The sequence below is a fragment of the Stenotrophomonas rhizophila genome (genome assembly GCF_007667275.1).
Lineage (GTDB): Bacteria > Pseudomonadota > Gammaproteobacteria > Xanthomonadales > Xanthomonadaceae > Stenotrophomonas > Stenotrophomonas maltophilia_AE.
In genome coordinates this window covers 225,439-283,109 of the sequence record NZ_VDQT01000005.1, presented here as the reverse complement: position 1 = coordinate 283,109, position 57,671 = coordinate 225,439, and the positions used below count along the sequence as shown (strand labels likewise).

Here is a 57,671-nt window from a genome sequence, read left to right as displayed (position 1 = left end):
GCGATTCGCACGTGGAGTTCTTCCAGGGCAACTACCGCGAGTACGAAGAAGACAAGCGCCGCCGCATGGGCGACGACGCCGCCCCGAAGCGCCTGCGCTTCAAGGCGCTGAAGTAACAGCACGAAAAAACGGCCGCGCTCTGCGCGGCCGTTTTGCTTTTGTGGGTTGTCATGCTGTGACAAAAGCAGAAGCAGGAGCGCGGCGTCTCTGTTGTCTGCTAGGTGGGGCGGCCGGCGGGTAGCCCCCTCCGGGACACGCCGTGAACCCATCCATGGGGGCTTGTCAAAAACATCCATGTTTTTGACAGTCCCTGCGGGGGCTACCCGCCGGCCGCCCCCACACAGGGTCGTGGGCGGTTGGGTAGAGCAGACACGCATGGCGTGTCCCTACGCGGGCAGATGGTTCGGGTTGTTTTGCTGTTGCCGTTGCCGCTGATTTTTTCCCTGGCCACCGATGCGGTATCGGAGGGACGGCGGGTGCGGGGGTACGGGACCGTAGAAAACATGGATGTTTTCTACGAGCCCCCATGGATGGGTTCACGGCGTGTCCCGTACCCCCGTACCCGTCGGCCCTCAGCTCGCAATGCCGCAGGCGAAGGCCGTTGCCGTTGCCGTTGCCGTTGCCGTTGCTCCAAAGAACACATTTCCAGATGGACCCCAACCATGAAAATGTTTGAACGCCTGTTTCAGCTCCAGCACCACGGCACGACCGTGCGCACCGAACTGCTGGCCGGGCTGACCACGTTCCTGACGATGTCGTACATCGTCTTCGTCAATCCCGACATCCTCGCCACCACCGGAATGGACCCCGGCGCCGTGTTCGTCGCCACCTGCCTGGCCGCCGCCATCGGCTCGATGGTGATGGCCTTTGCCGCCAACTTCCCGGTCGGCATGGCGCCTGGCATGGGCTTGAATGCCTTCTTCGCCTTTACCGTGGTCGGCGCCGCCGGCCTGCCGTGGCAGCAGGCGCTCGCCGCGGTCTTCATCTCCGGCCTGGTGTTCCTCGCACTGTCCCTCACCGGCGTGCGTGCCTGGCTCGTCGCCGGCATCCCCGCCTCCCTGCGCGCCTCCATCGTCGCCGGCATCGGCCTGTTCCTCGCCATCATCGCCCTGCAGAAGTCCGGCGTCATCGTCGCCAACAGCGACACCCTCGTCGCACTGGGCCCGCTCAACACCGCCCCGCCCCTGCTCGCCCTCGCCGGCTTCCTGCTGATCGCCATCCTCGAAGCACGTCGCGTGCGCGGCGCCATCCTGATCGGCATCCTCGCCGTCACCGCCGCCGCCTGGGCCCTCGGCGACGTCCAGTACCACGGCGTCGTCTCCCTGCCGCCCAGCCTTGCCCCCACCTTCCTGCAGCTCGACCTGCCCGGCCTGCTGCACCACGACGGTGGCGCCCCCATCGCCGTCCTGCTCCAGGTCGTGCTCGTGTTCGTCCTCGTCGAAGTGTTCGACGCCACCGGCACCCTGTACGGCGTCGTCGGGCGTGCCGGCCTGCTCAAACTGCCCGGCGCCCAAAAGCGCTTCGGCCGTGCCCTGCTCGCCGACAGCACCGCCATCGTCGCCGGCTCCCTGCTCGGCACCAGCAGCACCACCGCCTTTGCCGAAAGCGCCTCCGGCGTGCAGGCCGGCGGACGCACCGGACTGACCGCACTGGTCGTCGCCGCCCTGTTCCTCGCCGCCCTGCTGTTCTCGCCGCTGGCCGGTATGGTGCCCGGGTATGCCACCGCACCGGCGCTGCTGTTCGTGGCCGGGCTTATGCTGCGCGAACTGGTGGACGTGGACTGGGGCGACCTTACCGAATCGGTGCCCGCCGCCTTGTGTGCGCTGGCCATGCCGTTCACCTATTCCATCGCCAACGGGTTGGCGTTCGGCTTCATTGCCTATGCGGTGTTGAAGGCGGGTACCGGGCGCTGGCGGGATGTGCATCCGGCCGTATGGCTGGTGGCCGGCTTGTTCGTGCTGCGCTACGCGCTGGAATGATCCAGAGCGTCACGACCAACGGTCGTGACCTACCGGCGTTTGATCCGACGGGGCGTCACGACCAATGGTCGTGACCTACCGGCGTTTGATCCGACGGGGCGTCACGACCAACGGTCGTGACCTACCGGCGTTTGGACGGGCGGCGTCACGGTTTGGACGGGGGGCGTCACGGCCGGTGTTTGATCGGTAGGTCACGACCGTCGGTCGTGACCCGCCTCACGCCGGCGGCAACTCGAATACCTGGCGCAGGTAGGCAAGGTAGCCCGGGTCGTCGCACATGCTCTTGCCCGGCGAATCGCTCAGCTTCGCCACCGGCTGCCCATTGCAGCGGACCATCTTGATCACGATGTTCAGCGGCGTCGGCCCCAGGTCGTTGGTAAGGTGCGTGCCGACCCCGAACGCCACCTGGCAGCGGCCACGGAAATAGTCGAACAGCCTCATCACCTTCTCGATGTTCAACCCGTCGCTGAACACCAGCACCTTGCTGCGCGGATCCACCCGCCGCTCCTTGAAGTGCGCCAGCATGCGGTCGCCCCAGGTGAACGGGTCGCCCGAATCGTGGCGCACGCCATCGAACAGCTTGCAGAAATACATGTCGAAATCGCGCAGGAACGCCTCCAGCCCGACCACGTCCGACAGCGCAATGCCCAGGTCGCCGCGGTACTCGCGTGCCCACGACTCCAGTGCCGCCACCTGCGAATCGCGCAGCCGCGGGCCCAGCGCCTGGAACGCCTGCAGGTACTCGTGGGCCATGGTCCCGTGCGGCGTCATCCCGTACAGCCGCGCGAAGTGCACGTTGCTGGTGCCCACGAACTGGTCGCCCAGCGCCTCGCGCATCATCGGCAGCATGCGCGCATGCCAGTCGCGCGAATAGCGGCGGCGGCTGCCGTAATCGGCGATGCGGCACAACTCGAAGCCGGGCGTATCGCGCAGCAGCGCGGTCTTGGCCTGCAGCCTGCGCTCGCCCTCGGCGTAGTCCGGCTCGCTCGTGTTGCGGAACCAGACCTCGTTGATGATCGCCAGCAGCGGCACCTCGAACAGGATCGTGTGCAGCCACGGCCCGGTGATGTCCAACTCGATTTCGCCTGGGGTGGTCTGCGACGGCCGCAGGTCGATGTACTTGCGGTCCAGGTGGAACAGGCCGAGGAAGTCGGCGAAATCCGGCTTCACGAAGCGCAGCCCGCGCATGTAGTCCAGCTCTTCCGGCGTGAAGCGCAGGCTGCAGAGATGGTCGATCTCGGCGTTGATCTGGTCCATGTAGCTGGCCAGGTCGATGCCGGGCGTGCGGCACTTGAACCGGTACTGCACCTGCGCCCCGGGGTGCTGGTGCAGCACCGCCTGCATCATGGTGAATTTGTACAGGTCGGTGTCGAGCAGCGATTGGATGATCATGCCCGGATTATGCGCCTGCGAGCGTGTACCGACCAACGGTCGGTACCTACCGGGCAATGCCGTCCGCCGGTGGCGGGGACCAATGCACCGCCCCATCCGGGACCTGCCACCATGGGTGGGCACCATCGCACCGCCCCACCGGGACGTGCCCACCGTTGGTGGGTATCAACACCAGGTAGGTGCCCACCGTTGGTGGGTACGCTTTTCAGCGCCGACGCAGCAACCGTGGCACCTGCGCCGCCGCGTGGGCCCAGATCGCGCCCCAGACCGCCGCCTGCACCAGCAGGTTGCGCCGGGGTGCCTCGAACCGGCGGAAATAGCGCCACAGCCCGCGATGCTTGTGCCATTCCACGAAGAACGGCCGCGAGCGGCTCGATACGCCGCGCACATGCACCACCTGCAGGTCATTGGCGATCGCCACCACGGCCCCGGCCTCACGCGCGCGCCGGCACAGGTCCAGGTCCTCGGCGTGCAGCCGGTAACCAGCATCCCAGCCGCCAATGCGCTCGAACAGCGTACGCGGCATCAGCAGCAGCGCACCGGACAGCGCCGGCACCCGCTGCAGCGGCTGCGAAGGGTCGGCCGGGATCGCCAGCCGCGCGCCCTGCCCCGGGTGGCGCAGCATGGCGCCGAAGTCCGGATCGCGCCGGCGTACCGCCGCATCGGGCTGGCCCTGCTCGTCCACCTGCTCCACGCCCAGCACGCAGTCGCCCAGCGCCACCCCGCGCGCGCGCAGCAGCGACAGCGTGTCAGTCGCCACCAGCAGGTCCGGATTGATGAACGCCAGCCACGGCGCCTGGCTGTCGGCCACGCCCTGGTTGTTGGCCGCCGCGAAGCCCGGATTGTCCGGGTTGGCGATGAAGCGCAGGCGCGGGTCGGCGCTGGCATGGCGCTGCACGATCTCCAGGGTGCCGTCGTCGGAGCCGTTGTCCACCACCCGGATTTCGGCGACGTCTTCGGCGGCACGCAACCGCACCAGGCAGGCGTCCAGGGTACTGGCGCTCTGGTAGCTGACGATCACCACGGCAATGCTGGGATTCAAACGGACGACTCCGGCGGCGGGGCGGGCGAACCGAACAGATCGCCCTGGGACCGCGGCATTATCGCCTGCTGGTGCAGTCGCTGCAGGTCCTGGCGCAGCTGCAGCAGCGGATCGCCCATCAGGAAGGCGGCCAGTCGCGGCTGCCAGGCCGGCCAGCGCGTCCCCAGCGCTTCCATTTCACCGTCCTGCGCCTGCGCTTCGCCCTCGCGCGCGACGAAGGCGTTTTCGCACAGGGCATTGCGCCAGCCGAGGCCTGCCATGCGCAGGCTCAGGTCGACCAGCGCCGCGTTCCAGGATGCGTAGCTGTGCATGTCCAGGCCGCCGGCCTTGCGCCGCGCATTAGCCCGCAGCAGCACCGCATGGGTCACCGCCGACGGCAGTTCCGGGTGCAGGCTGGGCAGTGCCGCGCAGGCCTGGGCCACTGCGTCGAGGTCGTCGGGCACCGGGTTGATCTCGCCCAGGCGCGGCCAGGCCACGGTTTCACCGGCGTTGCACCACGGCGTGGCCGAACCGATCGAGGCATCGCGGGCGAAACAGGCATCGAGCTGCTGCAGCCAACCCGGCGCCGGTACCGCGTCCGGCGCCAGCACCACCACGTCGCTGCCGTCGCAGGCGCGCAGCATTTCATCCAGGTGCGCCACCTCCCCGATCGCCCGCGCCCGGCGGGTGTACTCGGCACGCAGCGGGGTGTGCGCCAGCCAATGTTCGATCACCGCCTGCGCGCGCGGCCCGGCCTGGCCGTCGTCGGCCAACCACACCGGGGTGGCGGCCGGACTGCCGGCATCCAGCGCGGCCAGGCAGCGGTCCAGGGCACTGTCATCGACCCCGATCGGCAGCAACACGATCGTCCCCATCCAACCCCCTGCATGCGGCGTCCTCCCCGCAGCGTAGCAGGCGCGGCCGCCAACGTGGCAGCCGCCCCCGCCGGCTCAGCGCTTCGGACGGGCCGGGAACGGCTCCATCGCGCGGAAGCGGTTGCTGTATTCGTCGGTCAGGTTCCGCGACTCCTGCGCGTTGCGCACGATGGTCGGGGTCAGCAGCACGATCACTTCGGAGCGGTCGGTGTTCTGGGTCTTCCTGCCGAACAGCGCGCCGAGCACCGGGATCCGGCTCAGGCCCGGCACGCCGTTGGCGCCGTTCTCATCCGAATTGGTGATCAGCCCCGCCAGCATGATGGTGTCGCCGCTCTGCACCGCCGCTTCGGTGGAGATCTTGCGCGTGTTGATCGGCGGGTTGCAGGTGGTGCGGGTCGGGTCGCAGCCGGACGGGATCGCGCCGGCCGAACTGACTTCCTGCACGATGTCCAGGAACACCACGCCGTCGCGGGTGATGCGCGGGCGCACCTTCAGGATCACGCCGGTGTCCAGGTACTGCACCTGGCTGTAGGTGTTGTCGCCGCCGACCCCAGTGTTGACCGAGACCGAATTGATCGGAATCTGCGTGCCCACGTTGAGCGTGGCTTCGGCGTTGTTGCGCACGAAGATCGACGGGGTCTGCAGCAGGCGCAGGTTGCTGACCTTGTCCAGCGCGGTGACCACCGCCGCCGCGTTCTTGCCCAGGAAGGTCCAGCCCAGCCCGCCGTCGCCGACCCGACCGGAGATGCTGCCCCAGATCGAACGCCCCAGTGCGCTGGGCAGGTCGATGCCGCTCTCGGTCTTGCCGGTTGCCACGGCCTGCTCGAAGAACCAGTTCACACCGTAGGCAAGATCGCCGGTGAGCGACACTTCGGCCACCTGCGCCTCGATATGCACCTGCATCGGCATCACGTCGAGCTTCTCGATGACCTCGCGGATCGAACGCCAAGCCTGCGGCGTGGAGCGCACCAGCAGCGTATTGGTTTCCTCCACCGCCGACACGCCGACCGAATCGCCCTGCACCTCCAGGTTGAAACTGGCATTGCCGGGCTGGCGCTGCGGCAGGTTCATGGTGCCCTCGCCCATGCCGCCGGTGCGGTTGGTGCCGCCCGTGCTGCCGTTGCTGTTGAAGCTGTTGCTGCCGGTGCCGTCGCGGCTGCCCAGCTCCTGCACGTTCGCACCCGGTGCGAGCGAGCCGCCGCTGCGCCCGCTGCGGCTGTTTTCGCTGGCGAAGGCTTCGGCCAGGCGCTCGGCCAGGTCCTTGGCCTTGATGTAGCGCAGTTCATAGGAGAACAGCCGGGCGCTGCCGCCGGCGGTGTCGATGCGCTCCAGCCACTGCTGGATCTGGTCCAGGTAGCGTGCCTGCGGGGTGATCACCAGCACCGCGTTGGCGTTTTCCAGCGGCAGGAACCGGAACATGCCGGCGCTCGGGGTTTTGCTCTCTTCGCCGAACACCTTCTCCAGGTCGGCGGCGACCTGCTCGGCCTTGCCGGTCTGGATCGGGAACACGCCCACCGACATGCCCGACAGCCAGTCCACGTCGAAGATCTCGATCGTGCGCAGATAGTTTTCCAGCTCCGAGCGGGTGCCACCCAGGGTGATCACGTTGCGCCCGCCGTCGACGTTCACGATCGCGTTCGGGCGCGCGTACGGTTCCAGCACCTTCTTCATTTCAGTGGCGGAGATGTACTGCAGCGGCACCACCCGCACTTCGAATCCGCGTGCGTTGGCGGCCGGCGCGGTGCTCGGCGCCACGGTGCCGGCAAGCGCCTGGTCGGCGGCCACGATGTTGTAGCGGCCACCGCTGTAGACCATGCGCGCGTTGTTCCAGCCCAGCACCATTTCCAGCAGGTTCAGCGCCTGCGCCGAGGACACCGGCTTGGGCGTGGCCAAGGTCACCGTGCCCTGCACGCCGGGGGCGATCACATAGTTCTGGCCGAGCATGTCGCCGAGGATCGCCTTGACCACCGCATGCACCGATTCGCCTTCGAAGTTGAAGGTGGCGGTCCCACTGCTGGCCTGCGACAGCGCGGGCGACGGCGCCGCCGCCGCGCTGCGGTTGATCATGGTGCCGCTGCCCCGGCGGATCACCGGCTGCGGCGCACCGTCGGCGCCCAGCGGCTGCGCGTCCACGCCGTCATGCGAGCCGTCGCCGGCGACCACCTGGTGGCGACCGTCGAGTACCGCGTCGCGGCGCACCTCGGGCCCGGGCACGGAAGCGCAGCCTGCAAGCAGGGCCACGGCGAACGACAGGGAGAAAAGGCGCAATGTCATGCTTTCACTCTATTTGGTTTGGCCGGAGCCGCCCGCGGGCGGCTGCTGCGACTGTTGCTGCAATTGCTGGCGGCGCGCCTGGATGCGGGCGCGGATGGCTTGCATCTGTTGTTCGCTGGGTCCCTGCGCGCCGGGCGGCTGCGCTGCTGCAGCAGCGGCGGCGTTGGCTGCCGAATTGGCGGCAGCGGCGGCGGCCGCTTCGGCAGCGGCCTGCGCAGCGGCCGGCGGCACGCGGGCGGCGGGGTTGCCCGGGGGCGGTGGCGGGATTGGCGGGCGGGCGCCATTGGCCTGCGTGCTCCCCGCGCTGCTGGCCAGCACGGTCGGCGGTTCGCCGCCCTGGCCGTTGAAGGTCACCAGCTCCAGGGTCTGGGTACCCGACGGGCCGCTCACGGTCGCGCTGCGCGGTTCCAGCGCCAGCAGCTGCCAGCCGTTCACCGCCTCGCCGTTCAGACGCAGGCGCAGCGACTGCTTCTGGTCGGTGGTGAGGATGGCCATGCCGAATTCGGAGGTGAGCAGCACCCCGGTCAAGGTCACCGCGCTGCTGGCACTGCCGGCCTCGCTGCCACCGAGCAGGTACGGCCGCGGTTTGCGGTCTTCGGCGAACAGCGGGCGGGCGCCGATCGCGGCGTAGGCGTCGGCCGAGGCCAGGCGCTCGGGCGCGGCCGGGGCCAGCACGGGCAGCGGCGGCGGCGTGCGCTCGCCAGCGTCCAGCGGCGCTATGCGCCCGCCCACGCCGAACAGGGTGGCGATCCAGATCGCGGCCGCCCAGGCGACCACGCCGGCCAGCCACCAGCTGCGCAGGGGAGCGAGTTCAATCTTCAATGGCAGGACCCTCCTCGACCGGCTCGGCGCTGCCGGGGTCGGTCGGTACCGCCATCGCCGCACCGGCCGGTTGCAGGCCCGACGGGGCCGGCTCGGGCGCGGACGCGGGTGCCGGCATCGACACGGCCGTGGCGTCGCCGCCCGCGCCGGGCTTGAGATAGCCGACCAGCTCGAACGACACGTCCAGCCCGGTACCGCTTTCATTCGGCGACGCCTGGAAGCGCTGCGCGAGCAGGTTGAGGTTGCCGACGAACAGGCGCGGGCTGCCGGTTTCCAGCGTATGCAGCACCGCAGCCATTTCCGGCACCCCGCAGCGCAGCCGCACCTGCAGCGCCACGCGTGGGAACTGGGCATCGCGCGCGGTGTCGGTCAACGGCGAGCGGTTGCTGATGGTGCAGCTGCGGTTGCCGGGGCTGGCCGAGGCGACCGCGTCCTGCAGCCGGCTGGACAACGCGGCCGCCGCCGATTCGGCGGTGGGTTCGCGCAGGAAACCCGGGCGACCCTGCAGCGCGGCCTCCACCTCCTGCAGCCGCTGCTGGACCTGACCACGTTGCTGCAGCTGTGCCTGCACGCGCTGGTCGCGTTCCTGCAGCTCGGCGATCCCCTGGTTGATATCCAGCAGCGGCCGGGTGAACCACGGGTGCACCAGCAGCAGGTAGGCCAGCGCCAGCGCCGCCAGCAGCAGCCCCAGCGCCAGCCAGCGGTCACGGCGTGTTGGCGGCATTGCCATCGGCAACCTCCGTGGCGGGCGTGGCAGCAGCCGGGGTGGTGGGCGCCGGCGCGCCGGGCAGTGGCTGCAGCTCGGCAGTGAGGGTGAAGCGGTCGCGGCCGCCGGCACCGCCGTCGGCCTGCAGCACGCCGGTCAGGTTGACCTTGCGCCACAGCGGCGAATCCTGCAGCAGCGGCACCAGCTGCGAGGCTTCGCGGCTGAGCCCGATCAGCTGCAGGGTGTTGCCTTCGATCGACAGTTTTTCCAGGTAGGTGCCATCGGGCAGCAACCGGGTCAGTTCATTCCACAGCTCTACGCTGCTGGCGTGTTCGCTGCGCTTGCCTTCCAGGAACGCGGCGCCGTCGACCAGCTCCTGCAGCTGCTGGCGCTGCGCGGCCACGCGGCGTGCATCGCGCGCGGCCGCATCGACCTGCTCGCGCAGGCGGTCGGCGGCGGCCTGGCGGTTGTCCAGCAGCTGGGTGCCCGCAAGTGCCAGCAGCACCACGGCGGTGCAGCCCAGCAGCAGGTTCCAGCGCCGCATCGGATCGCGGGTGACGCGGCGCTGCGTGGGCGGCAGCAGGTTCACGCCCAGCGGCTGGCCACTGCCGTCGTCGGCATCCACGCCGGCCAGCTGCCCGGCCCAGCCACCGGCCTGCTGCGACCACTGCTCCAGCGCCAGGCGCGGAATGACCACCAGTTCCACCTGCAGCTGGCCGTCGGCCAGGGTGCCCAGCTCGCGGACGTCGTAATGCACCTGGCTGGGCTCGAACGGGGTCTGCCGGTCGATCTCGAAGCCGACCACGTCGCGCAGGCGGGGCGCCGCCGCCGCCGGCAGGCGCAGCGGTCGGCGCAGCACCGCCGACGCCGGCAACACCCAGTGCCGCGGCAGCGCGCGCAGGCGCGCCTCCAGCACCCGTTCCAGGTCGGCTGGCGTGGTCGGCCATGGCAGCTCGGCCACGGCCTGGACCTGCGCGGCGGTGTCGCGGCGCAGCACCAGCTGCTCGGCGTGGCGCGACAGCAGCAGCCGCGACTGCGACCAGCCCATCGCCCATTGCCAGCGCAGCGGCAACCAGGCCAGCAGGGAACGCCGCCACCAGCGCAGGCCGTTGCCCACGCCGGGCGCGAGTCGACCCCGTGCCTGTACCAGACTGTCCCGCCAAACCGTCATCGAGCTGCCATTCCCTGTTCCCAGCGAAGTACCGTGTAAGTCGTTCCCGGCGTGCCCGCCGCACCCATGCGGATCACCGCATGCAGCACCGACACCCTGCCACGCGCATCCATTGCGCGGCTCTCGATACTATAGGTGCCGCTGCCACTGGCAAGCGCGCCGGTCACGTTTTCATCGCCGGCCGCCGCGCTGCGTTCGCGCTCGGCCAGCAGCGCTTCGGCGTCCAGCCCGAGCGCGGCCAGCACCGGCCCGGCCGCGAACCGCGGGTCCGGCCGCGACTGCCGACTGTACAGGGTCAGCATCGGCTGCATCCGTTCATACAGCGCCGCGTCCATGCCCAGCACCCGCTGCAGCTCGCCCAGTGTCTCGAAGCGCCCGTTGCGCGCGCCATACGGCAGGCCGGCGGCCTGGTAATCGGCGCTTTCGGCACCGCCACCGGGTTGCTTCAGGCTGTCGGGATCGCGCCAGTCGGCAATGGCCCCGGCCAGCTGCCGGGCGCGCACGGGGTCCACCTCCAGCGCCTGCAGGAATCCGGTGAGCAGGGTGGTGTCGGCAAGGTTGAGGTTGATCTTGCCGTTCTCGTCGACCACCCGCAGGTCGATGCGACGCTCGTCGAAGGTCCAGCGGTAACGGCGGCCATCGGCCTGCCACGGCGGTTGCAGGGCCGACGGCCGCAACCGGAACAGGGCGTATTCCAGCCCGGCCCGGGCATGCTCCTGGCCGATCGCATCGTCGCCGATCACGCGCTGCTGCAGGTGCTCGATTCGGGCGCTGAGCGCGAACGCACCGACCACCGCGGTGAGCAGCGCGATCAACCACAGCACCAGCACCAGCGCTGCACCGCGCGCGCGCCGGAGGCGTGGAGCGCTCATTGGCGCGCTCCACGTGCCTGCGACAACGCCGCCACCATCGGCGGCCACGCCGGCCCCTGCAGCGGCACGATGCGGATCTCGACCAGCAGCGGCAGGCGCCGGGTGTCGTCCCACTGCGTCTGCCACTCGCCCAGCTGGCCGCTGCGCGGGTCGATGCCGCGATAGCGGAAGGCCACCTCGCGCAGGTCGTCGGCCAGCATTTCCGGCGGGCGCGGCGGGGTTTCCGGAATGCGTTCGCCGTTCTGCACCAGGGTCAGGGCGATGTCGAGGCGCAGCGTGCTGCCGCTGCGGTTGACCTGCAGTTCGTGCACGTAGGACCCGCCGCGACCGAGGTAGCCCGGCAGCTCGGACACGAACAGCATGTGCTGCGGTTCGCCGAGGAAGTACAGCGGTTCGCGGGTCGGGTCGGGCGGCTCTGCGGCCATGGGCAGCGCCATGCCCAGGCGCCGGCGCAGGAAGCCTTCGACCGCGCGCATGCGCTCGTTCTGCGCGGCCACGCGTTCGCCGCGCTGGGCGATGTTCATCGCCGAACGCACCGTGGCGAAGGCCAGCGCCAGCCCACCCACCAGCAGCACCGTGGCCAGCAGCACTTCGATCAGGGTGAAGCCGCGCGCGGCGCGCGCGCTCACCGGCTCGCCTCCGGCGTAGTGGGTAGCAGCCGCAGCGACCGCCATTGCAGGCGCTCGCCCTCGCCTTCGCCCCAGCGCACCTGCAGGGTCAGCTGGGCCAGGGTCGGACCGCTGGCGGGAGCGGCGGCGGCCGGTTGCAGCGCGGTGGTGCGCGCGTCGACATACGGTTCGACCTGCAGGTCCCAGCGGAAGCGCCCGTCGTCCCAGTCGCCCTGGGTTCGCCCGAGCTGCAGGGGGGATTCGATGCCGGTGGCGGCCAGCAACGACTGCGCATGCAGGGTGGCGCGGCTGCGCAGGTCGGCACCGTGCACCTGCTTCGCCGCCCCCGACAGGCTGCCCAGCAGCAGGGTCAATGCCAGCGCCAGCAGGGCAAAGGCGACGATCACTTCCAGCAGCGAATAGCCGCGCTGGCGCTTCATGGTGCGCCCCGCACCGGACCCGAGCGCACTTCGCCGGTGATCCACGCCACGTCGATGCGCCACAACGCGTCGCGCACGCCCAGCTCGATGCTGCCGCCACTGGAGCCGCCATCGGGATGGAAGGCGATGCCGCCCTTGCCGCTGGCCACCCCGGCGACCTGGCCGGCGCCGCGGAAATGCACCTCGATCGCCGCCGGCAGGCTGCCGTGGCGCCCGTTGGCCGCTTCCCAGGTGCGCGCCTGCGGATCGATCAGGAAACGCTGGCGTTCGCCGGTGGCAATTGCCTGGGTGCGCGTATAACGCAGCTGGCTGGCGATTTCCTTGCCCGCGTTGCGCAGCCGCATGCCGTCGATGCCGCCGTTCATCGCCGTGGCGGTGATCGCGCCGATGATCGCGATCAGCGCCACCACCAGCAGCATTTCCAGCAGCGAAACGCCGGCCACGCGTCGCCGTCGCGCTGCAGCGTGGCGCGGCCGGATGCGGCGCGGCGTTGCGGACGGTGCCACGCGCGCTTACTCGTACTTGATGTCCGCATCGTAGCTGCTGCCGCCGACCTTGCCGTCCTTGCCCAGGCTGATCAGGTCGAACGGCTGGCCTTCGCCGGGCGCGCGGTATTCCAGCGCATTGCCCCACGGGTCGTTGAGCTCGGCCGGCTTGGCATACGGGCCCAGCCAACCGCTGCTGCCGCCGGGCTGGGTCACCAGGTCGTCGAGCTTGGCCGGCAGCCTGCCGGTGTCGAGCTGGTAGTTTTCGATCTTGCCGGCCATGGTCTGCACCTGCGACTTGGCGATGTTGGCCTTGCCGCGATCGGCGCCGCCGAGCACGCGACTGCCGACCAGGGTGAGTACCGCGCCGATCAGTACGATGACGATGATGATTTCCAGCAGGCTCATGCCCGCCTGGAGGCGGGGCGAAGACGGACGGACCAGGGTGCGACGGTGGATCATGGAAGCTCCTTGCAGCAGGTCGGAACGAAGTGCGCCACGGCGGTCAGCCGATGGCATTGGTCAGGTCGTACAGCGGTACCAGCACGGCCACGATGACCAGGCCGACCACCGAGGCCAGTACCAGGGTGATCACCGGGACCAGCGCCGACAGCAGGCGGTCGATGGCACGCGCGGTTTCCTGTTCGAACGTGTCGGCGGTCTTGAGCAGCATGACATCCAGCGCGCCGGATTCCTCGCCGACCTGGATCATCTGCATGGCCAGCCGTGGGAAGCGCTTGCCGCGGGCCAGCGCGACGGAGAGGCCGTTGCCGTTCTTGACCTCGTCGCTGGCGGCGTCGACGTCGGCGGCCAGCGCGCGGTTGCCCAGCACGTTGCGGGCGATGCCCAGCCCGGCCAGCAGCGGGACGCCATTGCGCAGCAGCGTGCCCAGGGTGCGCGCCAGGCGTGCGGTTTCCAGCTTGGCCAGCAGCCCGCCGATGCCCCGGCGCTGCAGCAGCCAGCCGTCCAGCGCCAGCCGCGCGGCCGGTTGCCGTAGTTTCCGCTCGACCACCAGCAGCAGCAGCGCCGGCACCACGATCATCGCCAGCCAGCCGTCGCGTACCACGAGGCCGGCGTTGAGCACCCATTGGGTGAACCACGGCAGCGCGACGTCCAGGCTTTCGTACATCAGTGCGAACTGCGGCACTACGTAGCCGAGCAGGAACAGCAGCGCCCCGCCCACCACCGCCAGCAGGATCGCCGGGTAGATCAGCGCGTTGATCACCCTGCCCTTCAGTTCCTGGCTGCGTTCCAGGTAATCGGAGAGGCGCTGCAGGGTGTCGTGCAGGCTGCCACCGGCTTCGCCGGCGCGCACCATGTTGATGTACAGCCGCGAGAACAGCCCATGCTGGCGTTCCAGCGCGGTGGACAGCGCCGCGCCACCACGCACCACGTCGCGGATGTCGGCGATCACCCGCCGGCTGCGTTCGTCTTCCGGCAGCTCCAGCAGGATGCCCAGCGCGCGGTCCAGCGGCTGACCGGCGCCGAGCAGGGTGGCCAGCTGCTGGGTGAACTGGACCAGCGCGGCGCCGTCGAACGGCTTGCGCCGCACCAGCGCGGCCCACGAAAAACCGCCCGCGCCACCCTCGCCGGCCAGGCGCGCTTCCATTGGAAGGTGGCCCTGGTCCTGCAGCTTCGCGGCGACATCGGCTTCGCTGGCGGCATCCATCTGGCCGTCGAACAGCTCACCGTGCGCGTTGAGGGCTTTGTAGCGGTACTGCGGCATGCTCAGCTTTCCTCCGTCACGCGCAGCACTTCCTCGATCGTGGTGTAGCCCTGCAGCGCCTTGGACAGGCCGTCTTCGTACATGGTGCGCATGCCGGCGGCACGCGCGATCTGCTCCACTTCGCCCATGCCGGCGCGGCGCATCACCGCGCGCCGCAGCTCGTCGTTCATCACCAGGAATTCCATGATGGTGGTGCGGCCGAGGTAACCGGTGGGCGCCAACGCCGAGGGCTGCGCGCGGTACAGGTAAATCTCGCCTTCCGGCTGCAGGCGGCGCAGGTCGAAGCGTTCGATTTCCTCCGGCGAGGCCGGGTAGCGCAGCGCATGCTGCGGCTCCAGCCGGCGCACCAGGCGCTGGGCCAGGATGCCGTTGATGGTGGAGGTGAGCAGGTAGTCTTCCACGCCCATGTCGAGCAGGCGGGTGATGCCACCGGCGGCGTTGTTGGTGTGCAGGGTGGACAGCACCAGGTGGCCGGTCAGCGCCGACTGGATCGCGATGCGCGCGGTTTCCAGGTCGCGCATTTCGCCGATCATGATGATGTCGGGGTCCTGGCGCACGATGCTGCGCAGCGCGCTGGCGAAATCCAGGCCGATCTGCGGCTTGGCCTGGATCTGGTTGATGCCTTCGATCTGGTACTCGACCGGGTCTTCGACGGTGATGATCTTGACGTCGGCGGTATTGAGCTGGCTGAGCGCGGTGTACAGCGTGGTGGTCTTGCCCGAACCGGTGGGGCCGGTGACCAGCAGGATCCCATGCGGCTGGTCGAGCACCTTCCGGAACTGCGGCAGGAACGCGTCGGTAAACCCGAGCCGATGGAAATCGAACACCACGGTGTCGCGGTCGAGCAGGCGCATCACCACACTTTCCCCGTGCGCGGTGGGCACGGTGCTGACGCGCAGGTCCAGTTCCTTGCCCTGCACGCGCAGCATGATGCGGCCGTCCTGGGGCAGCCGGCGCTCGGCGATGTTGAGCCGCGCCATGATCTTGATGCGGCTGATCACCGCCGCGGTGAGGTTGGCCGGCGGACTTTCGCCTTCGATCAGCACGCCGTCGACGCGGTAGCGCACCTTCAGCCGGTTCTCGAACGGTTCGATGTGGATGTCGGACGCCCGCAGTTCCACTGCACGCTGGATCACCAGGTTGACCAGTCGGATCACCGGCGCTTCGGAGGCGAGGTCGCGCAGGTGCTCGATATCGTCGACCGCGCTGCCTTCGCCATCGGCGGTTTCAATGATCGCGCCCATCGCGCTGCGGCCCTGGCCGAACCAGCGTTCGATCAGGTCGTCGATTTCCGAGCGCAGGCCCACGTGCAGGCGTACCGGCACGGCCATGGCCAGCTGCACCGCTTCGGCGGCGTAGGGTTCCTGCGGGTCGCTCAGCCACAGGTCGAGCACGCCATCGTGCAGGCCCAGCGGACAGGCATGGAACTGCTTCAGGAAGCGCAGCGACAGCGGCAGCGCATCGAGCAGGGATTCGGGGGGTGCTTCGGGGACGGCCTTGGCCTCCAGCAGCGGCAGCGCCAGCACCTCGGCACAGGCCTGGGCATGGTCGCGTTCGGACACCAGGCCCAGCCGCACCAGCAGCGGCAGCAGGCTGCCGCCGGATTCGCGCTGCAGCGGACGGGCCCGGGCCAGGTCGGCCTCCTTCAGGCGTCCGTTGCGCAGCAACAGCGCCACGATGCGGGATTCCGCGTCCGTTGACGACTCTTCAGCAAGATCGTGGGTTACCGCATTCACGAAAGCTCTCCTGGCGACCCGCAGACTTTAGCAGTTCGTCGTGGTGCCACATGCGGTAGTGGCCAATGGAAAACGGGAGCCCGTCACATGACGGGCTCCCGTGGGTGCGCTGCTGCGTTACTGGACGGCCTGGATGCTCACCCCGCTGAAGGCCGACTCGCCGACCAGCTTGATGTAGTAGGTGCCGGCCACCGGCGCGGTGAAGCGCACGGTTTCGCTGTTGCCCGGGCGGCTGGACTTGGCGTCGAAGTCTGTCGCGGTCGGCTCCTCGCCGGCGCTGACGTACAGCGACACGTTGCCGCTGCCGCCGTAGGTCAGGATGCTGACCGGCTTGCCGGCCGTGGCTTCGAAGCTGTACAGGGTTCCGCTGCCACCGGCACCGCTCAGCCCGCCCACCGCCACGCGGTTGGTCAGCGGCGTCGCATCCGGCGCGCAGTCGACCGTGCACGGCTCTTCCAGGGCCTCATCCAGTGCCGCCTTGGCATCGACGATGCCGCTGCCGATCGGGGTGGAGGTCGGGATGGTGACCGGGAACGCGCGCGCGCTCTGCTTGAGCAGGGTTTCCAGCTGCGCCGGGGTCAGCGGATCGCGGCCGGCCGAGGCCAGCGCGCCCTGCACCAGCGCGGCCACGGCGGCCACGTGCGGCGAGGCCATCGAGGTGCCGCCCATGCCCATGTAGCTGTAGGCACCGGAGGTCGGCGTGGTCAGGCCGTTGTAGCCGGCCTGCCAGACGTAACCGCCCGGGTTGCCGTCGACGCCACCGCCGCCGCCCGGACCGGACAGGTCCACCGCCGCTCCGAAGTTGGAGTACGACGCAATGCCACCGGTGATGCGGGTGGCGCCCACGGCGATCACGTTGGCGCAGCTGGCCGGACGGTAACCCGACGCATTCGAGGCCTGGTTGCCGGCCGCCACCACCACGGTGGTGCCGCGCGAGACCGCACCATTGATCGCATCCTGGTAAGCCGGATCGCACGCGCCACCGCCGCCCAGGCTCATGTTGATCACTTCGGCCGGGTTCGGATTGGCCGGCACACCGGCAACCGTACCGCCCGAGGCCCAGGTGATCGCATCGGCGATGTCGGACAGGTAGCCGCCGCACTTGCCGAGCACGCGCACCGGCAGCACCTTGGCCTTGTAGGCAAGCCCGGCCATGCCGATGGTGTTGTTGGTCGCTTCGGCGACCGTGCCCGACACGTGGGTGCCGTGCCAGGAGCTGTCTTCGGCCAGCGAACCGGCGTAGCACTCGTTGTCGTTCTCTACCCAATCGCCGTAATCCAGCGCACCCGGCACGCGTTCATCGGTCGGGCGGCGCGAGGTCTCGGCGTCGCTGATGAAGTCGTAGCCTTCCAGCAGCGTGCCGGCGGCAAAGTCCGGGTGCTGCGGCAGGATGCCGGTGTCCAGCACCGCCACCACCACGCCTTCGCCCTGCGCCACGTCCCACGCGGCCGGTGCGTTCACGCCACCGGTGGCGCTGTGCAGGTGCCACTGGTACTGGGCGTAGTACTGGTCGTTCGGCACCAGCTGCGCGGTTTCCTTCGCACGCACGTCGGCGCGCTGCAGCTTCACGTCGGCGGCCGCGTACTGGACCGACGGATCGGCCTGGATTTCCTTCAGCACGGTCTGCAGCTGCGCCTGGCTGAGCTTGCCCTGCAGGCGGATCACATCGGCACCGGTACCGAGCCGGCGCAGCAGCTGCGGGCTGGCCGCGGCGGCGCGCGAAGCGGTACCGCCGAGGCTGGCGCGCGACACCGCCGAGGTCACCGCGGCCAGCTTGGCCGAACGGTCGCTGGCAGCGGCGGTGCCGGTGCGGTACTTGACGATGATGCGTTCGGAGCTCTGCTGCGCGGTACTGGCCTGGCTTGCCGGCTCCTTCACCGGCAAGCCGGCGGCATAGGCGCTGGCGCCCACGGACAGCGACAGCACGGCGGCTGCCAGCACGTTGATGCGAAGGTTCTGCTTCTTGGTCACGTTGAAATCCTCATCAAGGTCATGGATCAAACGACTGTTCAGGCCAACACTCCATGCGGTCACCCCGGCCGGCCCTGGCCAGGGTTCCCGTGACCCGCCCCCTCAGGCCCTGCATTCCATTCCGCGGTTACCAGCCGAAGCCGGCACCCACGCCCACCGAGCTGTCATCGCTGCTGAACGCGCCACCGAAGGTGATGGTGGCGCGGTCGCTGACCGCACGCTGGTAACCCAGCGACAACGCCGACTCACCGCTCTGGAAACCGACGCCGACACCGACGCGGTTCTGGGTGCGGACGCCGGCGGCACTGGTGGCCATGTTGAGCATGGCCGCGTTCATCGCACCCTGGCGGTCGATGCGGCGATCCTGGCGACGCAGGCGGTCATCGACTTCGCCCTTGTACATGTCGAAGGTATCGGCCATCGCACTGAACCGCTGGTCGGTATAGCCGTTGGCGGTGGCGATGCCGCCGTCCAGCTGGCCCTTGTTGACCGCGTCGGTGGCGGCGCTGCCGGCGGCAACGTTGGTCACCTGGCGTTCGGCGCCCACCGCACCCACCGACACCGTGTCGGCGCGGTCGGCGACCGAGCCCTGGCCCAGCGCGACCGAGTTGGCGGCGGTGGCGCTGGCCCCCTGCCCGATCGCGGTGGCCGAGGCGCCGCTGGCGACGGCGCCGTCGCCCATCGCCACCGAGGTCACCGGCACCGCGGCAGCCACCGGCTGCGAACTGCCATAGCTGGCGGCCGTCGGCGTGCCCTGCACCACCGGTGCGGACGCATCGGCAGTGGCCGCGCGCGCGGTGTCGGCACTGGCGACAGCATCGGTGCTGGCCGCAGTGGCGGTATCGGTCGCCTCGGGCGCGGCGGCCACGCTGGCGCTGGATACCGACGCCGCACGTGCACGCGCCACGTTGCTGCCGCCCCCGCCGATGCGCTGGTCGAGGTCGCTGACCTTGGCATCGAGCGCACCGAGCGCATCGCCCACATTGGTGTAGGTGCTGCCCTGGATCACGTAGTTGGGCGCCACGAACACGCCCTGCATGCCGACGCTGGCGCCGCCGCCGAGGAAGCTGGCGGTGTCGGTGAGCGCCTGGAACAGCTGTCCACCGTTGATCGCCTGGCGGCTGCTGCTGGCGATCGACCCGCTGCCGACGTTGTCCAGGGTGGTGCCCTGCGCACCGGACAGGGTGAGCGTGTCGCGGCTGCTGTCGTCGTAGCTCAGCGCGTTGACCGTGGCGTTTTCCACCGAACCGATGCGGTCGTCGATATCGCCCACGCGGGTTTCCACCGCGCCCACGCGCTGGTTGGTGGTGTTGAGCTGGCCGCCGGTGACCGCATCGGTGCTGCCGGCGGCCACGCGACCGGCGGCGACGTTGACGATGCGGCGCGTGGCCGGACCGTCGGTGCCGTTGCCACCACCGACCGAGACCACGTTCGCTTCCACCGCGCGGGAACCCGCGCCCAGCGCCACCGAATTGGCACCGGAAGCGCCTGCGCCGGCGCCGATGGCGATGCCATTCGCGCCGTTGCTGACGAAGGCGCCGTTGCCGACCGCCACGCCATTGCTGGCATTGGTGGAGGCCAGGCGACCAAGCACGGTGCTGTTGCTGCCGCGCGCCGATGCATCGGCGCCGACCGCGGTGGCGCCGGTGGCCGAGGCAGTCGCCGCGGTACCCAGCGCACTGCTGCGGGTACCGCTGGCGGTGGCGCCCGAACCCGCGGCCAGTGCATCGGTACCGCTGGCGCTGGCCACGCCGCTGCCACTGGCGTCGAAGTGCTGGCCGACCGCATCGGCGGTGGCCGCTACGCTGTCCAGCTGCGCCTTGGTCACCGCATCGGTCGCGTTCACCGCATCGCCGACGTTGGTGATGCGGCGCGTGGCCGGACCGGTGGTGCCGTTGCCGCCGCCCACCGAGACCACGTTGGCTTCGGTTGCACGCGCGCCTGCGCCAAGCGCCACGCTGCCGGTGCCATTGGCCCAGGCGCTCTTGCCGAGTGCAGTGGCGTTGAGGCCGCTGTAGGCGTAGCTGTCCTGGCCGATCGCGGTGGAGCCGGCCGAGGTCGCCCAGGCCAGCTGGCCGACTGCGGTGGTCTGCGCCGCCGTGGCCCACGCGCTGGCGCCGCTGGCGAAGCTGTTGGCGCCGCTGGCCAGGGCACTGTTGCCGATGGCGATGGCATACGCGCCCGAGGCGGCGCTGCCCCAACCGAGCGCCGAGGCGTAATCGCCGCTGGCTTCAGCGCCATAGCCCAGGGCGGTGGTGCGGACGCCGCTCGCGGCGCTGAACGCCCCAACGGCGGTGCTGTAGTCACTGCCGGCTTCGGCGCTGTAACCGAATGCCGAGGACTGCAGGCCGGCCGAGCTTGCGCCGGCACCGCTGGCGGTGCTGAACACCCCGCTGGCCTGCGCACCGGCACCGAGCGCGGTGGCGCCGGTACCGCTGGCGCTGGTCGCCTTGTCCAGCAGCACGTTGCCGTTGGCATCTTCGTAATACAGCGCACCGCCGATCGCGGTGGCCGAATCGGCGGTGGCCGAGGCGTTGTAGCCCGACGCCGACGCGTAGCGACCCGAGGCCAGCGAGCCGCTGCCGTAGGCCGAGGCGCCGGTGCCGAAGGCATTGGACGCTTCGCCTGCCGCCGTGGCATAGGTGCCATCGACGTAGCTGCCCACGTCGTCGCCATTGCCGCTGCCGGACGCCTTGAAGTAGCGGTTGGTTGCTTCGGCGGTGTCGGCCACGGCGTTGAGCTGGTCCAGATTGACCGCGTCGGTGCCTTCGGTACCTGCAGCAACGTTGGTGATCTGCCGCTGCGACGAGGTGGTGCCGACCGACACGCTGTTGTCGCGGTCGGCGCTGGAACCGGCGCCGAGCGCGACGCTGTTCAGCCCGGTCGCGGTGGCGCTTTCACCCAGTGCGGTGGCGCTGGCCGCATCGGCCCAGGCATTCCAGCCGATCGCCGTGGTGTAGTCCTCGGTGGCCCATGCGCCGGCACCGAACGCGGCAGCGCCGGTTCCCGACGCACGCGCCGGGATGAAGCCGAAGAACGTGCTGCCGCCGACCGCCACGCTTTCATCGCCGGTGGCTTCGCTGAACTCGCCGACTGCCACCGCGCTGGCACCGGAAGCCGTTGCCGCTGCGCCGACCGCTGTCGCGTACGCGTTGGAGGCCACCGCACCATAGCCCAGGGCCGAGGACAGCTCGCCGGTGGCTTCGCTGTAGCTGCCGAACGACGACGCGCCGGCTTCCGACGCGGTGGAACGGAAGCCGTTCGCGGTGGCCTGCTGGCCCGACGCGATCGCTTCGCTGCCGCTGGCGGTGCTGTAGGCCCCGGAGGCCTGCGCACCGGCACCGATCGCGCTGGCACCGATCTCGCTGGCGGCCGCGCCCGTACCCACGGCGACGCTGTTGTCACCAGTGGCCTGGGCGTCGCTGCCCAGCGCCGCGGCACCTTCCGCCGTGGCCAGCGCGTTGAAGCCGATCGCCGTGGCGTTGTTGGCCAGCGCAGTGGCGCCGCTGCCAAGCGCGCTGGCACCGTCGCCGATCGCATTGGCCGCCTCGCCGGCCGCCAACGCGTTGTCGCCCTCGACATACGCGCCGGCATCGCTGTCGTCGCTGCCGCTGGCCTGGAAGTACCTGCTGGTGGTCTCCGCCACCGCAGCGACCTCCTTCAGCTGCGCCACGTTCACCGCGTCGGTGTCTTCGGTACCCGCGCCGACGTTGGTGATCTGGCGGTCGATGGCGTCATGCACCACGCCCGCCGCATCGGTCCACGCTTCGGCAGCGCCGACCGACACCGAATTGGCCCGGTCGGCGAGCGTGCCGGCACCGATCGCGACGCTGTTTTCAGCGTCCTTGGTGGTCCAGGTGTTGCTGCCGAGCACGGTCGCGTTCACGGCCTGCCCGTAGCTGTTGTAACCGACCACGGTGGCACCGTCCTCGGTGGCCCAGGCTTCGCTGCCGACCGCCGTGGTCTGGATGCCCTGGCTGGCGCTGTTGGCATCGGCGCCGGCCAGTGCATTGAAGCCGACCGCCACGCCGTTCTGCGCGGTCGCCGCGTTGTTGCCCAGCGCGACGCCGTACTCGCCCGCGTTGGCCTGCACGCCGAACGCCGCACCGGCGATGTTGGCACGCGTGCCCTGGCCGACCGCGGTAGCCACTTCATCGGCGTAGCTGTAGGTACCCAGCGCGGTGCCGAAGAAGCCGGCCGTCGCACCCGCGCCGAAGGCGCTGGCGGCCCAGCCATCGGCGGTGGCGAAGTTGCCGATCGCCGTGGTTTCGCGACCCAGCGCCCAGGCACCATAGCCCACTGCGGTGGATGCCAGGCCACTGGATTCCGCGCCCGCACCGACCGCCACCGAGCCGAAGCCCTGCGACAGCGCGCCGCCACCAATGGCGATGGCGGCGCCGCCACTGGCGGTGCTCAGGTCACCGAGGGCGACGGCGCCCTGGCCGCTGCTGGCCGCATTGCTGCCGATCGCCACCGCATAGTCCGCGGTAGCGGTGGCGTTGAGGCCCACTGCGGTGGCCTCGTTGGCCACCACGGTGCTGCCGGCACCGAGCGCGGTGGCACCGTTGCCGATGGCGTTGCTGGCTTCACCGGCGGCCAAAGCGTCATCGCCGTCGACGAATGCGCCGGCGTCGCTGGCATCGCTGCCGCTGGCCTGGAAGTATTTGCTGGTGGTGGCCGCCGTGTCGGCGACCGCGTTGAGCTGGTCCAGGTTGACCGCGTCGGTGCCTTCGGTACCGGCGGCGACGTTGGTGACCTGGCGCTCGCTGCCCACGCTGCCCACCGACACGCTGTCATCGCGGTCGGCGATCGAGTCCGCACCCAGGGCCACGCTGTTTTCACCTTCGGATGTCGCGGCGTTGCCCAGCGCGGTGCTGTTCAGGCCCGGCGACCACGCACCCCCGCCCACGGCGGTGGAGTAGTTGCCGGACGCTTCGGTCGGCAGCAGGCCGAACAGCGCGCCACCGATGGCAACGCTGTTGGTGCCGCTGGCCAGGCTGCCCTGGCCGGTGGCGGTGCTGTACGCGCCGGTCGCTTCGGCATCACCGCCGAGCGCGACGCTGTTGGAGCCGGTGGCCTGGGCAAAGCTGCCCAGCGCGGTCGCATTGAAGGCGGTGGCGGCGGCATAGCCACCAATCGCGGTGGTGTAGCCGGCGGTGGCTTCGGAGGCGAAACCGTAGCCGGCCGACAGGGTACCGCTGACCACGCTCTCCGCGCCGACCGCCGTGGCGCCCGAGCCGCTTGCGGTGCTGTAGTAACCCAGCGCCACCGATTCCTCACCGGCCGCTTCGGACAGCGCACCACTGGCCAGGCTGCCCGCGCCGGAGGCGACGCTGGCCGCACCATTGGCGGTGCTCTGCTCGCCCGACGCCAGGCTTTCGGCGCCATTGGCAGTGGCGTATTCGGCGGTGGCTTGTGCATTGGCACCGCTCGCCGTCGCGTTGCCGGTGGTGGCCAGCGCGTTGAAGCCCACGGCGGTGGCGTTGTCGGCCAGGGCGAAGGCGCCGCTGCCCACGGCCGACGCGCCACTGCCGCTGGCGAAGCTGCTCGAGCCCACGGCGGTGGCGTAGTCACCGTCGGTCGCCGCGTTCGAACCCGCCGCCACGCTTTCCTCGCCGCCGGCCACGGCCACGCCGTCACCGCTGGCCTGGAACTTGTCGGTGGCCGCAGTGAGCTGGTCGACGTTCACTGCGTCGGTGCCTTCGGTACCCGCCGCCACCTGGGTGATCTGGCGCTGCTGGTCGTCATTGCCGACCGACACGGTGTAGGCACGATCAGCCCGTGAACCGGCGCCCAGTGCAACCGCGTTGGAGGCGCTGGCATTGCTGCCCGCACCGATGCCGATCGCGCTTTCGCCCCCGGCCACGACATTGGTGCCGATGGCGATGGTGTTGATGCTGTTGCCCAGCGCCTGGTAGCCCACGGCCACGCTGTTGTCGCCATAGCCGAACGCGCCGCGACCGAGCGCGGTGGAACTGCTGCCGCGCGCCCAGCTGTTGTAGCCGATCGAGGTGGCGCCGACGCCATCGGCCCAGGCCGCGTAACCCACCGCGGTTGCATTGGCATCGGTGGCCCACGCGCTGGCACCGAACGCCGTGGCGCTTTCCGCGGTAGCCCAGGCATAGGCACCGGTGGCGGTGCTCTCCACGCCGCTGGCGAACGCATTGTCGCCCTGCGCGATGCTGTAGTCGCCGGTGGCGCGTGCCTTGTAACCCTGCGCCAGGCTGTTGTCGGCGGTGGCCTGCGCGCCGCTGCCCAAGGCATTGCTCTGTGCGCCGGTGGCCTGCGCGCCGGCGCCGACCGCGACCGCGTCCTGCGCGGCCGTGGTGCCCACCGTTACCGCGTTGCCGTCGCCGTCCACGATCGGCTGGTTGTACTGGTCGTAGGCCTGGCCGACGCCACCGATGGCGACGCTGCCGGCGCCGTTGGCGGCCACATTGCGGCCGACCGCAACGGTGTCATCGCCGACGGCCGCTGCGCCATTGCCCACCGCGGTAGCGCCCGCACCGAACGCGTTGCTGGCCTCACCGGCGGCGAGCGCGCCATCGCCATCGGCGAACGCGCCCACGTCGCTGTCCTGCGAGGCGTTGGCCTTGAAGCGGTAGGCGGTACCGTCGGCGGTGTCCGCGACGGCGTCCAGCTGCGCCTTGTTCACCGCATCGGTGTCTTCGGTACCGGCGGCGACATGGGTGACCTGGCGTTCGTTGCCGACATCGCCGACCGACACGGTGTTGTCGCGCACGGCCGTGGAGTTGGCCCCGAGCGCCACGCTGTTGGCGCCGCGTGCCGTGCTGTAGAAGCCCACCGCCGTGCTCAGCTCGCCGCTGGCCCAGCTTTCCGCGCCCAGCGCGGACGCGCCTTCGCCAGGTGCGTAGGCGAAGTAACCCAGTGCCGTCGCTTCGGTGCCGGAAGCTTCGCTCAACGTGCCGTTGGCCACCGCGTAGTCGCCGCTGGCGATGGCACCGGCACCGACCGCGGTGGCGGCTTCGCCACTGGCCTGGGTGTCGACGAAGAAGCCCAGTCCAGGAATCAGGTCGACCGGACCGCCGATGGCGGTGCTGCTGGTGCCGCTGGCCGCGCTCTGCGTGCCCACCGCCGTGGCGTAATCGCCGGTGGCATTGGCCACCGCGCCGAAGGCCGACGACTGCGCGCCAGCCGCATAGGCGCCGACGCCGTACGACGAGGCCGCGAAGCCGGACGCGTCGGCACTGGCGCCCACGGCGGTGCCGCCGACGCTGGCGCTGGTGGCGCCGGTATCGACCGGCACCCCACCGTTGGTGATCAGCGGGTTGCCGTCTTCATCCACGGCCGCGCCGCCGACCGCGACGCTGCCCGCGCCGTTGGCCTGCGCGTTGTTGCCGAAGGCGGCGCTGTTCTGGCCGCTGGCAAGGGCGTTGTAACCGACCGCAGTCGCGTTCTGCGCCACTGCCGTTGCACCGCTGCCGAGCGCGGTGGTGCCGCTGCCCAGGGCGTTGCTGGCTTCGCCTGCGGCGGTGGCGTTGTCGCCGTCGGCGAACGCACCGGCGTCGCTGTCGGCGCTGCTGGTGGCCTGGAAATATTTCGCCGTGGTCGACGCCACGTCACCCACTTCGTCCAGCTGCGCCTTGTTCACCGCATCGTTGGCTTCGGTGCCGTCGGCCACATGGGTGATCTGCCGCTGCAGGCCGTTGTTGTTGCCGACCGACACGGTGTCCACGCGATCGGCATACGAGCCGGCGCCCAGCGCCACGCTGCCAACGGCAACGGCGGCGGAGTTGGAACCGAGCGCGGCACTGAAGTCGGCCACGGCGGTGCTGAAGGCGCCCACCGCGATGGACGCTTCGCCACCGCTGCCGGCGCCGCGGCCGAGCGAGGTGCTGCCCGCACCAATCGCCAGTGCGCCGCCGCCGATCGCGGTGGCACCGTCTGCACTGGCTTCGGCCAGCCCACCGATCGCGGTGGCCGCACCGTTTTCACTCGCAGCGAAGGCAGACGCGCCTACCGCGACGTCGCCGAGCCCGAAGGCCATGGCGTTCTGTCCGGAGGCCACGGTGGCATCGCCGATGGCGAGCGCGCCCTGGCCGAAGGCGCTGCCGCCGAGGCCGGCGGCGACGGCACCGCTGCCCACTGCGGTGGTGGCGTTGGCCAGCGCCTGGCTGGTGTTGCCCAGCGCGGTGGCGCCATCGCCCAACGCGCTGGCGTCGGCACCGGCGGCAAGCGCGCCGTCCCCGTCGATGCTGGCCGCGTCGCTGTCGTCGCCCGCGCCGTCAGCCTTGAAGTAGCGCGTGGCGCTGGCGGCGGTGGCCGCCACGGTGTCCAGCTGGGCCTTGTTGACCGCATCGGTGGCGGCGGTGCCGGCGGCGACGTTGGTCACCTGGCGCTCCCTGCCGGCATCACCGACCGACACCGTGTTGGCGCGCGCAGCGCGCGAGCCGGCGCCCAGCGCCACGCTGTTGGCGGCCGACGCCGTGCTGTTGCTGCCGATCGCCACGGCGTTGCTGCCCGAGGCGGTGGCGTTGCCGTCCACCACGCAGCTGTCGATCACGCTGCTGTTGAGCACCACGCAGTTCGCATTGCCACCGACCTCCACTGATTGCGCCTGCGCAACCGACGGCGCCCCACCCATCCCGAATCCAAGCGTCAACGCGATGGCGGCGGACAGCGCCGATGCGCTGCGTGCGCCGGCTGACCGTCGCTGGTCGATCACCACGCCGGAGGTCTGGCTGCTGGCCAATTCAGAGGCAACCACCATCTGCCCCAGTGCTTTGTTCCAGACCTTGCGATAAATCCGATTCATCGATGCGACTCCTGGTTGGACTGGTTTCGGGCAAAGCGACGCCAACGCCGGACACCGTGGTCCAACGTCCCCTGGGGGCGTTTTCGCTTGGAATTTTTTTGATTACTGCGTGAGCTGCCGAACGGCGCGTGCAACGAACAGAGAACTCGCCATCCTTGGGGTTACTGCAGAACTGAACGCTGTCGAAATGAGACCTCAGTGTTAACGCAGGGTTTTGGTGGCGTCAAGACTTTGACGTTAAAAAGTCCACGAACGCGAGAGGCGTCACAGATCCGACTATTCATAAGCGCGTTTTGTTAGCAGCTTGTGAGCATTTGCCATCACACGCACCGCTGCATGTAACGCGATGTAACTCGTTGCTTCGTCACAGTTTGGTGTGCGCGCAAAAAAAAACCGCCGACAAGGTCGGCGGTTTTTTCACGCGGTACTCACCACTTCATCACACGTGGTCAGCCGCACCATACTCTTGCGTTGCGGAACATGCGCAGCCACGGCGAGTCGCCGTTCCAGTCCGCCGGATGCCAGCTCAGGTTCACCGCGCGCGGGGTGCGCTCCGGGTGCGGCATCATGATGGTCACCCGGCCGTCGGTGGTGGTCAGGCCGGTGATGCCGTCGGGCGAGCCGTTCGGATTGAGCGGGTACTGGGTCGCGACGTTGCCGTCGCCATCCACGTAACGCAGCGCTACGCGCGCGGCGGCCTGGTCCACGGCGGTGGCGAACACCGCCTGGCCTTCGCCGTGCGCCACCGCCACCGGCAGGCGCGAACCGGCCATGCCACGCAGCAGGATGGACGGCGACTCCACCACTTCCAGCAATGCGGTACGCGCTTCGAACTGCTCGCTGCGGTTGCGGCGGAACTGTGGCCAGTGGTCGGCACCGGGAATGATGTCCTTGAGCTGGCTCATCATCTGGCAGCCATTGCACACCCCCAGCGCGAAGCTGTCAGGGCGTGCGAAGAACGTGGCGAACGCATCGCGCAGCGCGCTGCGCTCCAGCACCGAGGTCGCCCAGCCGCGACCGGCACCCAGCACGTCGCCGTAGCTGAAGCCACCGCAGGCGGCCAGGCCGGTGAAGTCGGCCAGGTCCACGCGGCCTTCGATCAGGTCGCTCATGTGCACGTCGAAACTGCTGAAGCCGGCACGCTCGAAGATGTTGGCCATTTCGATCTGGCCGTTGACGCCCTGCTCGCGCAGCACGGCCACGCGCGGACGCGCGCCGGTGTTGATGAACGGCATGGCCACGTCTTCATTGAGGTCGAAGCTGAGCTTCGGCTTCAGGCCGGGCGCGGTGAAGCTGCGCGCGATGGCGCGCTCCTGGTCGGCATTGTCCGGGTTGTCGCGCAGCTTCTGCATGGCGTGGGTAACCGACCACCAGGCGTCGAACAGCGCTTCCCAGCGCCATTCCACCAGGCTTTCGCCCTGCAGCGACACCCGCACCACCGGTGCGGTGGTCGGCCTGGCGATGCGCTGGGCGCACTCGGTCAGCGCGTGGCGCTCGACCAGGTCGGCGAAGGCCGCACGGTCTTCGCGCGCGATCTGCACCACCGCACCCAGTTCCTCGTTGAACAGGCTGCGGAACGGGTCGTCGCCCCACGCGTCCAGGGTGATGTCCAGGCCCTGGCGCGAGGCAAAGGCCATTTCGCACAGCGCCGCGAACGCGCCGCCATCGCTGCGGTCGTGGTAGGCCAGCAGCAGTCCGGACTGGCGCGCGTCGCGGATCAGTTCAAAGAACGCACGCAGGCGCTGCGGGTCGTCCAGGTCCGGCACGGCACCGGCGAAGGCCGGCAGCGCGCTGTGGTCGGCATGCACCTGGGCCAGGATGGAACCGCCCAGGCGCTGTTTGCCCGCGCCCAGCCCGATCAGCCACAGCTCGCTGTCGGCATCGCGGTCCAGCAGCGGGGTCAACTGGGTGCTGGCGTCGGCCACCGGCGCGAACGCGGAGATCACCAGCGACACCGGCGACACCGACTTGTGCGCCTGGCCGGCGTCGTGCCACTGCGCCTGCATCGACAGCGAGTCCTTGCCGACCGGAATGCTCAGGTCCAGCTGCGGGCACAGCTCCATGCCGACCGCGCGCACCGCGTCGTACAGCAGCGCGTCTTCGCCGTCATGGCCCGCCGCCGCCATCCAGTTGGCCGACAGCTTCACCGTTTCCAGCGCGTCGACCGGGGCCGCGCACAGGTTGGTGATCGCTTCGCCCACCGCCATGCGCGCCGAGGCGGCGGCATCGAGCAGCGCCAGCGGGGTGCGTTCGCCGATCGCCATCGCTTCACCGGCCAGGGTATCGAACCCGGCCAGGGTGATCGCGACGTTGGCCAGCGGCAGCTGCCACGGACCGATCATCTGTTCGCGTGCGGTCAGGCCGCCGACGCTGCGGTCACCAATGGTGACCAGGAAGTTCTTCGACGCCACCGACGGGTGTGCCAGCACGCGCAGGCCGGCCTCGTGCAGGTCCAGCCCGCCGGTCTTCAGCGCCGGCCAGCGCGGTGCCGCCGGGTGCGCGGTGTCGCGGTGCATCTTCGGCGGCTTGCCGAACAGCACGTCCATCGGCAGGTCGATCGGGGCATCGGCCGGGATGTTGCCGACGGTCGCGCCATAGGCGACCACCAGGCGTTCCTCTGCCGTGGCCACGCCGACGGCGGCGAATGGGCAACGCTCGCGTGCGCACAGCGCGGCGAACTCGGCCAGGCGCTCCTGCGGCACGCCGAGCACGTAGCGTTCCTGCGATTCGTTGCACCACAGCTGCATCGGCGACAGCGACGGGTCGTCGGTGGGCACCTTGCCGAGGTCGATCACCCCGCCCACGCCGGAGTCGTGCAGCAGTTCCGGAATCGCGTTGGACAGGCCACCGGCGCCCACGTCGTGGAACCAGCGGATCGGGTTGTCCAGGCCCAGCGCGACGCAGCGGTCGATCACTTCCTGGCAGCGCCGTTCCATCTCCGGGTTGTCGCGCTGCACGCTGGCGAAATCCAGGTCCTCGGCGCTTTCGCCGGAGGCCACCGAACTTGCGGCGCCGCCGCCCAGGCCGATCAGCATGGCCGGGCCACCGAGCACGATCACCGCGTCGCCCGGCTGCAGCTTCAGCTTTTCGACCTGCACCTGGTCGATCGCGCCGAGGCCACCGGCCAGCATGATCGGCTTGTCGTAGGCGCGGGTCAGGCCCTCGCCTTCCGGCAGTTCGAAGCTGCGGAAGTAGCCCAGCAGGTTCGGCCGGCCGAATTCATTGTTGAAGGCGGCGCCGCCGAGCGGGCCCTCCAGCATGATGTCCAGCGCCGGCGCCATGCGCGGGTTCAGCGCGCGCGGCGCTTCCCACGGCTGCGGCAGGGTCGGGATGCGCAGGTGCGAGACCGAGAACCCGGTCAGGCCGGCCTTGGGCTTGCCACCGCGGCCGGTGGCGCCTTCGTCGCGGATCTCGCCGCCGGCACCGGTCGATGCGCCCGGGAAAGGGGCGATCGCGGTCGGGTGGTTATGCGTTTCCACCTTGATGCAGAACGCCGAATCGACCACCGGTTCGCTGCGGTACTGGCCGCTGGCCGGGTCCGGGCGGTAGCGCGCGGCCGGGAAGCCGGCCACCACCGCCGCGTTGTCGCTGTAGGCGCTGAGCGTGTGCTGCGGGGTCTGCTGGTGGGTGTTCTTGATCATGCGGAACAGCGAGTGCGGCTTGTCCGCGCCATCGATGGTCCAGCTGGCGTTGAAGATCTTGTGCCGGCAGTGCTCGGAATTGGCCTGCGCGAACATCATCAGTTCCACGTCCGACGGCTTGCGGCCGAGTTCGCCGAAGCGCTGGCGCAGGTAGTCGATCTCGTCCTGGGCCATGGCCAGGCCGAGCCGGCGGTTGGCCGCTTCCAGGTCGTCCAGTGCCACCCGCTCCAGCTCGCCGCGGGCCGGCGCGCTGAACAGCGCCTGGGCCTGGGCGGCATCGTCCAGCACCGACTGGGTCATCGGGTCGTGCAACGCACGCACCACCGCCTCGCGGGTCTCGGCATCCGCCGGCCAGCCGGCCAGGTCGATGCGCAGTCCGCGTTCCACCCGGCGGATCGGCTGCCCGGCGCCACGCACCAGTTCGGTGGCCTTGCTCGACCACGGCGACAGCGTGCCCAGGCGCGGCACCACGAAGCGGCTGATCGCCCCTTCCGCGCGCGCAGCCGGGGCCGGCTCGGCTTCCAGGATCCGGGTCAGGACCACCGGGTCCGGGGCGGCGTCGCCCTCGGTCTGGATGAAGTACACATGCCAGGCACCGGTGATGCGCAGATCGGCGGCCAGGGACTGGAGGCGGGATTCAAGACGTTCGCGGCGGAACGGCGAAAGGGCGGATGCGCCCTCGAGGACCATCATGTCCGGGGAACCGTGGTTGGGAACGGGGCCCACTATTGTACCGGTCCGCGCCCCCCGGTGGTCGCCGCCCCGACCCCTCGCGTCCCGGGGTGGGCACGATCGGACGCTCGGAACCTTGCGCTGGCGCACGGATTGCCATGGCAATCCATGACAACGTTGCCACGACCCGCCGGGCACACCGTCCCGGTGGGGTCCCATGTCCGCCCCCTGAGCTGTCGCCGGCCTCTCTCACCGGCCCCGGACCTGCTGCAACGCTGGGCGGTACCCCGCCGCCCAGTGCCCATCACCTTGATCGGAGTACGACCATGGCTGACCCGAGTGCGCGCAGTAAGGTGACATCGTTATCTCCCCATCGACCGGCCCGGCATCGGCGCTGGCTGCTGGCCCTCGCCCTGGGCTCGGCGGCCCTGAGCCCGGGCCTTGCCCTGGCCGCCGGCTGTACCGGCGTGCCGGTGTGGGACGGCAACGTGATCTACAAGCAAGGCACCACCCTGCAGAAGGGCGGCGTGCTGTACCGGGCCAACCAGGACATCTGGAATGCCCCGCCCGACCACCCGGCCGGCGCGCCGTACTACACCAACCTGGGCGCCTGCGACAGCGGCGGCAGCAACCAGCCGCCCAGCGTCAGCCTGACCTCGCCGGCCAACGGCGCCAGCTTCAGCGCCGGCAGCACGATCACGGTCAGCGCCAACGCCAGCGACGCCGATGGCAGCGTGAGCAAGGTCGAGTTCTTCCGCGGCGGCACCTCGCTCGGCGTCGACACCAGCGCGCCGTACAGCGTGAGCTGGGCCAACGCGGCGGCCGGCACCCATACCTTCAAAGCCGTTGCGACCGACAACAACAATGCGGTGACCTCGTCGGCCACGGTCAGCGTGACCGTCAACGCGGCCAGCAACGACACCACCGCGCCCAGCGTACCGGGCGGCCTTGCCTCACCCTCGAAGACCGCGACCACGGTCAACCTGGCCTGGAACGCGGCCACCGACAACAGCGGTGGCAGCGGCGTGGCCGGCTACGACGTATACCGCAACGGCAACCTGGTCGGCTCGCCCAGCGCCACCCAGTTCACCGACGGCGGGCTCACCGCCAGCACCGCCTACACCTATGCGGTGCGTGCGCGCGACAACGCCGGCAACGCCTCGGCCCGCAGTACCACGATCAGCGTGACCACCAGTGCCGGTGGCGGCAGTGGCGGCAACAAGCGGGTGATCGGCTACTTCACCCAGTGGGGCATCTACGGGCGCAATTACCGGGTCAAGAACATCGACACCAGTGGTTCGGCCAGCAAGCTGACCCACATCAACTACGCCTTCGGCAACGTGCGCAACAACCGCTGCGAAGTGGGCGTCACCCAGCCCTCCGACCCGAACACCGGCGCCGGCGGCGATGCGTTCGCCGATTACACCAAGGCCTTCCAGGCCGGTGAAAGCGTCAGCGGCAGCGCCGACACCTGGGACCAGCCGCTGCGCGGCAACTGGAACCAGCTCAAGCAGCTCAAGGCCAAGCACCCGAACGTGAAGGTGTTGATCTCGCTGGGTGGCTGGACCTGGTCGCGCGGCTTCTCCAGCGCGGCGCAGCCGGCCAACCGCCAGGCCTTCGTGGCCTCGTGCATCGATGCCTACATCAAGGGCAACCTGCCGGTGACCGACGGTGCCGGTGGCGTGGGCGCGGCGGCGGGTGTGTTCGACGGCATCGACATCGACTGGGAATACCCGGTGGCGTGCGGCATCGCCTGCGGGACCCCGGCCGACAATGCCAACTTCACCGCGCTGATGGCCGAATTCCGCCGCCAGCTCGATGCGGTGCGGCCGGGCCTGTTGCTGACCGTGGCGGTAGGCGCGGGCATCGACAAGATCCGCGTGACCGATCCGGCGGCGTACCACCCGTACCTGGATTTCATCAACGTGATGACGTACGACTTCCACGGCGCGTTCGACCCGAAGACCGGGCACCATTCGGCGCTGTTCGATTCGCCGGCCGACCCTTCCACCGGTGATGTGAAGCTGTACAACAGCAACGATGCGATGGAAGCCTTCCTCGCCCGCGGGGTGCCGGCCAGCAAGCTCAACCTGGGCATCGGCTTCTACGGCCGCGGCTGGACCAACGTGCCCAACGTCAACAACGGGCTGTACCAGACGGGCACGGCCGCACCGGGGACCTACGAGGCGGGCATCGAAGACTGGAAGGTGTTGAAGAACCTCAACCATCCGGTCTTCACCGACGCCACCGCGCGGGCCACCTGGAGCTACAACGGCACCACCTTCTGGAGCTTCGACACCCCGGCGATGGTGACCGAGAAGATGGGCTACGTGAAAACCCAGGGACTGGGCGGCGCGTTCTTCTGGGAGTTCAGCGGCGATGACACCCAGGGCACGCTGGTCAACACGATCAGCAATGGCCTGAAATAAGCGTCACCGCGCCCGGGGCCGCCATGGCCCCGGGTGCACCTGCATGCCGCCATGCATGACGTAACTGCAACGCAGACGCGCAACGCCACGGTTGCACCCCGCTCGCGCAGGGACGCGTCATTCGCGACTGAAAGCGACGCAGGGATGCGCGCATGCCAGTACCTGAGCATTTTCTGGAAGCCGACAGGGACTGCCTTTCAATAATGGCGGTCCCTTTTTCCATGGCGCCTTGCATCCCATGCGGACCCCCACCGCCCTGCTGTGCATCTTCGCCGGCTTCGGCAGCCGGAGCGCACAGACGACCCTCAAAGACCGACGCGCGGTCAAGACGCCGATCCTCACCGCCATCCGCAACGACAACCGGAAATGGAAGAAAGACCGCGAAGAGCTCCGCAGCTCATTCGACCCGCCACGGTCCGACCCTGGGCCCCGCGCAGGCGCGCCATCCTTTTTCTTCCGTGCCGTACGCTCGCCAGGATGGGCCGCGCCGCGGGTAACCGCGCTGCCCGACAACCACAGTTGGCTGCACCATGGCTTCGGCGGAAGCGCACTGCGGGACTTCCTGGATCCGCGCTGCGACAGCAGCACCGCCGATCTGTTCGGTGAATCCAGGCTGGCTGGCGCTGGGGGCGCTGACGACCTGCCCGACGACGGCGACTACCCCGCCAGCGACGCCGAGGGCGAATGGGATGCGGTGAGCGTTACGGCGCCACCCTCGTCACCGCACGAGACGGCGCACACGCTGTTCACGACTCCCGCGCAGGACGACCTGATGACGGACATCCTGGCAGAGCTCACGCAACGGTACGGGGTACGTGTACGACTGCTGGGCGACGTGGTCGACGATTCGACCTGGCGTGAGGCGCCGCTTCGGACCCTGTGATCCAAAGCGGCGCTGGCTCAGTTCGCCTGGCGCTCCAGCGCCTTGAGCAGCTGCGCCGGCGGCACATAGCCGCCCAGCTGGGTACCATCGGCGGCGAATACCGCCGGGGTGCCGCTCACGCCCACCTGCTGGCCGAGGTTGTACTGCATGGCCACCGGGCTGGTGCAGTTCTTCGGCGCCACCGGCTGGCCCTGCTTGGCGCTGGTCAGTGCCTGGCGGCGATCGGCCGCGCACCAGACCGAGATCATGTCTTTGAAATCCTGGCTGGCCGGGCCCATGCGCGGGAAGGCCAGGTATTCCACGGTGATGCCGAGCTTGTTCAGCTCCGGAATGTCCTGGTGCATCTTGCGGCAGTAGCCGCATTCGATGTCGGTGAATACCGTCAGGGTGTGCTTGGGCTTGGCGGCGGCGAACACGATCCGCTCGCCACGCGGCACCTTGTCCAGCAGTGCCTTGCGGTAGGCCAGCAGGCCGGCACTGCTGGCCGGCGCGCGGTTCTGGATGTCATAGGGCTGCGACTGCATCAGGTAACGGCCGTCGTCGGAGACGTACAGCACCTGCCCGCCGACCAGCACCTCGCGGAACCCGGGGAACGGCGCGGCGCCGATGTAGTCCGGCTTGAACTTCGGGTCCAGCCCGGCCAGCGCGCTGCGCACGGTCTGGTCGGCAGTCGCATTGCCCTTGGCGGCGGGGGCGGCAGCGTTGCTGCCCGGCTTGGCCGCCGGCGTGGCACCGGGGGCGGCCGGCTGGGCGCAGGCACTCACGCTGAGCGCACTGAACAGGGCCACGGTAAGAACTCGACGCATCTGTACATCCACGGAAGAGAGTGGCCGGATTCTCGCACAGCCGCGCGGGTGAGGCCCGTGAGGCCGAGCGATTCCTGAAAGCCGGCGCCGCCCCGGGCGGGGATGATTCCATCCCCCGAATCGATTCCCCGCCGCATGCGCATTCCTTCCCCACTGGTCTGGGTCAAAGCACAGCTTGGCAGCACCGCAGCCAAGGTGGAGCTGAGTGTCCGCTCTCCCAACAACGGCCGCTTCGACACGGCCCTCATCGCGATCAAGAACCGGGAAGCGCGTTTAACCCAGGCGTGGCGTGGGGGCCACCTGACCGCAACGCAGCTGGTCAACCGCAGCCGCTACCTGACCGACCTGCGCCAGACGCTGTATCGGGATCGATCGCCCATGGCGCACAGCCAGTCCATGCAGGACATGCTGACCCGCATCTGCAACCCTTCTCCGGTGTCCGCCACGCACAGTCTCTCCGGTTCGCTGGAGTCGCTGGCGTCACGCACGTCGGTCACCTCGCGGACCTCGGTGGCGTCCATCGAACAGTTCCAGGACCGCGCCATGGCGAGGTTGGCCGAAGGCGTGTGGGACGGCCGGTTAAACTCGCTCAAGGAGCTGCGCGCTGAAGTGCTGGCCACCGCAAGACTCATGGCCGACGCGGATCCCACCCTGCGACCGATGCAGGCGGTCGCAGCGGTCTTCAACGAGCTGAAAGTGCGTGCGCCAGTGGGTTCGGCCCAGGCAGGTCCAGAGTCGAACGTGGTGCGCTACCTGCGGCGGGAAATGCTGACCAACAGCGACGGCCCCGGCGGGCGGGTCGCCACCGCCCGGCTGGTCGATCCGGTCGACGCCGACCGCCACGCGTCGTGGCTGGCACGGCCGTTGCCCACCGGCCCGGCGCCGCCGAAACCGCCGCGGCTGGGCGAGCCCCGCGCGATCAGCCTGCCGCGCGACTGGCGACCGGGTGAATCCAGCGCCTGAGGGGTCGACCCTACCCGCGCGGGTGGTGTTTCGCGTGCAGCTTCTGCAGGTGCTCGCGCGCGACCAGGGTGTAGATCTGGGTGGTGGACAGCGAGCTGTGGCCCAGCAGCATCTGCAGCGCGCGCAGGTCGGCGCCGCGGTTGAGCAGGTGGGTGGCGAAGCTGTGCCGCAGCCCGTGCGGGCTGATCCGCACCGGATCGATCCCGGCCAGCGCGGCGTATTTCTTCACCAGCGTCCAGAACTGCTGGCGGCTCAGCGGCTGCAGCGAGGGTTCCAGGAACAGCGGCACCTCGCCGTCGCGCGCCGGCACCGTCCGCGTGCCGACCAGCTGCGGCCGCGCCTCGCGCAGGTAGCGCTCCAGCCAGTGCTGGGATTCCTCGCCCAGCGGCACGAGCCGTTCCTTGCTGCCCTTGCCCGTTACCCGCAATACGCCCTGGCGCAGGTTCACCGCATTGGCCGGCAGCTCGACCAGTTCGCTCACGCGCAGGCCGGCGGCATACATCAGCTCGAGCATTGCGCGGTCGCGCAGGCCCAGCGGCTGCGCCACGTCCGGCGCGGCGAGCAGCGCATCGATCTGGCTCTCGGCCAGCGCCTTGGGCAGCAGGCGCGGCAACCGTGGCGGGTCCAGCAGCGCGCTCGGGTCTTCGCTGCGCTGGCCGCGCCGCAGCGCGTCAGCGAAGAAAGCGCGCAGCGCCGACAGCAGCCGCGCGTTGCTGCGCGGCGACCAGCCGTGCTTCGCGCGCCACGCCAGGTAGTCGAACAGGCCGGCGCGGTCGATGCCGGCCAGGCCGCCGCCCGCGCCGTCGCGCCAGCGCGCAAGGCCTTCCAGATCGCGCCGGTAGCTGTCCAGGCTGGCGCGAGCCAGGCCCTGCTCGGCCCAGATTGCGTCCAGGAAGTGGCGGATCAGCGTGGCATCGTCGGCGCGCAGCTCGGGCAGGTGCTGCACCAGCTGGCGGCGCGCGGCGGGGGTGGTGGTGTCGGGCATGCGCACAGGATACGGAAACCGGACGCCGGCGCAGGTATGCTCGGCGCATGAGCGCACCTACCGCTGTGGCCACGGATACCGCCCGCCCTGCATCGCTGCTGGTGTGGCGACTGCTGTCGCTGCTGTATGACTTCTTCCCGGCACTGGCGCTGTGGATGCTGGTCGGCGCGCTGTTCACCGCCGGCTATGCGGCCGGCCATGCGCTGCGCGACAACATCGCCCCGTTCAGTGCGTTGCAGTGGCTGCTGTGGGGGTGTTGCTGGGCGGTGACCGGGGTGTATGCCGTTGAAAGCTGGCGGCGCGGCGGCCAGACCCTTGGAATGCGGCCGTGGCGATTGCAGGTGGTAGGCGCCGATGGCACCGCGCCCACGCGGCGGCAGCTGTGGCTGCGTTATGCGGTGGGTACGGTGTCGGTGCTGCTGGGCGGTCTCGGGCTGTGGTGGGCGTTGATCGACCGCCAGCGCCAGACGTGGCATGACCGGATGTCCCATACGCGAATGCAGCGGGCGCCGAAGCGTTAATGGCGCTTCTTCGATCAACGTCCATGCGTCAAAGGGCCGATCATCGGTATCGGCAGTCGTTTGGGAACCGACCCTACCCCCTCGAAGCCCATGGTTGGTTGATCCGGATCCCAATGGGCCTGTAACAATCCGTAGCCCCGGCCGTTGGCCGGAAACCGCGCGCAGCGCGGCTCAAGCATCCAACACCGGTCCAACACCGGTTGAGACCATCCCACCCGCGTTTAGACCCGACCGAAGCCGCCCGTCAGCCCATCACCCCGACTTGCGCCGGAACAACATGCCCGACACCACCAGCATCACGATCGGCGGCAGCGCGTAGGCGATGCGGTAGTCGAACTTCAGGGCACCGGCCATTCGGCCGAAGAACAGCTGCAGCAGCCAGAAGCCCAGCGCGAACAGGATGCCCAGGAACAGGCGCTTGCCCATGCCGCCGCTGCGCAGCGACCCGAACGCGAACGGCACCGCGGCCAGGCACAGCGCCAGCACGTTGAGCGGGTAGAACCAGCGGCTCCAGTAGATGTCCTCGAAATCGCGCGCATCCAGCCCGTTGCGCTTGCGGTACTCGATGCTGGTGCGCAGGTCGCGCGCGGCCAGGTTGCGCGGCTTGGAGAAACCGGTGGCCAGCGCGCCGGCATCCAGCTGCGAATTCCACTTTTCCGAGGCTGCGGTGGTGCGGGTGGCCGAGCGCTCGCCGAAGGTGTCGCGACGGACCTGGTTCAGCGTCCAGCCGTCCGCGCCGTGCACCACGGTGGCAGCGTGGGTCAGTGTTGCAATGCCGCCGTTGGCCGCGATCTGGTACAGCCGCACGTCATTCAGGGTCAGCTGGGTGCCCCCTCCGGGCAGCAGCTGTTCTTCGCCGCTGCCCGCGCTGAGGAAGGTGTCGCCCTCGCGCACCCAGATTCCCGAATAGCGTGAGGCGGACAGGCTCTGCCCGGATTTCGCGCTGGCCTTGATGTTGTCGGCACGCTCCTGCGCCCACGGCGCCAGGGTTTCGCCACTCAACACCATCACCGCGGTCATCAACGACAGCGCGATCGCCACCGAGGCGCTGAGCCGCTTGCGCGACAGCCCCAGCGCGCGCAGCGCGGTCAGTTCCGAGGTGGCCGCCATCTGCCCCAGGCCCATCAGCGCGCCGATCACCGCCGCGGTAGGGAAGAACGTGTAGGCCCTGCGCGGCACGGTGTACAGCACCCAGGCCACGGCATGGCCGAGCGTATAGCCGCCCTTGCCCACGTCCTTGAACTCGCCGGACAGCGCCATCACCACGTCCAGGCCGATCAGCACCGCCCAGGTCAGCAGCACCGTGCCAAACACCGCACGGCCCAGGTACACGTCGAAACGCATCGGGAGCAGCCTCATGCGGTCCTCCGCGGGCGCGACAGCCGGCCGTCACGCAGGTACATCCATATCGCCAGTGCCAGCAGCGGCAGGCTGAGCCACCACAGGCCCAGGTTGGCCGGCAGCTTGCCGTCGGCGATCCAGCGGGTACCGATGAACATCAGGTTGGTGCCGACCATGTAAGCGAGGAAGGCCAGCATCATGCGCCCATAGCGCTGCTGCCGCGGAGAACTGCGCGCCAGCGGCAGGGTCATCAGCGCGAACGCCAGTGCGATCAGCGGCGGGGTCAGGCGGGAATGCAGCTGCGCCTGGGCCTCGGGCCGGTCGTCGCCGAACAGCTGGGTGGTCGGCAGCAGTTCGGAGTCATCGGTGTCGCGGGTGTCGGCACCGTCAGGCAGGGCCACGTCGTTGCTGGCGAAGGTCATCAACCGGTAATCCAGCCCGCCGTTGCCGGGGCCTTCGATCTGGTGGCCGTCTTCCAGCCGCAGGTAGCGCTGGCGCTCGCCTTCGAAGAACATCTTGCCGCGCTCGGCCGAGGCCACTTCAATGCGGTCGCCGCGGGTGCGCTGCACGAAGATCCGGCCCAGGCTGCTGCCGTCGGTGCTCACTGCGGACAGGTAGACCACCCCGCCGTTGGGCAGCATGGTGAACTTGCCCGATTCCAGCCCGGCCATGACCAGGCTGCGGTTGGCATCGGCGATCAGCCGCTCGCTGGTGCGGTCGGCCCACGGGCCCAGCCACAGCGAGCACAGCGCCACCAGCCCCACCACCGGCAGCACCAGCATCAGCACCGGCCGCAGCAGGCGCCTGGGGCCGACCCCGATGGCGGTCAGGACCGCCATTTCCGAGTCGCGGTACAGCCGGGCCGTGGCCAGTAGCAGGCCCAGCATCAGCGCCAGCGGCAGGATCAGCGGCATGTAGACGATGAACTGCAGGCCCAGCTGGGAGAACAGCAGGCGGGCCGGCAGGCGGCCGTCGGCGATGTTGCCGAGGATGTCCACCAGCACCCCACCCACGCTTACCACCAGCAGGACGATCAGGGTGGCCAGGAAACTCTGGACGAAATCACGCAGGAGGTAGCGATCGAGCTTCGACATGGGGCGGTGGTTTAAACTCTCGGATTCGTTCGCGTGGCTGCCCAGTCTACTGACGGGACGTAAACAGCTCGCGATTGTACGGATTTGCCAACGGAATCTGATCAATGGCCCTCGAATTTACCCTGAACCACGCTGCCCCGGCCTCCGCCGAGGTCGACTGCGTCATCGTCGGCGCCTACGCCGACCAGACCCTGAGCCCGGCGGCGCAGGCCCTGGACGCCGTTTCCGGCGGTCGCCTGACCGCCCTGGTCGCCCGCGGCGATGTCAGCGGCAAGACCGGCGCCACCACCCTGGTGCATGACGTGCCCGGCGTGACCGCACCGCGCGTGCTGGTGGTCGGGCTGGGCGAGCCGGCCAAGTTCGGCGTGCCTCAGTACCTCAAGGCCGTCGGCGACGCCGGCCGCGCGCTGAAGAGCGGGGCCATCCGCCACGCCCTGTTCACCCTGTCCGAGCTGCAGATCAAGGGCCGCGACGCCGCCTGGAACATCCGCCAGGCCGTGATCGCCGCCGACCACGCCAGCTACCGCTACACCGCCACCCTGGGCACGAAGAAGCCCGAGGCCGCCGGCCTGGCCAGCCTGGCCATCGCCGGTACCGATGACCAGGCCCTGCTCCAGGGCCAGGCCATCGCCGCCGGCGTGCAGCACGCCCGCGAGCTGGGCAACCTGCCGCCGAACCTGTGCACCCCGGCCTACCTGGCCGAGTCCTCGGCCGCCTTCGCGCAGGCCCATGCCGGCGCCGAGGCCGAGATCCTGGACGAGGCGCAGATGGAAGCGCTGGGCATGGGCTCGCTGCTGGCCGTGGCCCGTGGCTCGGCCAACCGCCCGCGCCTGGTCGTGCTGAAGTGGAACAACGGCGGCAGCGCCAAGCCGTACGTGCTGGTCGGCAAGGGCATCACCTTCGACACCGGTGGCGTGAACCTGAAGACCCAGGGCGGCATCGAGGAAATGAAGTACGACATGTGCGGTGGCGCCAACGTCATCGGCACCTTCGTCGCCGCGGTCACCGCCCGGCTGCCGCTGAACCTGGTGGTGGTGGTGCCGGCGGTCGAAAACGCCATCGACGGCAATGCCTACCGTCCGTCCGACGTGATCACCTCGATGTCGGGCAAGACCATCGAAGTGGGCAACACCGACGCCGAAGGCCGCCTGATCCTGTGCGACGCGCTGACCTACGCGCAGCGCTTCGAACCGGCAGCGCTGGTCGACGTCGCCACCCTGACCGGGGCCTGCATGGTCGCGCTGGGTCACCAGACCGCCGGCCTGATGACCAAGCACGACGACCTCGCCAATGAACTGCTGGCCGCCGGCGAGCATGTGTTCGACCGCGCCTGGCGCCTGCCGCTGTGGGACGAATACCAGCCGATGCTGGATTCCAGCTTCGCCGACGTCTACAACATCGGCGGCCGCTGGGCCGGTGCGATCACCGCCGGCTGCTTCCTGTCGCGCTTCACTGAAGGCCAGCGCTGGGCGCACCTGGACATCGCCGGCGTGGCCAGCGACGAAGGCAAGCGCGGCATGGCCACCGGTCGTCCGGTCGGCCTGCTGACCCAGTGGCTGCTGGACCAGGTCGCCCGCAGCTGATGTCCCGCGCCGACTTCTACCTGATCGCCAAGCCGCGCTTCCTCACCGAGCCGCTGCGCCTGGTCTGCGAGCTGGCCCGCAAGGCCAACGACGCCGGCCTGCAGACCCTGGTGCTGGCCCGCGACCAGGCCCAGGCCGAAGAACTGGACGAGCTGCTGTGGTCGTTCGACGACGATGCCTACATTCCGCACCAGATCGCCGGCGAAGATGCCGACGAGGACGAAGCACTGGTGCTGATCGCGGTGCCCGGCGCGGAAGCGCCGAGCCGGCCGCTGGTGATCAACCTGCGCGACGACCCCTACCTGGGCGCCTGCGACCGGGTGCTGGAAGTAGTGCCGGCTGACCCGGCCGCGCGCGAACCGCTGCGCGAACGCTGGCGCCAGTACAAGGCGCTGGACTTCGTGCTGAACAAGTACGACATGTAAGCCCGCGGCGGCGCCCTTGATCGGGTCCGCCGCCGCCCTGATCCTTTACCGATTGCCTCCTGGTTCCCCCGCATGACCCAACTTGCCTCCAGCTACGACCCCAAGACCTTTGAAACGGAGCTGTACGACTCCTGGGAGAAGGCCGGGCATTTCAAGCCGTCCGGCAAGGGCGAGCCGTACACCATCCTGCTGCCGCCGCCGAATGTGACCGGCACGCTGCACATGGGCCATGCCTTCCAGCAGACCCTGATGGACGCGCTGGTGCGCTACCACCGCATGCGCGGCTACGACACGCTGTGGCAGGTGGGGACCGACCACGCCGGCATCGCCACCGAAATGGTGGTGTCGCGCAACCTGGCGCTGGCCGGCAACGGCGAGAGCCGCGATTCGCTGGGCCGCGACGGCTTCATCGAGAAGGTGTGGGAGTGGAAGGCGCAGTCGGGCGACATCATCGAGCGCCAGATGCGTCGCATGGGCACCTCGGCGGACTGGTCGCGCAGCACCTTCACCATGGACCCGCAGCCGTCCGAAGCGGTGGTCGAGGCGTTCCTGCGCTGGCATGAGCAGGGCCTGATCTACCGTGGTCAGCGCCTGGTCAACTGGGACCCGGTGCTGAAGACCGCCATTTCCGACCTGGAAGTGGAAAGCGTGGAAGAAGACGGCTTCCTGTGGTCGATCGCCTACGCGCTGGAAGACGGCGCCAGCTACGAGCACGTGGAGCGCGACGCCGACGGCAACGAGACCCTGCGCGAAACCCGCCCGTATCTGGTCGTCGCCACCACCCGCCCGGAGACCCTGCTGGGCGATACGGCGGTGATGGTGCACCCGGAAGACGAGCGCTACGCGCACCTGATCGGGCGCAGCGTGACCCTGCCGCTGACCGGTCGCAGCGTGCCGGTGATCGCCGATGAGTATGTCGACCGCGCGTTCGGTACCGGCGTGGTCAAGGTCACCCCGGCGCACGACTTCAACGACTATCAGGTCGGCCTGCGCCACAACCTGCCGATGATCAACCTGTTCACCCCGGTGGCGGCGATCAACGACAACGCCCCGGAAAAGTACCGTGGGCTGGACCGTTACGAAGCGCGCAAGGTGATCCTGGCCGAGCTGGAAGACCTGGGCATCCTGGTCGAGACCAAGGCGCACAAGCTGCAGGTGCCGCGCGGCGACCGTACCCAGCAGGTGATCGAGCCTTACCTGACCGACCAGTGGTTCGTGAAGATGGACGTGCTGGCCCAGCGCGGCCTGGAACTGGTCGAGAACGGGTCGATCCAGTTCGTCCCGGCCAACTGGATCAACACCTACCGCCACTGGATGGAAAACATCCAGGACTGGTGCATCAGCCGCCAGCTGTGGTGGGGCCACCGCATTCCGGCGTGGTTCGACGCCGCCGGCACCTGCTACGTGGGCCGCGATGAAGCGGACGCGCGCGCGCGCGCCGGACTGGGGGCCGATGTCGTGCTCACCCAGGACAGCGACGTGCTGGAAACCTGGTTCTCCTCGCAGCTGTGGCCGTTCTCCACGCTGGGCTGGCCGAACGAGCAGGCGATGGCCGAGCGCGGTTTCGAGCGCTACCTGCCGTCGTCGGTGCTGATCACCGGCTTCGACATCATCTTCTTCTGGGTGGCGCGCATGATCATGGCCACCGACAGCTTCACCGGGAAGATTCCGTTCAAGGATGTCTACATCACCGGCCTGATCCGCGATGCGCAGGGCCAGAAGATGTCCAAGTCCAAGGGCAACGTGCTCGACCCGCTGGACATCATTGACGGCATTTCCATCGACGACCTGGTCGCCAAGCGCACCACCGGGCTGATGAAGCCCAAGGACGCGCCGAAGATCGAGAAGCAGACCCGCAAGGATTTCCCGGACGGCATCATCGCCCACGGTGCCGACGCGCTGCGTTTCACCATCGCCGCGCTGGCCACGCATGGCCGCGACATCAAGTTCGACATGAGCCGCGCCGAGGGCTACAAGAATTTCTGCAACAAGCTGTGGAACGCCAGCCGCTTCACCCTGATGAACACCGAAGGCGCGCAGTTCGAGGGCGTGCCGCAGCCGCGCACCGATGCCGAGCGCTGGATCCTGGCACGGCTGGCGGCAGTGTCGGCCGAGGCCCGCACGCACTACGCCAACTATCGGTTCGACCTGCTGGCGCAGGCGCTGTACGAGTTCGCCTGGAATGAGTTCTGCGACTGGTTCCTGGAGCTGACCAAGCCGGCGCTCAATGGCGACAATGCCGACGACGCGACCAGCACCCGCCACACCCTGCTGTACGTGCTGGAAGCGCTGCTGCGCCTGCTGCACCCGCTTACTCCGTTCGTGACCGAACAGCTGTGGCGCCAGGTCGCACCGCGCCTGGGCCTGGCCGCGGACACCATTTCGCTGCGCCCGTACCCCACCGCCGAGGAATTCGCCGGTGACTTCGCACGCGCCGAAGCGGATGTGGAGTGGCTGAAGTCGATGGTCAGCGCGCTGCGCCGCGTGCGCAGCGAACTGAACGTGCCGCCGGCCAAGCAGGTCGGCCTGCTGCTGCAGGGTGGCAGCGAGGAAGACCGCAACCGCGTGGCGCGGTTCACGTCGTCGCTGTCGTTCCTGCTGAAGCTGGAGCGCATCGAATGGCTGGCGGCGGATGCGGACACCCCGCCGGCCGCGACCGCCATCGTCGGCGAGCTGAAGCTGCTGGTCCCGCTGGAAGGCCTGGTCGACCTGGGCGCCGAGCGCGCCCGGTTGGACAAGGAAATCGCACGGGTGGAAGCGGAGAAGGAGAAGAGCGCGGTGAAGCTGTCCAAGTTCACCGACAAGGTGCCGGCAGCGGTGGTCGAGCAGGAGCGCGTGCGCCTGGTGGACTGGACCGCGCAGCTGGAAGGCCTGGTCGCGCAGCGCGCGAAGCTGTAACGGGTTGAAGCGTGGCGACCAACGGTCGCCACCTACCGGGTGGGCTGCTCGGCGTGTCGTGGCGACCAACGGTCGCCACCTACCTGGGTGGGCTGCTCGGCGTGTCGTGGCGACCAACGGTCGCCACCTACCGGGTGGGCTGCTCGCTGGTAGAGTCGGTTCCCAAACGACTGCCGGTAGCGGTGATCGGCCCTTTGACGCATGGACCCCGATCGGAGAAGCGCCCTCCCCGCCGATGGTCATGCCCGTGCAACCTGGTCGGCTACAACGGCGGCATCGTCTGGATGTCGTCGTCGACCAGCTCCATCGCCATCACCAGCGCGTCCTCGCGGCCATCGCGCGCGGGGTAATAGCGCGGCCGACGGCCGATCTCGTTGAAGCCTTCGCTGTGGTACAGCGCCACCGCCGGAGTGTTGGACGGCCGCACTTCCAGGAATACCCGCTGCGCGCCATGCTCGCGCGCCAGCTTCACCAGCGCGCGGAACAGTCGCCGGCCCAAACCACGGGTCTGGCAGGCCGGATCGATGCAGACATTCAAGACATGCGCTTCGTCGGCGGCGATGCTCAGCACGCCGTAACCCGCCAGCACGCCGTCGTCTTCCAGCGCCAACGCCGGGTAGCCCGCCCGCAGGCAGTCGACGAAGATGCCGCGCGTCCACGGGAACGGGTACCCGCGCAGCTCGATCTCCATCACCGCGTCCAGATCGGCTTCGCGCAGTGCGCGCAGCGCCGGTGGCCGGTGCGCACTGACCGCGCTCACGCCCTGCCCCGCTTGCGCAGTGCCCTCAACTGCGGCCACAGCGCACGCTTGGCCGCGGCGTTGCCGCGCAGTTCGTCTAGGTTCCAGCCGGCCATCACTGCCTGGGTGTCGGGGTCGTTCGGGTTGCAGCCTGAGGCGCGCAGCAATGCGATCTGCAGCGGCGGCGGCATGCGCACCGCCGGGCGGCGGGCGCCGGGGCGGGCGCTGGCGACCGGCGCTTCGGCAGCGGGCGCGCTGCGGCGCGGCGGAGCAGGCGCATCGTCCGTTGGCGCATTGCTGCGCGCTGGCGCAGAGGCGTCTTCGATGCTGGTGGGTGCGCTCCGCCGTGGGGCGGGCGCGCTTTGCCGGGCAGAGCCCGGCACTACGACGGGGTCGTCCGGGAGTGCCGCGGCCGGGACTGCGCCCAGGTCGATCTGCGCATCCGGCGCCGCGTCCACGCTGCCGTCCACGAACACCGTGTAGCCCATCGCCTGCAGCCAGGACTGCTGGGCCGGGGTCCACAGCGGCGGCGCGGCCGGCGTGCTCACGCGCCGGGCTCGGCCGGCTTGCGGGTGCGCTGCCAGACCCAGCTGACCGGGCCGGACAACGCGTAGATCACGCCCACCGCGAACAACACGCGCGGCAGGTCGATGACCATGATCGCAATGGCGATCGGCACCAGCGCCAACGCCAGGAACGGCACGCGGTCGGCGCGCGGGCCTTTTTCACCACCGCCCTTGAAGCTCCAGAAGCGGATCCGGCTGACCATCAGCAGCGCCGCCGCCAGGGTCACGCCCAATGCCACGTAGCGCAGTTCATTGCCATCCCAGCCGAGCGCGCCGTCGGCGAAGGCCCACACGAAGGACATCATCAGGCCGGCGGCGGCCGGACTGGCCAGGCCGATGAACCAGCGCTTGTCGACCACGCTGACCTGGGTGTTGAAGCGGGCCAGGCGCAGGGCCGCGCACGCCGCATACAGGAAGGCGACCGCCCAACCCACCCGGCCCATGATCGGGTCGTCGAACTTCAGCCAGGACAGCGACCAGTGGTACATCACCAGCGCCGGGGCCATGCCGAAGCTGACCAGGTCGGCCAGCGAGTCGTACTGCACGCCAAATTCGCTGCTGGTGCCGGTCAGGCGCGCCACCCGCCCGTCCAGGCCGTCCATGACCGCGGCCACGAACACCGCGATGGCGGCATTGACGAAGTCGCCATTGGCGGCGGCGATGATCGCGTAGAACCCCGCAAACAGGCCGGCCGTGGTGAACAGGTTGGGCAACAGGTAAATGCTGCGCGAGCGCGGCGGGGGTTTCATCTGATCCATGCCGGCCAGTTTAGTGGCTGCGGCGCGGTTTGGGGGGAGGGTTGCCAGCGCCGGACGGGAATGCTGCAATCGCGCTCCTGCCCCCTGCTGCCCGGAGTTGCCATGCGTGCCCTGCCCCTCGTGTGCTGCCTGCTGCTGCTCGCCAGCGCTTCGGCCAGCGCCGGAAACGTCTACAAGTGGAAGGACGCCAATGGCGTAACCCAGTACTCGGAGAAGCCGCCCACCGGGCAGAACGCTGAACAGCGCAAGGTGCAGAACCGCGACCCGGCCGCCACCCGGGCCGCCGCGGCAGCGGCGCCGGCCGAATCGGCCAACTGCACCACCGCCCGCGACAACCTGGCCCTGCTCGCCGGCAAGGGCGAGGTGATGCAGGACACCAACGGCGACGGCAAGCCGGACACCGCGCTGGACGACAGCCAGCGCCAGGCGCAGAAGGCGCTGGCGGACGCGGCGATCAAGGCCTACTGCAAGCCGGCCGCCTGAGCGGCCTCCCCCGACCAACGGTCGGGGCTACCAGGCGCCAAGCCATTGCCGGTGGCATCGGGCATGGCGCCGATGCCGGTGGGATCGGGCACGGCGGCGGTGCCGGTGATATTGGGGACGGCCCGCCGTTGGGGGTGGCATTGTCCACGCACCGGCGGTAGGTATCGACCGTTGGTCGATACGCCGTTCGCGCCAGGATTGGGCACGTGGGCGGCCGGGCTGGCAGAATATTGCCTTTCCGCCGTTCAGCGAAGCCGACGATGCGCCTCTCCCAGTTCCACCTGCGTACCACCAAGGAAACCCCCAGCGATGCCGAGCTCACCAGCCACCGGCTGATGCTGCGCGCGGGCATGATCCGCAAGCTGGCCTCGGGGCTGTACACGTGGTCGCCACTGGGCCTGCGCGTGCTGCGCAAGGTCGAGCGCATCGTGCGCGAGGAAATGGAGCGGGCCGGCGCGGTGGAATTCCAGGTGCCGACCATCCAGCCCAAGGAACTGTGGGAAGCCACCGGCCGTTGGGAAAAATTCGGTCCGCAGCTGCTCAAGATCAAGGACCGCAAGGACCAGGTGTTCTGCTACAGCCCCACCGCCGAGGAAGCCGCGGCCGACTTCGCGCGCCAGGAACTGTCCAGCTACAAGCAGCTGCCGGTCAACTTCTTCCAGATCCAGACCAAGTTCCGCGATGAGATCCGCCCGCGCTTCGGCGTGATGCGTGCGCGCGAGTTCCTGATGAAGGACGCCTACTCCTTCCATCTGGACGATGCCTGCCTGGTACGCGAGTACGAAAACATGAAGGCCGCCTACGCCCGCGTGTTCACCCGCCTGGGCCTGGATTTCCGCATGGTGCAGGCCGATTCCGGTGCCATCGGTGGCGATGCGTCGCAGGAATTCCACGTGATCGCCGACTCCGGCGAAGACGCGCTGGTGTTCTCCACCGGCTCGGACTACGCGGCCAACATGGAAGCGGCGGTCGCGGCCGCGCCGGGTCCGCGCGCGGCCGCCAGCGAAGCGCTGCGCAAGGTCGAAACCCCCACCCAGAAGACCTGCGAAGCCGTGGCCGCCCTGCTCGGGATCGGCCTGGAGCGCACGGTGAAGTCGATCGCGATCATGAGCGAAGGCGGCTTCGTGCTGGCGCTGGTGCGCGGCGACCATGACGTCAACGAAATCAAACTGGGCAAAGTGGAGGGCCTGCAGGGGTACCGCATGGCCGGCGAGGCGGAAATCGCCACCCACCTGGGCAGTGAACCCGGTTTCCTCGGCCCGCTGAATCCGGCCAGGCCGATCCGCGTCGTGGCCGATCGCGACGTTGCGGCGATGGCCGATTTTGTCGTCGGCGCCAACGAAGCCGGCTTCCATATTGCCGGGGTCAACTGGGGCCGCGACCTGCCGGAACCGGAAGTGGCTGACATCCGCAATGCAAAGGAAGGCGACCGTGCGGCCGACGGTGGCGAGCTGAAGGTGGCGCGCGGCATCGAAGTGGGCCATGTGTTCCAGCTGGGTCGCCAGTATGCGCAGGCGCTTAAAGCAACCGTGCTGGACGAGAACGGCAAGGCCGCGGTGCTGGCGATGGGCTGCTACGGCATCGGCATCTCGCGCATCGTCGCCGCTGCGATCGAGCAGAACCATGACGCCGCCGGCATTATCTGGCCCGACGCGATGGCGCCCTGGCAGGTGGTGGTATGCGTCATCAATCCAAAGCAGGACGATGCGGTCAATGCGGCCGCCGCCGAGCTGCTCGCGCAGCTGCAGGCTTCCGGCCTGGATGCGGCGCTGGACGACCGCGGGCTGCGCCCCGGCCAGATGTTTGCCGACATGGAACTGATCGGCGTCCCGCACCGGGTGGTGGTGTCCGAACGTGGCCTGGAGGCGGGTACGTTCGAATACCGCGCACGCTCGGCGAGCGAGGCCGAGAGCCTGGACCGCGACGCCCTGATGGCCCGGCTGACGAAGTGATGACGGATGCCGGGTGAAATACCCCGGCATTTAATTATCCCATTTCCATTGATTATTCCGACAAGCTGTGCATTGCGCAAATGAGAATGTATGCTGTTGCCCGATGCCAAGGACTGGCCCACACCCCGTCCTTCTTTTTAGATTCCGGAGTAGTTGATGAGTATCGACCTGAGTGGTTTGTCCGCCAAAGAGCTGGGCGCCCTGATCAAGAACGCGAAGAAGCAGCAGACGATCGTCGCCAAGCGCCCGGCCCTGACCAAGGTTCGCGCCCAGCTGGCCAAGCTGGCCAAAGCCAACGGATACACCCTTGAAGAAGTAGCCGGCGTTGCCGCTGCGGGCCGCAGCCGCGCGGGCACGGCGGGCAAGGCCGCTCCGGCCAAGAAGGCGGTGCGCAAGCTGGGCAAGGTGGCCCCGAAGTACCGCAACCCGGCCAACCCGAAGGAAACCTGGACCGGCCGTGGCAAGCAGCCGCGCTGGCTGGCTGCCCACACCACCAAGGGCAAGAAGCTGGAAGATTTCCTGATCAAGAAGTAAGCGATGCGCCGATGGCGCGCGCATTGAAACGCCGGCCCGGATGGCCGGCGTTTTTTGTGGGACGGTAGCGCCGACCGTTGGTCGGCCCAGGCGGTGCCCGATGCGTGCGGCATGCGCGGCGCACCGATATCGATTATTTGAATGCGTTACCCGGGTTTGCCGAACGTCGCGAAAACTTTCAGAAACTCACAGATTCTTTCGCGCCGGTACCAGCAGGTTGCCGAACAATAGTCCCGCCACCAGCGCCATTACCACGTTGAGCACGGTCATCAGCACCACCTGCCCCGCGCTCATGTCCTGCTGCTGCACCAGCGTGAGCACGCCGCGCAGGCTGGTGCTGCCGGGAACCAGCATGATGATGCCGGGCAGGCGGATGATCGCGCCGGGGCGCTGCACCAGGCGACCGAACAGATTGCCGGCCGCGGTCATCACCATCGCCGACATGAAAATGCCGGCCGGCATTCCCCACGCCTGGCCGGCGAACTTCGATATCGCATACCCGGCCACCGACGCGGCGATCACCCACGGATAATCGCGGCGACTGGCCTTGAACAGCATCGCGAAAGCGAACGCCGCCAGCAGCAGCGCACTCCATTCCACCCAGTCCGCCTGCGGTCGCGACGCGCGCACCAGCGGGTCCAGGCCGAGGATGCCCGACAGCGTCACCGCGATCACCGCCCCCACGGTCAGTTTCAGGATGGTGGTGATCGCGCCGGCGAACCGCGCCGTCCCCGATACCCAGTGCTGGCTGGCCAGTTCGTTGACCGCATTGGTCAGCGACATGCCGGGCAGCATCACCACCAGCGAGGCGATGATCACCGTGTTGAGGTTGAGCGCACCCACGAACGAGGCCACCAGCGCCGCCACGGTGCCGGCCAGCAGCGCCGCCAGCGCCTCGCTGGCTTCTCGGCTGGCCGGACGGCGGTCGGTGAGCAGCGTCATCAGGCCGATCAGCAGCCCGATCACCCCGGCCGTGGCGATGTCCAGCCAGGGCAGTTTCCACAACCCGGCCACGCCGGCCGCACCCAGGCTGTAGGACAGGATCATGCGGATCTTGCCGCGCCGGCCCGGGTCCTTGTCCAGGTGCCGCAGCGCGGTATGGCCCTGGGCGATGCTCATGGTGCCGTTGGCGACCGCGTCGGTGATCTGGTCGGCAATGCTCAGTTTGTGCAGGTCGTTTTCGCCCGGTGCGAGGCGGATCACGCGGGTGATGTCCGACGAACCGATCGCCTTGGTCGGGTCGCTGAAGCTGAGGATCAAGCCGGTCGGGTTCGACCACGGCTCGCAGTCCAAATCCAGCCGCTGCGCCAGCGCCACCACCGCGGCCTCCAGCCGCTGGGCGGTGGTGCCGTAACTGTGCAGCCGCCCGGCGATCTCGGACACGAAGGCGACCCGCTGTGCGTAGGTGGCCGGAGGGGTTGCGATGGCGGGTGCGTCGGCAGACATGCGCGGTAGTATTACCCGAAGCCCGCCCCGGCTGAACAGCGTCGTTGCCGACGGCACACACTTGGCCTCCACGCAGACAGGTTATGCTGCGCGCACGACGCCCATGACGCCAGACAACGCCCCCCACCTCGAACTCGATCCACAGGACCCCGGCAGGATCCGGTTGTCCGGTCAGTGGACCCTTCGCACCGCGCTGGACGCGGCCGAAGCGCTGCGCGCGGCGCCGGCGAACGTCACCGCCATCGACGCCAGCGGCATCACCCAGCTGGACTCGGCCGGCGTGCTGCAGGTGCTGCGCGTGGCCCATCGCGCCGATCTCGGTGAAGACGCGCTGACCTTCCGCGAGGAACACCGCGCGCTGGTCTGCACCATCGAAGAAGTCGCCGACGACCGCCCCAAGGCCAAGCGCGACTTCGGCGTGCTCGCCGCGCTGGAGCGCCTGGGCGTCAGCGTACATGCCACCGGCCACAACATCGTGGCGCTGGCCAGCTTCCTCGGCGAAAACCTGGTCAAGGCCGGGCGCCTGGTGCGCGAGCCGCGCCGGTTCCGGCTCACCGCCACCGTGCACCACATGGAACAGGTCGGGCTGGACGCGGTGCCGCTGGTGGCGCTGCTGTCCTATCTGGTCGGTGCGGTGATCGCCTTCCTCGGCTCGACCATCCTGCGCGACTTCGGCGCGGAAATTTACGTGGTCGAACTGGTCAGCATCGCCTTCCTGCGCGAATTCGCGGTGCTGCTGACCGCGATCGTGCTGGCCGGCCGCACCGCCAGCGCGTTCACCGCGCAGATCGGGTCAATGAAGGCACGCGAGGAAATCGACGCGATCCAGACCCTGGGCCTGGATCCTGTCGACCTGCTGGTGCTGCCGCGCCTGATCGCGCTGCTGGTCACCCTGCCGCTGCTGACCTTCATTGCGATGATCGCCGGCCTGGCCGGCGGCGTCACCGTCGGCGCGTTCGACCTGGATATTCCACCGCAGATGTACCTGGCGCGCCTGCACGACACCATCGAGGTGCGGCACATGCTGGTGGGCCTGTCCAAGGCCCCGGTGTTCGCCGCGGTGATCGGCCTGATCGGCTGCCTGGAGGGACTGAAGGTGCAGGGCACCGCGCAGTCGGTGGGCGAACGCACCACCTCCAGCGTGGTGCAGACCATCTCGCTGGTGATCATCATCGACGCGTTCGCCGCGTTGTGGTTCATGCACATGGATTGGTGATGACGACCTTGGCCGCCCCTGATGAAGACACCCGCGCGGAACTGGCCGATGAAGACGGCGTGGCCATCCGCGTACGCGGGCTGACCAACCGCTTCGGCAGCCAGACCGTGCATGACGGGCTGGACCTGGACGTGCGCCGCGGCGAGATCCTCGGCGTGGTCGGCGGCTCGGGCACCGGCAAGTCGGTACTGATGCGCAGTATCCTCGGCCTGCGCCATCCGGATGAAGGCGAGATCGAGGTGCTGGGCGTCAATGCGCGCTCGGACAACCGCGCCGACCGCCTGCACATCGAGCGCAACACCGGCGTGCTGTTCCAGGATGGCGCGCTGTTCTCGTCGATGACCGTGGGCGAGAACGTGCAGGTGCCGCTGAAGGAACACCACGGCGAGCTGCCCGAGCGCTGGCATTACGAACTGGCCCTGCTCAAGGTGAAGCTGGCCGGCCTGCCCGCCGATGCGATCAACAAGCTGCCGTCGCAGCTGTCCGGCGGCATGCGCAAGCGCGCCGGGCTGGCGCGTGCGCTGGCGCTGGACCCGCCGCTGCTGTTCCTGGACGAACCCACCGCCGGACTTGACCCGATCGGCGCGGCCGCCTTCGACCGCCTGATCAAGACCCTGCAGGAAGCGCTGGGCCTGACCGTGCTGCTGATCACCCATGACCTGGACACGCTGTATGCGATCTGCGACCGGGTCGCGGTGCTGGCCGACAAGAAAGTGATTGCCACCGCCCCGCTTCACGAGATCGAACAACTGGATCATCCGTGGATCCAGGAATATTTCCACGGACCGCGCGCGCGCGCTGCACGCGACGCCAAGCAGAAGAGCGAATAGACCATGGAAACCAAAGCCAATTACGTATTGATCGGCGCGTTCACCCTGATCGTGGGGCTGGCCCTGCTGGCATTCGGGCTGTGGGCGGCCAAGTACTCCTCCGACCGCACCTGGACCGAATACCGCGTGGTGTTCCGCGAGGCGGTCACCGGCCTGTCGGTGGGCAGCCCGGTGCAGTACAACGGCATCGCGGTCGGCTCGATCACCGAACTCAACCTGGTCCCGGACGATCCGCGCCAGGTGGTTGCGCGGATCCGCCTGAACTCCAACACGCCGGTCAAGACCGACACCCGCGCCAAGCTGGCCATCACCAGCCTGACCGGCCCGTCGATCATCCAGCTCAGCGGGGGCACGCCGCAGGCGCAGGCACTGACCGCGGTCAACCGCGACCCGGCCCCGATCATCCCGACCACGCCGTCGGCGCTGCAGAACATCACCGACGTGGCCAACCGCATCGTCGAGCGCATGGACCAGGTACTCAGCGACCGCAACGTGGCCAGCATCAACGCCACCCTGGCCAACCTGGAAACCATCAGCGGTGGCCTGGCCGACCGCGACCAGGGCACCCAGGCGCTGCTGCTGAGCGCACGCGACGCCGCGCGCAGCCTGGACAGCACGCTGAAGACCACCAACGGCACCATCCAGCGCCTGGACACCAACCTGGTGCAGCAGTTGCCGCCGATCCTGGACAAGCTGGAAACCACGCTGACCAAGCTCGATTCGGCGGCCGGCAGTGCCGATTCGATCCTCGGCGAGAACCGCGCGGCGATCAACAGCTTCGCCAACGACGGCCTGGCCCAGCTGGGCCCGACCCTGACCGAACTGCGCGGCCTGATCCGCGACCTGCGCCGGGTCAGCGACAAACTGGACAACAACCCGGCCCGCTACCTGCTGGGCCGTGACGCGCCGAAGGAGTTCGAACCCAAATGAGCCGCATGCCGCTGTTGCCCGCTTCCCTGCCCCGGCTGCTGCTGCCGGCCGGCCTGATGCTTGCGTTGGGCGCCTGCTCGCTGCTGGGCGGCGGCGAGCGCTCGCAGGTCACCATCTATTCGCCGGTGGTGAAGATCCAGCCCGACCCGTCCTGGCCGAAGGTCGACTGGGCGCTGGTACTGGTCAAGCCGACCGCCGCGCGCGTGGTCGACAGCCCGCGCATCAACGTGCGGCCGAACCCCGGCGAGCTTGAGGTCTACAAGGGCGTGAGCTGGGCGCAGCCGGCCACAGACATGGTGGACGATGCGCTGGTGCGGGCGTTCGAGGATTCCGGGCGCATCACCGGCGTGGCACGTGCCACCACCGGCATCCGCGCCGACTACAAGTTGGCGCTGGATGTACGCCGTTTCGAATCCGACTACCGCGGCCAGCCAACCCCGACCGCCTTCATCGAAATCAACGCCAAGCTGATCCACGTGATCGACCAGCGCGTGGTCGCCGACCGTACGTTCCGCCAGGAGCAGCCGGTGGGCAGCACCGCCACGGGCGACGTGGCCCGGGCGCTCGAGCAGGGCCTGCAGGCGATTACCACCGAGCTGGTGGGCTGGACGCTGACCACCGGCCAGGCCGACAGCCAGACCGCCAAGGTGATCCCGACACGCCTACGCTGAACCGCTTCCTATCCAACGGAAGGTCAGATTGATGCGCTCGGCCAAGGGCCGTGCGCTCTTGGGCAGGGCGTGCTGGTAGAAGGTCTGCGTGCGCCCGCCCATCAGCAGCAGGTCGCCATGACCCAGGATGACCTCCGCCTTGCGCGCATGGTCATCGCGTCGGCGCAGCAGGAAACGCCGTGCGGCGCCCAGGCTGAGTGATGCAATCAGCGGCGTTGGCCCAAGTTCCGGCTCGTTGTCACTGTGCCAGCCCATCCCATCGTCGTTGTCGCGGTAGCAGTTGAGCAGCACGCTGTTGAACGGCTGGCCGCAGAACCTGCCCAACGCATCGCGGAGCGGGACCAGGGCGGGATGCCAGGCGTGCGGCACGAAGTCGGTGCCCGAATAGCGGTACCGCGCGGCGGGATCGCCCATCCAGCAGCTCAACCGAGGCGAATCCACCGACCGCCCGAACATGCGGATCCGGTGCACCTCCCACGGCACCTCGCCGCGCAGCTGTCGCTGCAGGGCATCCGCCTCGGCGGCGGCCAACCAGTGGCGGTGCCAGTGCACCGAAGCATCGGGAAGATGGAGGTCCATGCGGGAACGCTAGCACGCGCCGGCCGGCCAACGGCCCTCCGGCGCCGACCGCGTAGCGACACGCCATGCGTGTCCCACGGATACCGACCGCAGACCGTAGCCAGCCCATCCCCGTACGGTCTCCGTGGGACACGCGTGGCGTGTCGCTACGCATTGGGTGCCGAGAGCGCCGCCCGGACTTGTAGCCCGCCGGCACCCGGTATGTGCGCTGGGCGGGTGCGCGTCACCTCCACGTGGAGTCCTCTACAATCTGCGGCCTGAGGCGCGTTTCCGTCGCGCCCCCACCCGCCGCATAGTCACAAGGTTCCTGCATGAGAAGTCACGACAGCAGCAAGCGCGTCCTGGTCACCGGTGGCGCCGGATTCCTCGGCTCGCACCTGATCGAACGCCTGCTCGAGCAGGGCCATGAGGTGGTGTGCGCGGACAACCTGTTCACCGGCACCAAGCGCAACATCGCGCACCTGCTGGGCAACCCGCACTTCGAGTTCCTTCGCCACGATGTGACCTTCCCGTTGTACATCGAGGTGGACGAGATCTGGAACCTGGCCTGCCCGGCCTCGCCGGTGCATTACAGCCACGACCCGGTGCAGACCACCAAGACCTCGGTGCACGGTGCGATCAACCTGCTGGGGCTGGCCAAGCGGCTGGACTGCCGCATCTTCCAGGCCTCCACCAGCGAGGTTTACGGCGACCCCAGCGTGCACCCGCAGCGCGAGGACTACTGGGGCAACGTCAATCCGATCGGCCCGCGCTCCTGCTACGACGAGGGCAAGCGCTGCGCGGAAACGCTGTTCTTCGATTACCACCGCCAGCACGGGCTGGATATCAAGGTGGCGCGCATCTTCAACACCTATGGCCCGCGCATGCATCCCAATGATGGGCGCGTGGTGTCCAATTTCATCGTGCAGGCGCTGCGGGGTGAGGACATCACCATTTATGGCGAAGGCCAGCAGACGCGTTCGTTCTGCTATGTGGACGACCTGATCGAGGGCTTCCTGCGGCTGATGGCGACCGACAAGGACTTCACCGGGCCGTGCAACCTGGGCAATCCGGCGGAGATGACCATCCGCGAGCTGGCCGAGGCGGTGATCGCGCTGACCAATTCGGGGTCGAAGCTGGTGTTCAAGCCGTTGCCGCAGGATGACCCGATGCAGCGCCAGCCGGACATCACGCTGGCCAAGAGCCGGCTCGGTGGGTGGGAGCCGCAGGTGAAGCTGGAAGACGGGTTGCGGCGGACGATTGCGTATTTCGATGATTTGTTGGGACGCGGTGTGTCGGCATGATCGGGTGTTGATGGGCGGGTTCGCCCAAGGTCATGCGTTACCGGGCGTTGCGCCGATACGTGCAGTCGTTTGGGAACCGACCCTACCGTGCCTGCCAGCGTGCCGAGACCCGATTGTTTACCGGCACTGGTAGGTGACGTCCTGGCGGCTGTGGCGGAAGGGGTCGGTCAGGTCGTCGGAGTATCTGCCCAGCAGCAGGCGCTGCTTTGGCAGGAAATGCTGGCGGTAGAAGCGGCTCATGCCGGCCACGCGCCGGCCCTTGTCGGTCAGCAATACGCAGCCGTTTTCGATCTGGATCGTGCCGGAGCTCTCCTGCTCGGTCAGGCGCACGTCCACCAGCCGGTGTTCGACCATGTATTCCTGGGTGAACACGTCCTGGAAGGCATCCTGGCGGATGCCACCGCCGCGCTGGTCCAGCTTTTCCAGGATGTAGAACGACAGCGAACGGTCGATCACCGTCGGCACCGAGATCGCGAATGCGTAGCCGCCCAGCAGCCATACCAGGGCCAGCAGCACCCGCTCGGCGGGCGTGAACGCGCGGAACGGCGACGCCAGCAGCAGCAGGCCGGTCGCCACCGCCGCCAGCAGG

The 57,671-nt window shown here is 69.1% G+C and carries 43 protein-coding genes and 1 pseudogene (2 of these 44 only partly in view); 17 read left to right on the top strand and 27 right to left on the bottom strand.

The window, feature by feature from the left end; all coding sequences use genetic code 11:
• On the top strand, positions 1-116 hold the 3' portion of the coding sequence (ettA, locus tag FSZ13_RS16470; protein ID WP_145481505.1) for an energy-dependent translational throttle protein EttA. It extends 1,549 nt beyond the left edge of the window; the window shows 116 of its 1,665 coding nt (coding positions 1,550-1,665); its start codon lies beyond the left edge, outside the window; the stop codon is at positions 114-116.
• A gap of 546 nt (positions 117-662) precedes the next feature.
• Positions 663-1,979 (top strand): NCS2 family permease, encoded by a 1,317-nt coding sequence (locus tag FSZ13_RS16465; RefSeq protein ID WP_145481504.1) that lies wholly within the window; start codon positions 663-665, stop codon positions 1,977-1,979.
• 216 nt (positions 1,980-2,195) lie between these two features.
• Here the strand turns inward: FSZ13_RS16465 and pncB are convergent, their stop codons facing one another.
• The 17 genes from pncB to purL all read right to left on the bottom strand — a co-directional run bounded on the left by pncB (position 2,196) and on the right by purL (position 31,188).
• Complete coding sequence (gene pncB, locus FSZ13_RS16460; protein ID WP_145481503.1) at positions 2,196-3,371, bottom strand: nicotinate phosphoribosyltransferase; 1,176 nt, start codon at positions 3,369-3,371, stop codon at positions 2,196-2,198.
• Positions 3,372-3,576: 205 nt separating this feature from the next.
• Complete coding sequence (locus FSZ13_RS16455; protein ID WP_145481502.1) at positions 3,577-4,413, bottom strand: glycosyltransferase family 2 protein; 837 nt, start codon at positions 4,411-4,413, stop codon at positions 3,577-3,579.
• Complete coding sequence (locus FSZ13_RS16450; RefSeq protein WP_145481501.1) at positions 4,410-5,267, bottom strand: glycosyltransferase family 2 protein; 858 nt, start codon at positions 5,265-5,267, stop codon at positions 4,410-4,412. Before FSZ13_RS16450 ends, FSZ13_RS16455 begins: the two co-directional genes overlap by 4 nt.
• Before the next feature lie 75 nt (positions 5,268-5,342).
• Positions 5,343-7,541: a type II secretion system secretin GspD gene (gene gspD, locus FSZ13_RS16445; protein WP_145481500.1), complete on the bottom strand. Its 2,199-nt coding sequence runs from the start codon at positions 7,539-7,541 to the stop codon at positions 5,343-5,345.
• A gap of 9 nt (positions 7,542-7,550) precedes the next feature.
• A complete protein-coding gene (locus tag FSZ13_RS16440) occupies positions 7,551-8,363 on the bottom strand; it encodes a general secretion pathway protein GspN (protein ID WP_145481499.1) in 813 nt (270 codons plus the stop codon).
• On the bottom strand, positions 8,353-9,093 hold the full coding sequence (gene gspM, locus FSZ13_RS16435; RefSeq protein ID WP_145481498.1) for a type II secretion system protein GspM: 741 nt from the start codon (positions 9,091-9,093) through the stop codon (positions 8,353-8,355). The genes FSZ13_RS16440 and gspM overlap by 11 nt, the downstream gene beginning before the upstream one ends.
• Complete coding sequence (locus FSZ13_RS16430) at positions 9,068-10,240, bottom strand: PilN domain-containing protein (RefSeq protein ID WP_145481497.1); 1,173 nt, start codon at positions 10,238-10,240, stop codon at positions 9,068-9,070. The genes gspM and FSZ13_RS16430 overlap by 26 nt, the downstream gene beginning before the upstream one ends.
• Positions 10,237-11,112, bottom strand: coding sequence for a general secretion pathway protein GspK (locus FSZ13_RS16425; protein ID WP_145481496.1), 876 nt, complete (start codon positions 11,110-11,112; stop codon positions 10,237-10,239). Before FSZ13_RS16425 ends, FSZ13_RS16430 begins: the two co-directional genes overlap by 4 nt.
• A complete protein-coding gene (locus tag FSZ13_RS16420; RefSeq protein WP_429000020.1) occupies positions 11,109-11,741 on the bottom strand; it encodes a type II secretion system protein J in 633 nt (210 codons plus the stop codon). Before FSZ13_RS16420 ends, FSZ13_RS16425 begins: the two co-directional genes overlap by 4 nt.
• Positions 11,738-12,160: a type II secretion system protein XpsI gene (gene xpsI, locus FSZ13_RS16415; protein WP_145481494.1), complete on the bottom strand. Its 423-nt coding sequence runs from the start codon at positions 12,158-12,160 to the stop codon at positions 11,738-11,740. The genes FSZ13_RS16420 and xpsI overlap by 4 nt, the downstream gene beginning before the upstream one ends.
• Complete coding sequence (gene xpsH / locus FSZ13_RS16410) at positions 12,157-12,666, bottom strand: type II secretion system protein XpsH (RefSeq protein WP_429000019.1); 510 nt, start codon at positions 12,664-12,666, stop codon at positions 12,157-12,159. Before xpsH ends, xpsI begins: the two co-directional genes overlap by 4 nt.
• Positions 12,667-12,672: 6 nt before the next feature.
• On the bottom strand, positions 12,673-13,107 hold the full coding sequence (gspG, locus tag FSZ13_RS16405) for a type II secretion system major pseudopilin GspG (protein ID WP_186308970.1): 435 nt from the start codon (positions 13,105-13,107) through the stop codon (positions 12,673-12,675).
• A gap of 43 nt (positions 13,108-13,150) precedes the next feature.
• On the bottom strand, positions 13,151-14,371 hold the full coding sequence (gene xpsF / locus FSZ13_RS16400; protein ID WP_145481493.1) for a type II secretion system protein XpsF: 1,221 nt from the start codon (positions 14,369-14,371) through the stop codon (positions 13,151-13,153).
• Between the two features lie 2 nt (positions 14,372-14,373).
• Entirely contained in the window at positions 14,374-16,107 is a 1,734-nt protein-coding gene (gspE, locus tag FSZ13_RS16395) for a type II secretion system ATPase GspE (RefSeq protein ID WP_145481492.1), read from the bottom strand.
• Positions 16,108-16,224: 117 nt separating this feature from the next.
• A complete protein-coding gene (locus FSZ13_RS16390; protein ID WP_145481491.1) occupies positions 16,225-18,078 on the bottom strand; it encodes a S8 family peptidase in 1,854 nt (617 codons plus the stop codon).
• A 127-nt stretch (positions 18,079-18,205) separates the two neighbouring features.
• Positions 18,206-26,854, bottom strand: coding sequence for an ESPR-type extended signal peptide-containing protein (locus FSZ13_RS16385; protein ID WP_145481490.1), 8,649 nt, complete (start codon positions 26,852-26,854; stop codon positions 18,206-18,208).
• A gap of 449 nt (positions 26,855-27,303) precedes the next feature.
• Positions 27,304-31,188, bottom strand: a complete 3,885-nt coding sequence (gene purL / locus FSZ13_RS16380) for a phosphoribosylformylglycinamidine synthase (RefSeq protein ID WP_145481489.1) — start codon at positions 31,186-31,188, stop codon at positions 27,304-27,306.
• Between the two features lie 305 nt (positions 31,189-31,493).
• Between purL and FSZ13_RS18830 the strand changes: the two genes are divergently transcribed.
• The gene (locus tag FSZ13_RS18830) at positions 31,494-33,596 is read left to right on the top strand and encodes a glycosyl hydrolase family 18 protein (protein ID WP_145481488.1); all 2,103 of its coding nucleotides are present in this window, start codon (positions 31,494-31,496) and stop codon (positions 33,594-33,596) included.
• A 238-nt stretch (positions 33,597-33,834) separates the two neighbouring features.
• Positions 33,835-34,479, top strand: coding sequence for a hypothetical protein (locus FSZ13_RS16370; protein ID WP_145481487.1), 645 nt, complete (start codon positions 33,835-33,837; stop codon positions 34,477-34,479).
• 17 nt (positions 34,480-34,496) lie between these two features.
• On the opposite strand, the gene FSZ13_RS16365 is transcribed toward FSZ13_RS16370, so the two are convergent.
• Positions 34,497-35,285, bottom strand: a complete 789-nt coding sequence (locus FSZ13_RS16365) for a thioredoxin fold domain-containing protein (protein WP_145481486.1) — start codon at positions 35,283-35,285, stop codon at positions 34,497-34,499.
• Between the two features lie 135 nt (positions 35,286-35,420).
• Here FSZ13_RS16365 and FSZ13_RS16360 point away from each other — a divergent pair, with 135 nt between their 5' ends.
• A complete protein-coding gene (locus FSZ13_RS16360) occupies positions 35,421-36,248 on the top strand; it encodes a hypothetical protein (RefSeq protein ID WP_145481485.1) in 828 nt (275 codons plus the stop codon).
• A gap of 10 nt (positions 36,249-36,258) precedes the next feature.
• Here FSZ13_RS16360 and xerD read toward each other — a convergent pair whose 3' ends face one another.
• A complete protein-coding gene (gene xerD, locus FSZ13_RS16355) occupies positions 36,259-37,233 on the bottom strand; it encodes a site-specific tyrosine recombinase XerD (protein WP_145481484.1) in 975 nt (324 codons plus the stop codon).
• Between the two features lie 47 nt (positions 37,234-37,280).
• Between xerD and FSZ13_RS16350 the strand changes: the two genes are divergently transcribed.
• On the top strand, positions 37,281-37,754 hold the full coding sequence (locus FSZ13_RS16350; protein WP_145481483.1) for an RDD family protein: 474 nt from the start codon (positions 37,281-37,283) through the stop codon (positions 37,752-37,754).
• 252 nt (positions 37,755-38,006) lie between these two features.
• Here FSZ13_RS16350 and lptG read toward each other — a convergent pair whose 3' ends face one another.
• Together lptG and lptF are read right to left on the bottom strand one after the other, a co-directional pair.
• Positions 38,007-39,113 carry an LPS export ABC transporter permease LptG gene (gene lptG / locus FSZ13_RS16345; RefSeq protein ID WP_145481482.1) on the bottom strand — a complete coding sequence of 369 codons (1,107 nt, stop codon included), beginning with the start codon at positions 39,111-39,113 and terminating at the stop codon, positions 38,007-38,009.
• On the bottom strand, positions 39,110-40,189 hold the full coding sequence (lptF, locus tag FSZ13_RS16340; protein ID WP_145481481.1) for an LPS export ABC transporter permease LptF: 1,080 nt from the start codon (positions 40,187-40,189) through the stop codon (positions 39,110-39,112). Before lptF ends, lptG begins: the two co-directional genes overlap by 4 nt.
• Before the next feature lie 104 nt (positions 40,190-40,293).
• Here lptF and FSZ13_RS16335 point away from each other — a divergent pair, with 104 nt between their 5' ends.
• From FSZ13_RS16335 to FSZ13_RS16325, 3 genes are all read left to right on the top strand, one after another.
• Complete coding sequence (locus FSZ13_RS16335) at positions 40,294-41,772, top strand: leucyl aminopeptidase (protein WP_145481480.1); 1,479 nt, start codon at positions 40,294-40,296, stop codon at positions 41,770-41,772.
• Positions 41,772-42,197 carry a DNA polymerase III subunit chi gene (locus FSZ13_RS16330; RefSeq protein WP_145481479.1) on the top strand — a complete coding sequence of 142 codons (426 nt, stop codon included), beginning with the start codon at positions 41,772-41,774 and terminating at the stop codon, positions 42,195-42,197. The genes FSZ13_RS16335 and FSZ13_RS16330 overlap by 1 nt, the downstream gene beginning before the upstream one ends.
• 72 nt (positions 42,198-42,269) lie before the next feature.
• Positions 42,270-45,095, top strand: a complete 2,826-nt coding sequence (locus FSZ13_RS16325; RefSeq protein ID WP_145481478.1) for a valine--tRNA ligase — start codon at positions 42,270-42,272, stop codon at positions 45,093-45,095.
• 262 nt (positions 45,096-45,357) lie between these two features.
• Here FSZ13_RS16325 and rimI read toward each other — a convergent pair whose 3' ends face one another.
• From rimI to pssA, 3 genes are read right to left on the bottom strand one after another with little or no spacing between them, the layout of a single operon-like run.
• Entirely contained in the window at positions 45,358-45,855 is a 498-nt protein-coding gene (rimI, locus tag FSZ13_RS16320; RefSeq protein WP_145481477.1) for a ribosomal protein S18-alanine N-acetyltransferase, read from the bottom strand.
• Positions 45,852-46,382, bottom strand: a complete 531-nt coding sequence (locus tag FSZ13_RS16315; RefSeq protein WP_429000018.1) for a hypothetical protein — start codon at positions 46,380-46,382, stop codon at positions 45,852-45,854. Before FSZ13_RS16315 ends, rimI begins: the two co-directional genes overlap by 4 nt.
• The gene (gene pssA / locus FSZ13_RS16310) at positions 46,379-47,158 is read right to left on the bottom strand and encodes a CDP-diacylglycerol--serine O-phosphatidyltransferase (RefSeq protein ID WP_145481476.1); all 780 of its coding nucleotides are present in this window, start codon (positions 47,156-47,158) and stop codon (positions 46,379-46,381) included. The genes FSZ13_RS16315 and pssA overlap by 4 nt, the downstream gene beginning before the upstream one ends.
• 102 nt (positions 47,159-47,260) lie before the next feature.
• Here pssA and FSZ13_RS16305 point away from each other — a divergent pair, with 102 nt between their 5' ends.
• The 3 genes and pseudogenes from FSZ13_RS16305 to FSZ13_RS16295 all read left to right on the top strand — a co-directional run.
• Positions 47,261-47,641, top strand: a complete 381-nt coding sequence (locus FSZ13_RS16305) for a DUF4124 domain-containing protein (RefSeq protein ID WP_145481475.1) — start codon at positions 47,261-47,263, stop codon at positions 47,639-47,641.
• 260 nt (positions 47,642-47,901) lie between these two features.
• The gene (locus FSZ13_RS16300) at positions 47,902-49,593 is read left to right on the top strand and encodes a proline--tRNA ligase (protein WP_145481474.1); all 1,692 of its coding nucleotides are present in this window, start codon (positions 47,902-47,904) and stop codon (positions 49,591-49,593) included.
• Between the two features lie 156 nt (positions 49,594-49,749).
• A pseudogene (locus FSZ13_RS16295) lies at positions 49,750-50,124 on the top strand (H-NS family nucleoid-associated regulatory protein); the annotation flags it as partial.
• Positions 50,125-50,313: 189 nt separating this feature from the next.
• Here FSZ13_RS16295 and FSZ13_RS16290 read toward each other — a convergent pair.
• Complete coding sequence (locus FSZ13_RS16290) at positions 50,314-51,573, bottom strand: threonine/serine ThrE exporter family protein (protein WP_145481472.1); 1,260 nt, start codon at positions 51,571-51,573, stop codon at positions 50,314-50,316.
• 103 nt (positions 51,574-51,676) lie between these two features.
• On the opposite strand from FSZ13_RS16290, the gene FSZ13_RS16285 reads away from it, so the two are divergent.
• Genes FSZ13_RS16285 through FSZ13_RS16270 form a run of 4 tightly spaced genes read left to right on the top strand, consistent with a single transcriptional unit; the run spans position 51,677 to position 55,220 of the window.
• The gene (locus FSZ13_RS16285) at positions 51,677-52,789 is read left to right on the top strand and encodes an MlaE family ABC transporter permease (protein WP_145481471.1); all 1,113 of its coding nucleotides are present in this window, start codon (positions 51,677-51,679) and stop codon (positions 52,787-52,789) included.
• Complete coding sequence (locus FSZ13_RS16280; RefSeq protein ID WP_145481470.1) at positions 52,789-53,619, top strand: ABC transporter ATP-binding protein; 831 nt, start codon at positions 52,789-52,791, stop codon at positions 53,617-53,619. The genes FSZ13_RS16285 and FSZ13_RS16280 overlap by 1 nt, the downstream gene beginning before the upstream one ends.
• A 3-nt stretch (positions 53,620-53,622) precedes the next feature.
• Positions 53,623-54,549 (top strand): MlaD family protein, encoded by a 927-nt coding sequence (locus tag FSZ13_RS16275; protein WP_145481469.1) that lies wholly within the window; start codon positions 53,623-53,625, stop codon positions 54,547-54,549.
• Positions 54,546-55,220: an ABC-type transport auxiliary lipoprotein family protein gene (locus FSZ13_RS16270; RefSeq protein ID WP_145481468.1), complete on the top strand. Its 675-nt coding sequence runs from the start codon at positions 54,546-54,548 to the stop codon at positions 55,218-55,220. Before FSZ13_RS16275 ends, FSZ13_RS16270 begins: the two co-directional genes overlap by 4 nt.
• Here FSZ13_RS16270 and FSZ13_RS16265 read toward each other — a convergent pair.
• The gene (locus tag FSZ13_RS16265; RefSeq protein ID WP_145481467.1) at positions 55,212-55,799 is read right to left on the bottom strand and encodes an alpha-ketoglutarate-dependent dioxygenase AlkB family protein; all 588 of its coding nucleotides are present in this window, start codon (positions 55,797-55,799) and stop codon (positions 55,212-55,214) included. The genes FSZ13_RS16270 and FSZ13_RS16265 overlap by 9 nt on opposite strands.
• Before the next feature lie 311 nt (positions 55,800-56,110).
• On the opposite strand from FSZ13_RS16265, the gene FSZ13_RS16260 reads away from it, so the two are divergent.
• Entirely contained in the window at positions 56,111-57,082 is a 972-nt protein-coding gene (locus FSZ13_RS16260) for a UDP-glucuronic acid decarboxylase family protein (protein WP_145481466.1), read from the top strand.
• Positions 57,083-57,199: 117 nt separating this feature from the next.
• Here the strand turns inward: FSZ13_RS16260 and FSZ13_RS16255 are convergent, their stop codons facing one another.
• Positions 57,200-57,671, bottom strand: the 3' portion of a protein-coding gene (locus tag FSZ13_RS16255) for a hypothetical protein (RefSeq protein WP_145481465.1). The gene runs 125 nt beyond the window's last position; the window shows 472 of its 597 coding nt (coding positions 126-597); its start codon lies beyond the right edge, outside the window; its stop codon occupies positions 57,200-57,202.

Bases quoted from the DNA above. Each gene is read 5' to 3' on its own strand.
- pncB (WP_145481503.1), bottom strand. From the start codon at position 3,371: ATGATCATCCAATCGCTGCTCGACACCGACCTGTACAAATTCACCATG.
- FSZ13_RS16265 (WP_145481467.1), bottom strand. From the start codon at position 55,799: ATGGACCTCCATCTTCCCGATGCTTCGGTGCACTGGCACCGCCACTGG.
- FSZ13_RS16280 (WP_145481470.1), top strand. From the start codon at position 52,789: ATGACGACCTTGGCCGCCCCTGATGAAGACACCCGCGCGGAACTGGCC.
- FSZ13_RS16360 (WP_145481485.1), top strand. From the start codon at position 35,421: ATGCGCATTCCTTCCCCACTGGTCTGGGTCAAAGCACAGCTTGGCAGC.
- lptG (WP_145481482.1), bottom strand. From the start codon at position 39,113: ATGAGGCTGCTCCCGATGCGTTTCGACGTGTACCTGGGCCGTGCGGTG.
- FSZ13_RS16305 (WP_145481475.1), top strand. From the start codon at position 47,261: ATGCGTGCCCTGCCCCTCGTGTGCTGCCTGCTGCTGCTCGCCAGCGCT.
- gspG (WP_186308970.1), bottom strand. From the start codon at position 13,107: ATGATCCACCGTCGCACCCTGGTCCGTCCGTCTTCGCCCCGCCTCCAG.
- FSZ13_RS16260 (WP_145481466.1), top strand. From the start codon at position 56,111: ATGAGAAGTCACGACAGCAGCAAGCGCGTCCTGGTCACCGGTGGCGCC.
- FSZ13_RS16285 (WP_145481471.1), top strand. From the start codon at position 51,677: ATGACGCCAGACAACGCCCCCCACCTCGAACTCGATCCACAGGACCCC.
- gspD (WP_145481500.1), bottom strand. From the start codon at position 7,541: ATGACATTGCGCCTTTTCTCCCTGTCGTTCGCCGTGGCCCTGCTTGCA.
- FSZ13_RS16430 (WP_145481497.1), bottom strand. From the start codon at position 10,240: ATGACGGTTTGGCGGGACAGTCTGGTACAGGCACGGGGTCGACTCGCG.
- xpsF (WP_145481493.1), bottom strand. From the start codon at position 14,371: ATGCCGCAGTACCGCTACAAAGCCCTCAACGCGCACGGTGAGCTGTTC.
- FSZ13_RS16425 (WP_145481496.1), bottom strand. From the start codon at position 11,112: ATGAGCGCTCCACGCCTCCGGCGCGCGCGCGGTGCAGCGCTGGTGCTG.
- purL (WP_145481489.1), bottom strand. From the start codon at position 31,188: ATGATGGTCCTCGAGGGCGCATCCGCCCTTTCGCCGTTCCGCCGCGAA.
- FSZ13_RS16365 (WP_145481486.1), bottom strand. From the start codon at position 35,285: ATGCGTCGAGTTCTTACCGTGGCCCTGTTCAGTGCGCTCAGCGTGAGT.
- FSZ13_RS16270 (WP_145481468.1), top strand. From the start codon at position 54,546: ATGAGCCGCATGCCGCTGTTGCCCGCTTCCCTGCCCCGGCTGCTGCTG.
- FSZ13_RS16300 (WP_145481474.1), top strand. From the start codon at position 47,902: ATGCGCCTCTCCCAGTTCCACCTGCGTACCACCAAGGAAACCCCCAGC.
- FSZ13_RS16335 (WP_145481480.1), top strand. From the start codon at position 40,294: ATGGCCCTCGAATTTACCCTGAACCACGCTGCCCCGGCCTCCGCCGAG.
- FSZ13_RS16385 (WP_145481490.1), bottom strand. From the start codon at position 26,854: ATGAATCGGATTTATCGCAAGGTCTGGAACAAAGCACTGGGGCAGATG.
- gspM (WP_145481498.1), bottom strand. From the start codon at position 9,093: ATGGCAATGCCGCCAACACGCCGTGACCGCTGGCTGGCGCTGGGGCTG.
- FSZ13_RS16465 (WP_145481504.1), top strand. From the start codon at position 663: ATGAAAATGTTTGAACGCCTGTTTCAGCTCCAGCACCACGGCACGACC.
- lptF (WP_145481481.1), bottom strand. From the start codon at position 40,189: ATGTCGAAGCTCGATCGCTACCTCCTGCGTGATTTCGTCCAGAGTTTC.
- FSZ13_RS16370 (WP_145481487.1), top strand. From the start codon at position 33,835: ATGCGGACCCCCACCGCCCTGCTGTGCATCTTCGCCGGCTTCGGCAGC.
- FSZ13_RS18830 (WP_145481488.1), top strand. From the start codon at position 31,494: ATGGCTGACCCGAGTGCGCGCAGTAAGGTGACATCGTTATCTCCCCAT.
- xpsI (WP_145481494.1), bottom strand. From the start codon at position 12,160: ATGAAGCGCCAGCGCGGCTATTCGCTGCTGGAAGTGATCGTCGCCTTT.
- xerD (WP_145481484.1), bottom strand. From the start codon at position 37,233: ATGCCCGACACCACCACCCCCGCCGCGCGCCGCCAGCTGGTGCAGCAC.
- FSZ13_RS16290 (WP_145481472.1), bottom strand. From the start codon at position 51,573: ATGTCTGCCGACGCACCCGCCATCGCAACCCCTCCGGCCACCTACGCA.
- pssA (WP_145481476.1), bottom strand. From the start codon at position 47,158: ATGGATCAGATGAAACCCCCGCCGCGCTCGCGCAGCATTTACCTGTTG.
- FSZ13_RS16325 (WP_145481478.1), top strand. From the start codon at position 42,270: ATGACCCAACTTGCCTCCAGCTACGACCCCAAGACCTTTGAAACGGAG.
- FSZ13_RS16350 (WP_145481483.1), top strand. From the start codon at position 37,281: ATGAGCGCACCTACCGCTGTGGCCACGGATACCGCCCGCCCTGCATCG.
- FSZ13_RS16450 (WP_145481501.1), bottom strand. From the start codon at position 5,267: ATGGGGACGATCGTGTTGCTGCCGATCGGGGTCGATGACAGTGCCCTG.
- FSZ13_RS16275 (WP_145481469.1), top strand. From the start codon at position 53,623: ATGGAAACCAAAGCCAATTACGTATTGATCGGCGCGTTCACCCTGATC.
- FSZ13_RS16330 (WP_145481479.1), top strand. From the start codon at position 41,772: ATGTCCCGCGCCGACTTCTACCTGATCGCCAAGCCGCGCTTCCTCACC.